The sequence below is a fragment of the Shewanella metallivivens genome (assembly GCF_028750675.1).
Classification (GTDB): Bacteria; Pseudomonadota; Gammaproteobacteria; order Enterobacterales; family Shewanellaceae; genus Shewanella; species Shewanella metallivivens.
The window spans coordinates 57,672-115,342 of the sequence record NZ_JAQQPZ010000015.1; the positions used below are offsets into that span (position 1 = coordinate 57,672).

Sequence of the window (57,671 nt, forward strand, 5' to 3'; positions counted from 1 at the left end):
TTTTACAACAAGAATAGCTTTTTTAAGGAACCGCATTTTGGATTACTTTTCTTATCAAGACGATGCTTTGTACGCAGAAGACTGCGATGTGGCACAGCTGGCAAAAGCGCATGGCACGCCTCTTTATATTTATTCGCGTGCGACTTTAGAGCGCCATTGGCATGCATTTAATAATGCAGTGGCTAATCATCCGCATCTTATTTGCTACGCAGTAAAGGCTAATTCAAATTTAGCGGTGCTAAATGTACTTGCGCGTTTAGGCAGTGGCTTTGATATTGTCTCTGGTGGTGAGTTGTCTCGCGTGCTTAAAGCGGGTGGCGATCCTCAAAAAGTGGTGTTTTCTGGTGTAGGGAAAACCGTCGATGAAATGGAGCAAGCGCTGCACGTAGGTATTTATTGCTTTAACGTTGAATCCAGTGCCGAACTCGAACAGCTTAATGAAGTTGCAGGTCGTTTAGGTAAAATTGCTCCTGTGTCACTGCGAATTAACCCAGATGTTGATGCGGGCACCCATCCTTATATATCTACTGGTCTGAAAGAAAATAAATTTGGCATCGCGATGGATGAAGCCGATACGGTTTTTGCTCGCGCAGCAGCATTACCGCATTTGCATGTTAAAGGGGTAGATTGTCATATTGGCTCGCAGTTAACTGAGCTTAAGCCATTTTTAGATGCTATGGACCGCATGTTAGCGTTAATTGACCGCTTAGCTAGTCAAGGTATTGTGATTGAACACTTTGACGTAGGCGGTGGCTTAGGGGTGACTTATAATGGTGAAACTCCACCACACCCTGACGCTTATGCTGCCGCGTTGCTCGAACGTTTAGGGGGGCGCCCACTTAAATTAATTTTTGAGCCAGGACGCGCTATTGCTGCTAATGCTGGTATTTTTGTTACTCAAGTACTGTCTTTAAAAGAAAACAGCGACAAACGTTTTGCAATTGTAGACGGCGCAATGAACGATCTGATCCGTCCATCGCTATACAGTGCATGGCAAAATATTATTCCCGTTCAACAAACTGATGCCACTACGTTTGCTTATGATATTGTAGGACCAGTATGCGAAACGGGTGATTTTTTAGGTAAAGACAGACAGTTAGCGATAAAAGCTGGCGATTTGTTAGCCGTACGTTCCAGTGGAGCTTATGGCTTTGTGATGTCATCAAACTATAATTCACGTCCGCGAGTGGCTGAAGTGATGGTTGATGGCGATAAAGATGTCGTGGTGCGTCAACGCGAAACCCTAGAACAGCTTTGGCAGGGCGAACACCTGCTACCGTAACTCAAATAATCGTCGGTATAACGTTTTATAAGGAAACTTTAGTGATCCATTTCACCAAGATGCATGGGCTAGGTAATGATTTTATGGTTGTTGATGGCGTGACACAAAATGTGTTTTTTTCGCCTGAGCAAATTCGACGCCTTGCCAATCGAAATTTTGGAATTGGGTTTGATCAATTATTGTTGGTTGAGCCGCCTTATGATCCAGATTTAGATTTTCATTATCGTATCTTTAATGCCGACGGTAGCGAAGTTGAGCAGTGTGGCAATGGTGCACGCTGTTTTGCGCGTTTTGTTAGAAACAAAGGCCTGACACAAAAGAATAAAATTAATGTGAGCACCAGCTCAGGCAAAATTACGCTGCGTATCGAGCGTGATGGCAATGTGACCGTCAACATGGGGGTGCCGGTTATCGAACCTAGCCAAATTCCGTTTAAAGCCAAAAAAAGCGAGAAAACCTATTTATTGCAAACGCCCATACAAACTTATTTGTGCGGAGCAATTTCGATGGGTAACCCACACTGTGTACTTCAAGTTGATGATGTACAAGAGGTTAATGTGGACGAAATTGGTAGCAGCTTGACGCGTCATGAACGTTTTCCTAAAGGGGTAAATGTTGGCTTTATGCAAATTGTGACTCCTGGCCATATTAAGCTACGGGTATACGAGCGTGGAGCAGCCGAAACCTTAGCCTGTGGTACAGGTGCATGTGCCGCTGCCGCCGTAGGGCAATTACAAGATAAACTTGAAAAACAAGTGAGAGTCGACTTACCTGGTGGCAGTTTAGTGATTAATTGGGAAGGCGAGGGGAAGCCACTGTGGATGACCGGCCCTGCTGAGCACGTATACGATGGACAAATTCAACTATGAGTGACATGACTTCTGACATTGCCTCTGATATTACCGACATGGCAGATGGTAACGAACATACTGTAAGTAGTTCTCAGGCAAAAGATATTAATAGTATAGGCCATGATTTAGGGGCAGAAATGCTCACGAATATGCAGAAACAGCCTTTTGATGAAATGCTTATTCGTGAGTATTTATTAGATAACCCTGATTTTTTTAATCGTTATCCTGAGCTGTTAGTGGCTATGCGTATACCACATGCGGAGCGTGGTGCTGTGTCGTTAGTTGAGCGCCGGCAAGAATTGCTACGTCAACGGGTCAGTGAGTTAGAAGAAGAAATTACTTCGCTGATGAAGATTGCCACTCATAACGAAAGAATATTCAATTTTAATAATGAGTTATCTTTTAAGTTACTTGCTAGCAACGATTTAGGTGAACTGCGGCAAGCCTTGTCAGAGGGCTTAAAAGGTGAGTTCGGTTTTAGCCATGTTAGGTTAATAACCGTGCATGACATTGACAGCGAATTAGCCAATATTTGGCGGCATCGTTTGCAAGGAGGCTATTATTTTGGCCGCTTAACTCAATCAGAGTCATCACGGTTATTTGGTTGTGAAGTGGGTTCTGTGGCATTAACTAAATTGTCAGACGACAATGGCCAAGTTATTTTTGCCATTGCGAGTCAAGACCCCGCTCACTTTCATCCCGATATGGACTCATTATTGTTTAGCCAATTACGCGATTTGTTAGACCATATACTGCCGCAATTATAGTTGAGGACTTGCCCAATGAAGCAAATAGACTGGCTAGAGATCTATCGCCAATATCTGACTTCTGAGCGGCAGTTATCAACCTATACCGTGCGTAATTACTTGTTCGAATTACGCAGAATCGAGACTCAATTAGGTGACAATGTGGCACTTGTTGCTGTGACTCGGGAGCAACTGCAGTCGGTTATCGCGGGGCTGCACCGTAAAGGGTTAAGCCCGCGATCTTTGTCTTTATGTTTGTCATCAATTAAGCAATTTTTTGATTTTTTACTGCATGAAGGTGTAGTGAAAGTGAATCCCGCTCAGACGCTAAGCGCTCCGAAACAAAACAAACCTTTACCCAAAAATATGGATGTTGATTCAGTCAGCCATTTATTGTCTATTGAGGGCGACGCTCCCCTTTGCCTGCGCGATAAAGCCATGATGGAATTGTTTTATTCCAGTGGTTTACGTTTGGCTGAATTAGCGAACTTAGATTGTACAGACATTCAGTTTGATCAAGCTGAAGTGAAAGTGATGGGTAAAGGCAGTAAACAACGCATTGTGCCGATTGGTAAAATGGCGCTATCGGCACTTCGGCTCTGGTTGGATTGTCGTGAGCAATTGCCGCGATCGGAGGCGGGTGACGCTCTGTTTATTAGCACTCAAGGCAAACGTTTGTCACATCGGAGTATTCAAGCGCGGATGAATAAATGGGGTCAAGAACAAGCCATGTCAGTAAAAGTTCATCCGCATAAGTTGCGCCATTCGTTTGCAACCCATATGCTTGAATCAAGCCAAGATTTACGCGCAGTGCAAGAATTACTCGGACACGCTAATTTATCGACGACACAAATTTATACCAGTTTAGACTTTCAGCACCTCGCAAAAGTGTACGATGGCGCGCATCCAAGAGCGAAAAAAGATAGGGGAAAATAATGACATATCAGCAACCAGCCGCTTCAATTACCCAGTATCAACGCCTGCAACCGTTTAAAGCCATTAGTTTCGATTTAGATGACACGCTGTACAACAATTTACCTTACGTGACCCACGCAAGTGAGCAGTTATTTGCGTTAATGAACATTCATTTTCCTGCCACTACAGCATGGAGCGCTGCCCAGTGGCAACAGCTGAAACATCATTTATTTACTCTGCGCCCTGAGCTGGTTCACGATACTACAGCTGCGCGATATGCCATGCTTCATCAAGGTTTATTACAGTTTGGTTATTCAGAAATACAAGCCAGCCAGGGGGCGCAAATGGGCATGGACTGTTTTCATCACCATCGCAGTGATTTTACTGTCGCACCAGAAGTGCTAGCGGTATTGAATAAGCTTGGCCAACGCTACCCTTTAGTTGGGATCACTAATGGTAATGTTGATGCCAAACGCATTGGCTTAAGTGATGTGATGAAATTTATATTACACCCAGGGCATGGCGTAAAAATGAAACCGCATAGTGATATGTTTACCTTAGCATGTCGGCAACTTGCTATTGAACCATTACAATTGCTGCATATTGGCGATCATCCCTCGTCAGACATTGCAGGAGCTAAAATGGCTGGGTGTCAGAGTATGTGGCTAAATCCATGTATGCAACAGCGTTATAAAAAAGCCCAAACAGTATTACCACATGTTGAGATAAACCAATTAGATTTGCTGCTTGAGTTTTTATAAAAACAGCCACATCACTCATGAGTAAGGCGAATGGGTCAGGATTTCAGATCCCAAGGTGGTTAGCTTTTATACCAATTCCATTAATAATCTGGTCATTCAGCGGGAGTTCTGTGTCTTCTAGGCAAGTAATAGAATTGTAGGCATAGTTGTCGAGCACACTAATGCACTCAAAAGGCTGCCGCGAATACCGCACTGATGATTTTCGCTAAAAGAGCACATTCTATTGCGGATTGGTATTATTATCTTTTGCGGTACGACGGTTGAGCTCAATGCCTGTTTTTAGGCTCATTTGCTCTACTTGTTCGCGACTGGCGTGCATATCCGCATCACCTACGCGAAAATATGTTCCGCTGTATGGGTCGGTACCGACATAGATTGGCCTGAGTTTTACATCAACACTGGGCACGTGAATTCGGATCAACTTTTTAGCCATGATTTCGATAATTTGCACATCTGTTGGAGCTAAAATATTGTGACTGATTTTTTTGGGGTCATTTAAAATAGTCCAGATTTCACTGAGCATTGGCATGGGGTTAACAATCCCCTCGATAGTAAATTCTCCTTGGTGTTCTTTCACTCCCAAAATGATTTCACCCCCTAACGTGTTGGCAAAAGCACTGTAGCTTTCCCACATGCCTTCAGGTAATTTGCCATTGCCATCACGGCCGCCAGCTAACTTAAATTCGACTTGAGCAGATTCTTGTAAGTTGGCTATGTCATCTAACGCAAATGTAGGGTAATGATGTGGCGACATAGTGACTCCATATAATTTGCAAACCGATAATGTCACTTTAAGAACTATAGCTAAAAAAAGGAAGAGATTCCTCGCTGATGAGGGTTAGCAATAAAACATTAGGCAGCGATAATTTTTTATCGCGTTAATGAATTACAATGATTGTAAGTTTAATGTTTTTGAAAACAGTAGCGTGTCTTCAACATCGATATGTGCTTGTAAATCGGTGTCAAATTCTGCCAGGGTGCGATAGCACGTTTTCCAGGTGCTGCAAGCACCTTCTGGAGGAGTGTAATTATTGGTTATTTGCCTAATGGTTTGCAGAATATGTTCAGCATTATCATGCTCATGCTGCATCATTTTTATTGGGTTCCCTACATGACCAAAACAGCATGTTGAAGGCTGTCCTAAGCATAATGATCTAATAGCAGGAAATAATATCCGCTCTTCTTTCATTAAGTGTGGCATCAATTCGGCAATTAATTGGTTTACGGCGTGTGCGAGGGGCTTTATTTCACTGTGGTCATCGCCATGGGCATGGACCATTTTTTCGGTGTATTCGACGAGCAATGGTGCAGTATCTCGAATGTATTGATGATGAGTGGCTTCAATGTGGTCAATTAAATCGAGTAAAGACAACTGTTGCAATGCGGGTAACGCGTATTCAGCTAACATGGCTTTTCCGAAGATACACTAATTGACATGCATTTTATTCGCACCTTTAATGTGACTCAAATGATTACCGCAAACTTGTTAGCAAACTCACACAATCATGCTTAATTGATACCTCACCCGCTACAGGTCTCATTGTGATTAAGTGCTAAGCCCAGTATCTGATTGCTCACTTGTTGCAGTGACAACATGCCGCCAATGCGCAATAACTGATGTTGCCAGCATAATAAACCGCGATGATCCATACTCGGCTGTGATAGGGGCTGTGGCGTTAGCCATTGCTTACTTGCTAAGTCGAAGCGGTATTGATATTTACCGGGTTCACTTGGCAGACCGTTATAGCCAATGCCTGAATAGTTATATGGATTATCACTGCCACCTAAAAAGACGATTTGGCCACCTTTTGGGGTCATTATCCCTGTTGCGGCCATACGATAATGTGCGGTTGGCGTATTTGACTGACTTGCAGATTGCTCCTCGGGTAGATTTGCAATTGAATAGTGCGGCAACAATTGCCAATCAATGCGTAAGTGATTGCTAGGGTTAATCTCTCCCAATAAACACACTGGTGAGGCTTTATAGCTTCTGCGTGCATTAATGTTTGGCTGCACTTTAACCCCATCACACAACACTAACCGATTACCGACTATGCCAACAGCCTGGCCAAAAACTGCTGGTGCAGGGATAGGGCTGGCTTGCGCCCAGGTGTCAGCTTGGGTGTCATACACTTGGACTAAATTAACATTACCGTCGTTGTGCCAACCGCCAAACAGATAAATATAACGCTGCTGGTAGGTGGCTGCAGTGGTGTCATCTACGGCTACTGGCATATCGGCAATGCGTTGGTAGCTGTTGCTGCTAATGGAATATTGATAGTTATCTACAGTGCTGATTTCATCATGGTTTCTAGCCACGGTATAACCACCAAATACATATGCATGCTCTTTTATGCCCACCGCAATAGCCGCCAAGCGGCCTGATAATGGCGCGACATGTGGTACCGCTTTTATGGATTGCCATTGAGCTGCAGGGTCATTGATGGGTAATGCCCACGCAAGGTTATGCACGTCTTGATAACCTTTGCCTTTACCTAGGCCCATAAAGCTTAATAAATAAGTTTGCTCGTTGCTGCGTACCATTGCTACTGCGTTATTGCTCACGGCTTGAGGTAAAGGCGGTATTTGAGCCGCGTATAGCGGTGCAGATACCATTACGGCTGACCATAGGAATGCCAAATACAAACGCTTAATAGCTGCTTTTGCAGGCATATAATGAGATAAAAATAAGCGTGGCATAGTGTCTGTCCTATGTTGATATGAGCGAACGCATTAGGCAATTAAAGGCGACTTTAAGGCCGAATACCTTTGCCCATGCGTATTTCAATTGTTTGTAGGTATGGCGGTGTTGTGTCATCGGGACCATTTTGTTCGACAATAATATACCAGTCAAAACCCAATTGCTCGGTGAGTATGGACGCTTGAGTTTGTGCATTAATCAATAAATCAGCCTTGTGTTTACTGGTAATGCTAAGCAAATAGTAATTATCGGTAATCTTGCGCTCAAGGTAACGGTATCCTTCTGCTTGTTCATATTGGGGCACAGCGGTTGTACTGCCACAACCACTGAGCGCTACTAGGATAAGCAGCGAGCCAAGTAAGCCCGTAAGTAATTTAACCCTTGTGTGCATTTTTATTGTCCGTTGGCTAATTGATTAAGTGCTTGTTGTTCTTGTGTCAGCGTTAAGGGCGCATCGGCAATGAGCTGGTCGAGCACGTCATCTAGGGCAGATGCACCGCTTGCCGTTTGATATTGGGTCTGATGTTCAGGGTTGACGTTATATTCCACACTGGCTATTTGTTGCCATTGCCCTTGTTGCTCACAGGCTATAATACTGCTTTGCTGGGCATGATCTTGCACTGCATATTGGCGGCACAATTGACCTTGTGGGTTGTAAAAACTGAGTTGAATGGTCATAACGCTGTCGTCATCGAGCATGGTTTCAATACCACTTGGCAGGTAGCTCAGGGGCTCGCTAATGTCGTCAGGTAGCAACGAATGATTTTGTGTAGTGAGGCCTGTTTGATTTGGCGAATCGACTTGATAGACACCATACCCAGCTATAAGCACTATTATGGCAATAGCCGCGGCATATTGCTGAACGTGTTGTTGTGCTTTACGCCACCATGGAAACGCAACCACGTTGTCGGGCACAGGGCTGTTTGTTACCGGATTATCTGCAACAGACTGAGTCTCAGTTAATAATGCTTGTGTGGCTGCCGGAATAGGGTGTAGGTCAATGGCTTGATAATGCTCTTGCACCATCGCATCAACCATAGCCAGCTCGGCAAGTCGCTCTGCGATGTCTTCGTTATCGATAAGCGCCATTCTAACCTGCTCCATTTCCTGCTCAGGTAATTCGGCATCTAAAAAGGCTGATAGGGTTTCATCACTTAAGTTCATGCCATGCTCCCGTTGGGTTGTTTAAAAAAGCTCACCATATTGGCCCTTGCTCTGGCGAGGCGACTCATTATGGTACCGGTTGGAATGGCTAATATATCAGCCGCTTCGCTGTAACTCATACCTTGTACAGCAATTAACGATAGCACTTCACGTTGATCATCCGATAAGCTATTCATCGCTTGATTAACTTCGCCTAAGGTGATGTCGTTAATGATATCAGCTTCACCGTCGCTGTAGTTTTCAGCTTGTAGTTCGGGTTTTTGAGTTGCCTCAGTGCGCACTTTTTGTGAACGATAATCATCAATCCATTGATTTCGGCATACTTTAAATGCCCATTTTAGCAGGGGCACATCTTCTGGTGGTGGCGACTTAAGGATACGCAATAACGTATTTTGCACTAAGTCATCGGCATCGGGCATTGATCCGGTTAATGAGTAGGCAAAGCGTCTTAATGCTGGCAGCAATGTGGTTAATTCTGTCTTCATGTTTTAAGTTAGCCTTAACGTGTTACTTATAGAGATAACGAGCCAATAGATTATTTATTCCAGTTAGGAGGGAATTTTTTATTGTTGTCAGACGTTTTAATGTTACACACTATACGCCAAGCTAGGTCAATCAATGAGAGTAATGAAAAAATATAAACTGACATTATTAGGCTTAGCCTTTGTGCCTTGGGTAGCTACAGCCCAGCTATTACCTATTACTCAGTTGCCTGACACCATTGTGGATCAGCTTGATCGTAGCGTAAATCGTAATGCTGAACGCTTACAAGAATTAAAACAACAACGCTTAATTGAACAACAACTGCAAAAAACACTCGCGATTAAAGCACAGCTATTAGACCCGCTAGTGCAATTGCCTAGCGTGTTACCCATATTAGATACCCGTAAACAGCTAGTGTGGAATGAGGTTGAAGTTGAACTTGGGCAACGCGCGGTTGAGCGTGAGTGGCTTCTGTTATTATCAGAAAATCAATGGCGACAAGTACTTGAGGTAATGCCTGCGTTAAGTCAGTACGTACAAACACGCAAAAAATTAACCAGTCTAGGTGTTGAGTTAATTAAACTGCAAGTACCAGAATCGTTAGACAATAAACACATGTTGCGTCAACAATTACCTGAGTTGCTCGCACCTTATTTAAGTCGTAATTTTATTTACCAGCCCCAAATTCAAGCCACAGAAGCACCGGTTATAGCCCCGAAAGCTGCAATCGTACCAGCTGATAACAACGTGCCTGCAGCCATGTGTGAATTACCTATTTCGTTGGGTATGGTCGATACAGCCATCAACCCCAAGCACAGCGCTTGGCCGAATATGGCTGAGCGTTTTGCATTAATCCAACAGCACTTTTTACCTGAGTCAATTCCCTTGTCTTATAGCCACGGAACCGCAGTTGCTGGCGTGTTAGCTGGTGACAGTGAAGAGTTAGTCCCATTATTGCCATCGCTCACCTTGTACAGTGCTGGGGCATTTTACGCGCAAAATAAATACCAACAAGGGGCAACATTAGACAGTATTCTTCAAGCATTAAATTGGTTAGTTGCACAGCAAAGTCGGGTGATCAATATGAGCTTAACAGGGCCTGATAACCCAGTGTTAAGCGAGGCGGTTACCCGATTAATTGCGAAGGAGGTTATTTTGGTGGCTGCGGCGGGTAATGGTGGTCCCGCGGCGGCGCCATTGTATCCCGCCGCATATGATGGGGTCATCGCCGTTACCGCAGTAGATGATTCAAACCGATTATATCGCTGGGCTAATCAAGGTGAATATATCGACTTTGCAGCAAATGGGGTAAAAGTATTAACCGCTCGCGCAGACGGCTCAATAGGTCGTGAGAGTGGCACGTCAATGGCGACGCCTGTTGTGAGTGCTAAAGTAGCGTGTTTACTTGCATCGTCCCCCACATTGACTCTGGCGCAAGTTGTGCAGCAACTACAACAACAAGCGCAAGACTTGGGCGAACCGGGTAAAGACAATCAATATGGCTATGGTTTATTAACTCGCCCTTTAAAAACTGGCTTGTAACAATAATCCCGCACGGGTTTCATCGTAATCTGCTGTGCTTAAGGTGGATTGAAAATCACCGTATTCAACCGACGTTAATACCGCCCAATGTTGGCCTAAATTGACCTCCCATCTGGCATCATATTGTTGATGCACATCATCACGACGACTACCATCATCTTGAACCTGATAATCACGTTGACTGAGCTTTAAGCCAAATTGCAGTTTTTGTGTTAATTGCCATAATGAAAATTGATTAGACACGCGGGCGTTTAAGCCTGTCGCGGTATAACTGAACTCAGTGGCATTGGCTTCTTCATCTTCATAGGTTGCACCTAGTGAAATAAAGCGCTGGCCTTGGTCAAAAAACCAAAATGAATCAACTGTAGCGCTATAACTTTTGGCATCACGTTGCTCAATTTGATCAAACTGTTTATCGGCATGCACTAGGCTTGGGCGTAAAAACCAGCTATCAGATAAGCTGTGCATGGTATAAACGCTAAATTGGGTTAAGGTTAAAAAGTCGCTGCCATCCAAATCGGCCTGAGCATGATAAACGTTGGTACCTATGGTGGTTGTGGTTAGTGCATAGCTCACATCGGCAAAGGCTAGCTGTAGGCGTGAATTATAATCACTGGCCGTTTGATAGCTTTTATCATTGATACTGTAACCAGTGTCTATACGTAAATTGTCACTTACTTGCCAACCCAGGTCGAGTTGAGCATCGAGTACAACAGCATTGTCGGACTGACCACTCGCTTGCTCCAGTTCACTAATGTTAACGTTAGACTGATATTCCATTCCGGCTTTGGCTTTACCACTCAATGACCAGGAATCGGCATTGTCATTTGCCCATACGTTTACCCATAATAATGGGCTTGCACTGGCCAGTACGATAGCTGTTGAAAACGCAGTGTTACGATTGAATAAGGCCATGATGTGAGATCCTAAAGTCAACAGGGAAGATAAGCCGGCAATATTGCCGGCATAAACGAGGTAGGATTAAGCGCTTATAAACCGCTGGTTAATCGAATCGTATTTTGGATTGTATTATTTACTTCAGCACTTACGGTTTGACTCACGGCTTGGGTCAATTGTTCACGTGCATTTTGTTGAACTAATTCGCTCGCACTTGCCTGTAATTGCTGCTGAACAGCAGTTAATGCACTGGCATTGACGGCGGCAGAGGTGGCTTGTGACACTGCAGCGGTAGTTGATACTGATACGGCGTTGCTGGTGGCGATAATCGCATCAGCATTGATGCTGCTTTGCAGTTGCTCCGCACTATTGATTGCGCTGGTGGTTGCTAACTCGGTTGCACTTTCTGCTGCACTGTTTAAAGCAAGTTCAGTTGAGTTAGCCGCTGTTAAAGCACTATTTACTGAGGTGTCAGTTAATTGGGTTGATGAATCAACCGTTGTGGCAACCGTACTAGACGCAGAGGCTAACGTTTGTGTTGCTGCCATTTCAGCTGTAACAGCAGTTTGACCGCTAAGCTCAGTAGCCAGTGTCACGCCGCCATTCGCTAGCCCGCTAAGTTGTGAGCTGGCAATTTGCGATACTGAACCAACATTAGCACTTGTAGTATCTACCGCTGTGCTAGTTAATGAGTTGACTGCCGTTAGCGTTTCGGTTGGCATTGATAGTATTAATTCGCCGTTAGCTGATGTTGATGATTCAGCCGTCATTGAGTCAGAGTCATTTGTTTCGCTCGATTCAGCGGTCTCAGTGTCATTCGCCGCGGTTTGATCTGTGCTGCTTTCAGTGGCGGTATCAGACGTTGCGGTATCATTAGATGCTTCAGCCTGCTGACTATTTTGAAGGTTAGCGCTAGCGCTTAATTGTGCTGATTGGCTTTGGCTAAATTGCACATCAGCTTGTGCAGATGTTGAGGTTGAAACAGACATTTCAGCACTCATGGCCACCGTTGAAAAACAGGCTAGTGCGATTAAAGTAGGTTTGAATAATGTGTTCATTGTAGTTCCCTCGTTGTTGTCGTGATTGACACAGTGATAACGAGACAGCGACAAGTTCTATTCCATTTATTTTTTAAAAAATTGAAAATAAATTAAATTAGTGGTTTATTCATTTTTTGATTGTGCAGATAATTAAAAACAAAACGGGCTTATCATTGCTGATAAGCCCGTTTCATTACAATCACTTAGACACTAGGTCTTAGTTCATGCCGTATTTCTTTAATTTCTTACGTAAAGTACCACGGTTGATACCTAACATATTAGCAGCGCGCGTTTGGTTGCCACGAGTGTGTTGCATAATGATGTCTAGTAAAGGCGCTTCAACTTCGCACAATACCATTTCATATACTTCAGAAGCTTCCTGACCGTCTAACTGAGAGAAGAAGTTAGTTACGGCACGTTTAACTGCGTCACGTAATAACTGCGGCTTGATAGTGCCGTTTGCTGTTTCGATTTTGCCTACGGTAAGCTGGTGAACTTCTGTGTTAGTTGTCTGATCAAACATTCTATTCTGCTCTTTATTAAATTCTAAACTAATTCATCAAAATAACATTCCACTAAGGAATGTTGCTGGGCAGCGGTTTCAAGCCGATTGAAGTCAGCACGAAATTGGCGCTGTTCCTCATGGTTTAGGTACCACCCGACGTGCTTTCTAGCAAATCGGACACCTTTATACTCGCCATATAAGTCGTAAAGTTTGTTAAGGTGTTCGAGCATCACAGTGCGTTGCTCGTCCGCCTTAATTGGCGCTAACTTTTTACCTGTTTCCAAGTAATGTAGGATTTCTTTAAAAATCCAGGGCCTTCCTTGTGCACCTCTTCCTATCATCAGGGCATCGGCACCGGTGTAGTCAAGCACAAACTTGGCTTTCTCCGGACTGTCGATATCCCCGTTGGCGACAACAGGAATTGAGACATTCTGTTTGATGGCTTTAATCGTGTCGTACTCGGCAAAGCCTTTGTACATGCATTGTCTTGTGCGGCCGTGAACGGCTAACGAAACGATGCCACAATCTTCAGCTATCTTGGCTATTTCAACACCATTACGATGTTCAGGTTCCCAACCTGTGCGAATCTTTAATGTTACAGGCACATCGACTGCACCCACCACGGCTTGTAAAATCTCTTTTACTAAATCGGGGCTTTGCATCAGCGCTGAGCCAGCAAACTTTTTATTCACTTTTTTTGCCGGGCAGCCCATGTTGATATCAATGATATGCGCGCCTTGTTCAACGTTGAACCTTGCGGCATTGGCCATTAACTCAGGATCTGCCCCTGCAATTTGTACGGAGCGTATACCTTCTTCACCAGAATGCGTCATGCGCTGGCGGCTTTTATCACTGTCCCAAACGTCAGGATTTGATGAAAGCATTTCTGATACAGCTAAGGCTGCGCCATAGTGTAAACAGAGATTTCGAAAGGCCTGATCGGTGACACCTGCCATTGGTGCCACAATCAGCTGGTTAGACAGTTGATACGGGCCAATTTGCATTGCGAACTTCACCTTGCTCTTCAAAGGGGCGCTATAGTAGCCCTTTTTGACGGCCATGAAAAGGTCAATAAATGACCTAAATGCAACTTTTTTGCTTGACTTTTATTGGCTGTCACATCTTTGACTAATAATTAACGTTTTTTCGTGATGTGTGAGGGCTGGTGCGAGTTGTAGCTCAGCTTTTTTATTGACGCAGGGATTATTTAGGTGAATTCAGCTGTAAAAAACATCAAATGAGCTGTAAAAAAAGCAAGGTGATTTGTTAAAAAACAAAAATCATAATGTAAAAAAAATGTAGCCGGTTGTTTTATCTGTAAAACAACCGGCTTCTCTTGTCATTACCAATAGCCTGTACAACTTTATTTGCGGATACCGCTTAGGCGACTCCAGTCTTCTTTATGGCATGCAGGGTCCATATCAAACCATTGACTGTAAAAGTCAGACACTTCTTGTGCTTGCTCTTGGAGTAAACCTGATAATGCTAGCTTACCACCTGTTTTGACTTTTTCCGCAATCAGCGGCGCTAACTCTTTTAGTGGGCCAGCCAGAATATTGGCAACTAATACATCGGCTTGTAGGTTTTCGGGTTGGTTTTCTGGTAAATGCAGCGCTAATTTGTCGGCCACATCGTTGCGCTCTGCATTGGCGGTTGAAGCATCAATAGCTTGGTAATCAATATCAACGCCCGTGACTTTTTTGGCACCAAGTTTAATGGCTGCAATGGCCAAAATGCCTGAACCACAACCAAAGTCGATCACTTCTTGGTTTGCTAAATCTAGGCTGTCTAACCATTCTAAACATAGTGCCGTGGTGGGGTGGGTACCGGTACCAAAAGCGAGGCCTGGGTCAAGAATAACGTTAACCGCGGTAGGATCGGGAATTTCACGCCAGCTAGGGCAAATCCATAGGCGTTGACCAAATTGGATTGGGTGGAAACTGTCCATCCACTCACGTACCCAGTCTTTGTCTTCAACTTGTTCTATTTTATGGGTAAAACCTTTGCCTAAAAATGGCATGGTTTCTAAAAACTCGATAGTGGGTGTTAAGTCTGTTTCGGCATCAAATAAGGCGATTAATATGGTGTCTTGCCATAGTGGGGTCTCGCCTAATTTAGGCTCAAAAATGGGCTCATCTTGGCCATCTTCATAGGTAATGGAAACTGAACCTTGATCCATTAATAAGTCACCAAGCATATCTGCATGGTCGCGATGGGTGTGAATGCGCAATTGGATCCAAGCCATGGAATGTTCCTAATCGATAATAAAACAATAATTGACGACTATTATACTCAAACCGCCTGCATTTGTGCGCTTTCGTAGATAGTTTATCTGGCTTATTTGTAAAAGCCTGTAGACGAGTGACGCTGGATTTGTGACCAGGGTCTAACTAACTGTAAATAATAGTGAGCATTGTCACGTATTGTTTTGCGAACAGTGCTGTCGTGATGAAAGACTTGCTATGTTCATTGTCTCTTATTGTGTCAGCACAGGATGTAATGTTTATGGCCGTAAACCCTCTACCTGCAAAAAATATATTGAGTCGTTATAACGCCAAAGGATTTTCTCATCCTATTTGGGCGGCTCGAGCAGATAGATTGCAAAGTGCCTCGGGTGTGTTACTTGGGTTGTTTCTTATTATGCATTTGCATTTTGAGTCGAGTATTTTACTGGGTAAAGAGGCTTTTTATCAGGTAGCACAATTTCTCGAAGGCGGTATTTTTAGTGAAACCGGACATGGCTTTCCTATTCTTACGCAAATCTTTTCTGTCGTAATGTTGTTGGTTGTGCTTATTCATGCCGTATTTGCATTAAGGCGTTTTCCTACTCAAATTGGCCAGTGGCGAGCCCTGCGTCAACAGATGAAATTTTTACCTCATGAAGATACCAAAATTTGGTTCTGGCAAATGGTCAGTGGATTTTTACTGTTCTTCTTAGTGCCTGTGCACCTGTTTACCATGATCACTAATCCTGAAATTGGCCCGCATTTATCAGCCGAGCGAGTGGTATATCAAAATGCTTGGGTGTTATATGTGCTGTTATTACCGGCAGTCACAATACACGCCATTTTTGGTTTGTATCGGGTGTCGGTTAAATGGGGTCTAATCACTCAGCGATTTGCGCTATTGAAGTTAGCTAAGGTCATGCTGGCTTATTTAATGGTGCTTGGTGTTGCCAGTCTAGTGGCTTATATCATTATTGGCCGTTCATTGAGTTTGCCTGTGGTGCCTTTTGTACCTGGTTTGTAATAAGGATATGTTGTGAAAATTATTTATACCGATTCCTTAGTTGTCGGGGCTGGTTTAGCTGGCCTTAGGGTTGCGATAGCCTCTAAAGAGCGTGGGCTCGACACCATAGTACTGTCACTTATTCCGGCTAAACGTTCTCATTCTGTTGCCGCCCAAGGCGGTATGCAGGCCAGTTTAGCTAACACTGTAAAAGGGATGGGCGACAATGAAGATGTGCATTTTCAAGATACTGTAAAAGGGTCTGACTGGGGCTGCGATCAGCAAGTTGCCAGAATGTTTACACATTGTGCACCTAAAGCCGTACGCGAACTCGCCCATTGGGGCGTGCCGTGGAGCCGAGTGAGCCAAGGTGACCGTGAGGTTATCGTTAATGCGCAAAAAGTGACTTTAACCGAGGCAAAAGAAGCCCATGGCTTAATTAATGCGCGTGATTTTGGCGGTACTCAAAAGTGGCGTACTTGTTATACCGCCGATGGTACAGGGCATTCATTATTATACGCTGTCGATAATCGTGCTATCTCAATGGGCATTCCGGTTCATGAGCGTATGGAAGCACTAAAAATTATCCATGATGGCAAACGGTGTCATGGTGTGATTGCACGCTGTTTAATTACCGGTGAAATAAGGGCTTATGTTGCTAAATCGACAACGATTGCGACTGGTGGTTATGGCCGCATTTATGAAGTGTCGACCAATGCGATTATTTGCGAAGGCATTGGTCAGGCGTTAGCGCTAGAAACCGGTGTCGCGACATTAGGTAATATGGAAGCGGTACAGTTTCACCCGACAGCCATTGTGCCGGTGGGGATTTTAACCACAGAAGGATGTCGTGGTGACGGTGGTGTATTACGTGACAAAGATGGCCACCGCTTTATGCCTGATTACGAACCCGATAAAAAAGAGCTCGCCTCGCGCGATGTTGTATCGCGACGAATGACCGAACATATTCGCAAAGGCAAGGGCGTAGATAGCCCTTATGGACCCCATTTATGGTTAGACATCACTTTGCTGGGCAAAAAACACATTGATACCAATTTACGTGAAGTCAAAGAGATCTGTCAGCACTTCTTAGGCATTGACCCTGTGACAGAATGGATCCCCGTGAGGCCAACACAGCATTATTCAATGGGCGGTATCCGCACTAAAGCTAATGGTGAAAGTCCGCAGTTATCAGGGCTCTTTAGCGTCGGAGAAGCTGCGTGCTGGGATATGCATGGTTTTAATCGCCTAGGGGGTAACTCTTTGGCTGAAGCCGTGGTGGGAGGGATGATCATTGGTCAATATGTGGCAGATTTTTGTCAGCAAGCAACCTTAACCATTGATACAAAGTTAATTGAACACTTTGGCCGACAAATCGACAGTGAAATTACCGAATTAATTGAAGGTGGCGGCACCGAAAAAACGATGACGATTAAGCAAGAAATGCTGAAAATCATGATGGATTACGTTGGCATTTTTCGTAATGGCACTCAACTCGAACAAGCTGTAAATGAGTTAAGTGAGTTGCTTAAGCGTTCACGTAATATTGGCTTAACGTGTAAAAAACGTCACGCTAACCCTGAATTAGTTGATGCTTTAAGAGTAAAACGCATGTTAAAGGTTGCCTTAACTGTGGCTAGCGGTGCTCATGCTCGTACCGAAAGCCGTGGAGCGCACTCGCGTGAAGATTACCCTGAACGAAATGACCGCGATTGGCTCAATCGTACGCTCAGTGCATGGCCAGACGAAAACGCATTAGTGCCTACATTAAGCTATGAACCCATCGATGTGCTGTCTATGGAGTTACCACCAGGGTATAGAGGTTATGGCACTAACAATGCTATTGCTCATCCTGATACCGTGATACGCCAGCAGCAAATTGAGCAAATATTGGCAGAATTAGATAATCCAAGCGATCGCGTGGCAAGACAAGCGGCCATTATGCCTTATGAGTTACCTGATGATTTTATGCCAGCCAACCAAAGATTGTTTGATAACGTCGATGTTAAAGGAGATCCTGCCAAATGAGCCAAGCCCGTCAATTGACGTTTTCAATATTTCGATATGATCCACAAGATCCTAACGATAAGCCGCAAATGGTGAATTATTATATTACCGAAACCCCAGGCATGACGGTGTTTATTGCATTAAACAAATTACGTGAGACGCAAGACCCATCGTTGCAGTTTGATTTTGTCTGTCGTGCGGGTATTTGTGGCAGTTGCGCCATGGTGATTAATGGTAAACCGACACTGGCTTGCCGTACCCTAACGGCTAATTTCCCAAGTGCTGAAATAAGTTTAATGCCTTTACCAGGGTTTGAGTTGATTGGTGATTTATCAGTTAATACCGGTAAATTTATGCGTGAATTAGCAGAACATTTGCAATTGTGGTTACAACCCAACGACACCGACATGGACATTCATCGCATTGAAGCGCCTATGGCACCAGAAGAGGCAGCCAAACTTTATGAACTTGAGCGTTGCGTAGAATGTGGCGTGTGTGTATCGGCGTGCGCAACTAAGCAAATGCGTGACACCTTTGTGGGTGCGGTAGGATTAATGAAAATTGCCCGCTTTGAACTCGACAGCCGTGATAGTCGTACCAGTGATGATTTTTATCATGTTATTGGTAACCAAGATGGGGTATTTGGTTGTATGACCTTGTTGGGCTGCCAAGATACATGCCCTAAAGATTTACCGCATATGCAACAAATTGCTTATCTACGTCGCAAAATGGCCATAAGTGTCACTAATATAACTTAATTTAACGGGGTTTATTTCCAAACAATAACAGCCGCCCACTGCGTAAATTATAGCAGTTGGCGGCTGTTTTGATTTTAATACCATTCCGCGTTAATAAGTGATGTCTCAGCAAGAGTTTAAAAGGGCTTAAACCTTAAACAAGGCGGATTCTAGGCAAGTAATAAGATTGTAGGCATAGTTGCCCTCCCTTTTTCATCCATACAGCCGGCCGTAATAGCAATCCTTATTAGAATGTGATCTATTTTAGGCTGTGTCACTAGACCCAGTACAATGAAAATGACTGCAGGTGAAGTCATTTACATCAACGTCATTTGAAGCCGTAATGGGGTTTGTGACGCAACCCCGAAGGGCGAATTTATCAGCGTGGTCTTCTTTGTTAGCCTTTCTTAACGTAGTGCACTATAACCTAGTGCACTATGCCCTCAAAAAGCTGCCTCGAATGCCTCACTGATAACTTTCGCTAAAAGAGCACATTTTAATGCGGATTGGTATAAGCAGCATAGAAAACCGACTTGCAAGAGACACTCAGACGGTCCATTTCTTTGTTGTAATACCCTAAGAAGGGAATCACCATTTTCAATAATGCGCCTTAAATTAAACAGCCTGAGCGACTCTGATTGGCCACATAATTAATGGAAATGGTAAGTTGCGAAACCGATAAATAAAAAATGCCGCTAACCTAGGTTAGCGGCATTTTTTTATCGATAATCGACGTATTAAGACTTAGCGCGTTTCATCGCAGTAAAGAACTCTTCATTGGTTTTGGTCATTGCCAATTTATCAATTAAGAATTCCATTGCTGCAACTTCGTCCATTGGATTAAGAATTTTACGTAAAATCCACATTTTCTGAAGTTCGTCTGGTGTCGTCAGTTTTTCTTCACGGCGGGTACCAGAGCGGTTGAAATCAATCGCAGGGAAAACACGTTTTTCAGCGGCTTTACGAGAAAGGTGTAACTCTTGGTTACCTGTACCTTTAAATTCTTCGTAAATCACTTCGTCCATTTTCGAACCGGTATCAACCAAGGCCGTTGCGATAATGGTTAAGCTGCCACCGTGTTCAATGTTACGCGCAGCACCAAAGAAACGTTTAGGACGGTGAAGGGCGTTAGCATCAACACCACCGGTTAATACTTTACCCGACGATGGGATAACAGTGTTGTAGGCACGTGCTAAACGAGTGATCGAATCTAATAGAATCACTACGTCTTTTTTGTGTTCAACTAAACGCTTGGCTTTTTCAATCACCATTTCAGCTACTTGCACGTGACGACTTGCAGGTTCATCGAAGGTAGAGGCAATCACTTCACCTTTTACAAGGCGTTGCATTTCGGTTACTTCTTCTGGGCGTTCGTCAATGAGTAATACCATTAACACCACATCAGGGTTGTTATAGGTAATGCTTTGCGCAATGTTTTGCAGTAATAAAGTTTTACCCGCTTTTGGTGGTGCGACGATCAAACCACGTTGACCTTTACCGATAGGCGAGCATAAATCAAGAATACGCGCGGTAATGTCTTCTGTTGAACCATTACCACGTTCCATACGCAAGCGTTCTTCAGCATGAAGTGGGGTTAAGTTTTCAAACAGGATTTTGTTGCGCGAGCTTTCTGGTTTATCGAAGTTAACTTCATTGACTTTTAACAGTGCGAAATATCTTTCGCCTTCTTTTGGCGGGCGGATTTTACCAAAAATGGTATCACCGGTGCGCATGTTAAAGCGGCGAATTTGGCTTGGCGATACGTAGATATCATCAGGACCCGCAAGGTATGAGCCGTCTGAACTTCTTAAAAACCCGAATCCGTCTTGGAGGATTTCTAATACACCGCCACCGAAGATGTCTTCTCCGCTTTTAGCGTGAGCTTTTAAAATAGAGAAGATAATATCTTGCTTACGAGTACGAGCCATGTTTTCTAATTTCATGCTTTCAGCAAGAGAAACTAGATCCGAAATGGGCGTGTCTTTTAATTCTGTTAAATTCATGTATGGGAGTCTTGTGTTACGCGACGAAGCTTACCGCAATCAATCAGTAAGGTTGAAAAGAAATATATGATTGATAAACGAGAAGAGGTTATTTGAAAAAATCTGATGAATAAATTAGCACTATATGGCTTGGGCGTCCAGAAATTTAGACCAATTTTGATCTAAAAACGGCACAAATTGTATAAAACTTGTGCCGATTAACACTTTTCAGAGAATTGAAGCTTAGATTTTAGCGTCAATGAACTCTTTTAATTGTGTTTTAGAGAGTGCGCCAACCTTAGTTGCCACTAGTTCGCCACCTTTGAACATAAGCAATGTTGGAATACCACGTACGCCATACTTAGCAGGAGACACGTTGTTTTGGTCAACGTTTAATTTAGCCACTGTCAACTTACCTGCATACTCTTCAGCAACGTCGTTTAAGATTGGGGCGATCATTTTACAAGGACCACACCACTCAGCCCAGAAGTCTACTAAAATCGGTAAATCAGACTTTAATACGTCGTTTTCAAAGCTGTCATCGCTAAGGTATACAATTTTATCGCTCATGTTGTTCTCCAGATTTGGTTCCATTGCTAGTTTATTAATGGCTTACCATGTATATTGGGTCAGTTAAATAGCTTTTCAAGAGACCGTTTTAATAATGTAGCTATTTCAAACGATCGAATCTTTTTTTGCAACCCCTACAGGTATGCTTGTGCTATGAGCCAAACACATTTATCGACCCAAAAATTCGCCAACTTCCCTTTAAAGCCTGAAGTACTTGCGGCATTAAATGAAAACGGGTTTGAGTTTTGCACGCCAATTCAGGCGTTATCTTTACCTATTTTACTAAAAGCAAAAGACATTGCCGGACAAGCCCAAACCGGTACCGGTAAAACAATGGCCTTTTTAGTGGCCACTTTTAACCATTTGCTTACCGTTGCAGCGCCAGAGGGCCGCAAAGCAACTGAACCTCGCGCAATTATCATGGCGCCAACTCGTGAGCTGGCAATTCAAATTGCCAAAGATGCTAACTTGCTCGCTAAACATACCGGCCTTAAAGTCGGTATTGTTTATGGTGGCGAAAGCTATGAAACCCAACGAGAAGTGCTCGACAAGGGCGTGGATATTTTAATTGGTACCACCGGACGTATCATTGATTACGTTCGTCAGGGTGTGATTAGTTTAAACCATATTCAAGCTGTGGTGCTTGATGAAGCCGACCGCATGTTTGATCTGGGCTTTATTAAAGACATTCGCTTTTTATTCCGCAGAATGCCTGATGCTCAGTCACGATTAAATATGTTGTTTTCTGCTACGCTTTCTATGAAAGTGCAGGAATTAGCTTATGATCACATGAACGATCCTGAAAAAGTTGAAATCGAACCGTTAGAAAAAACCTCTAAAAACATTAAAGAGGAAATATTCTACCCATCGATGGAAGACAAAATGCGCTTATTGCTCACGCTAATCGAAGAAGATTGGCCAGATAAAGCCATTGTGTTCTCGAACACAAAGCACAGCTGTGAAAAACTGTGGTCTTATTTAGAAGGTGATGGTCATCGTGTTGGGTTGTTAACTGGCGATGTACCGCAAAAGAAACGTATCCGTATTCTTGAGCAGTTTACGACAGGTGATTTAGATGTGTTAGTCGCAACCGACGTTGCTGCGCGTGGATTACATATCTCTGATGTGTCGCACGTGTATAACTACGATTTACCCGATGACTGTGAAGATTATGTCCATCGTATTGGCCGTACAGGTCGTGCGGGTAAAACCGGCGTGTCGGTAAGTTTTGCATGTGAAGAATATGCACTGAATTTACCCGCGATTGAAACCTACATTGCCCATTCAATTCCGGTGACTAATTACGACCGTGATGCGTTATTAGATGATATTCCACCACCAGTGCGTATACATCGTAAGCACCCCACTTCGCGTACCCGTGATGGTGGCGCAAATAAAGGCGCACATCGTAGTGGTGGCAATAGCCGTCCACCACGTCACAGGACTCGTAGACCACAATAAATGCCAGTGTCGAACGTATCTCAGCCTTATGCGGCGATAACGTTAGGATCTAACAGTTTTAATATGTTAGTTGCTCAAACCGTAGGCCATAAACCTACCGTTATCGCCAAATATAAACGTAAAGTGCGCCTAGCCGAAGGCATTGGTGATGATGGTTACTTGTCTGAAGATGTTATGCTGCGAGGCTTAGACTGTTTAGCCATGTTTGCATCAATGCTTGAGCAACATCATATAGCCAGTGATAACGTCGCTGTATTTGCCACGGCGACGTTACGGGTTATCAATAATGCCGATGAGTTTCATCGTCGCGCGTTGCCCATCTTGCTGCACCCCATCGAAGTGATTTCTGGCCTGCGTGAAGCAGAACTGATTTATCAAGGTATGGTCGCAACAACACAAGGTGATGGCCGTCGTTTAGTGATTGATATTGGTGGTGCGAGCACCGAGTTTATTATTGGTGATGGCAGCAAAGTGTTGTTTAAAACCAGTGTACCGATGGGCTGTGTGTTGTTTAATCAGCGTTTTTTTAATCAATATCCATTGCAAAATATTGATTTTGAACAAGCCATTGAATACGTCAATGTGATGATGAGTGAACATCTTGAGCAACTATTGTTGCTGGGATGGCAAGCTGTGCTTGGCGCTTCAGGTGCAGTGCAATCGGTTGTGTCAGTCTTACAACACAGGCAATGTTCAGCCATTATCACTCAACAGACTTTATTGGCTTTTAAGGCCGAAATTTTGGCACAACATGATGCGAGTTTAGCGGGCATAAACGGCCTTGATCCTGAACAAGCACCTACCTTTGCCGCAGGTGTTGCGATACTAATCGCGTTGTTTGAAAGCTTGTCTATCAACAGTTTGCATCTTGCTGGTGGAGCGTTGCGTGAAGGTGTATTGCAACTATTGGCCGATAGAATTGCTGCTAAGCAACTCGATAAAGAATGACTTGGGCATTTTTAACATAAAAATAGGTCGCCATGGCGACCTATTTTTTTGGGTTTATTAAAATATTAAAAAATAATTATTTTAATATTTCAACAAGGTCTGCTTCCAAAGTGACTTTTGGACGTTCAACAATCCGGCCTAACTCATTAGCTTGTTGTTTAACAATAAAGGTTGGAATACGGCTAAATGCATACTTAGCGGCCAGTCCTTCAGAGTCTTGTTTGTTACGATCAACACCGATGTATTCTACTTGAATATTAGGGTTGGCAGCGGCTTCAAGTACGCGCATAAAGTGCGGCGTTTCACGGTGGCAATCTGGGCACCAAGTACCAATAATAACAGTAATTTGCGTCGGTTTATCAATGGCTTTAAGTGCTGCTACGGCTTGTGCATCAACTTGATAACTGGCAAAACCGTCGGCGTAGCCGGGTAATGTGGTCGTTAGGGTTTGCGGTTCAATTACACCGGTTAAAATCACTTCTTCTTTCTCCTCGCTGCATGTCGCAATAAAGCCTTGTTGATCTTCTTCAAACGCGCAACCTGAATTTGCGGATACCGTCATCGGTAATAATTGCGTGCTAAAAAAGAGTACGCTAGTGGCTAAAAATGTTTTAACGTTATTGTGCATGATAATGCCTCGTTTAAGAAGAAAATACTTGGAGATAATGCTTGCGTGTATTCAAACATGCTAATGATTATCTGTTAAGGCTAAGATGGTGTTGATGCTAGCTAGATCACTAAAAAAATAAAGCCAATCATTGAGATGATTGGCTTTGTTTTTAATCACTGAAATTAAATTGAACAATTGATACTAATTGTGTTCTTTTAACCACTGCGCAGCACGTTTGGCAAAGTAAGTTAGGATGCCATCAGCACCAGCGCGCTTAAAGCAAAGTAATGATTCCATTACAATGGCTTTTTCAGCTAGCCAGCCATTTTGAATCGCGGCCATGTGCATAGCGTATTCACCGCTGACTTGATATGCAAAAGTCGGTACAGCGAGTTCTGTTTTGACTCGGCGAACGATATCTAAATAAGGCATACCTGGTTTCACCATCACCATGTCAGCACCTTCCTGAATATCCAGTGCGACTTCGTGTAATGCCTCATCACTGTTGGCTGGATCCATCTGGTAACTATGCTTGTTGCCACCTTTTAAGTTGCCTGCAGAGCCGACAGCATCACGGAAAGGCCCATAGTAACTTGAAGAATATTTAGCGGAGTACGCCATGATTTGGGTGTTCACAAAACCCTTTTCTTCTAATGCTTCGCGAATCGCGCCAATACGGCCGTCCATCATGTCTGATGGCGCAACGATATCGGCACCGGCTTCGGCGTGAGATAAGGCTTGTTTAACTAAGATTTCCGTAGTGATGTCATTAAGGATGTAACCGGTGTCATCAATAATGCCGTCTTGACCGTGTGTGGTAAACGGGTCTAATGCCACGTCCGTCATAACGCCTAACTGCGGAAAGGCTTGTTTTAGTTCACGTACGGCACGTTGTACTAAGCCGTCTGGATTGTAAGACTCTTCTGCCATTAAGCTTTTTTTATCCACAGGCGTCACAGGGAATAAAGCAATCAGTGGGATCCCTAACTCAACTAACTCGGCAGCTTCTTTTAATAACAAGTCAATGGAGTAACGTTCAACACCCGGCATAGAGGCCACTTTTTCAGTACGCTGAAAGCCTTCTAATACAAACATAGGGTAAATAAGGTCATTTACCGTTAGCGTGTTTTCAGACATTAAGCGACGGCTAAAATCATGTTTACGCATGCGGCGCATTCTGCGCTGAGGAAAGGCACTAGTAATAATATTCAATTTCGACTCCTGGATTAAATCTGGTCTGCTTTGAGGGTGTAATAACACACTTTGTTTCGGCCACTGCGTTTTGCTTGATACAGGGCTTTATCTGCTTGCTCGAGTAATAACATGGGGTGCTCATCGCTGTCGATAATATCTGCACTCACACCAATACTTACCGTTAACGGTATATGATTATCGTTATGTACTATATTTGATTCGCTAATTGCTTGGCGGATCTGTTCGGCAACTTGTTGGGCACCTTCCGCTTCGGTACTTGGCAGGATGATAGCAAACTCTTCACCACCAAAACGTGATACGAGATCGGTTGGGCGCTTTAAATATTCATTCAATATTTTAGCAATCATTTTAATGGTGTAGTCACCAGTAAGATGGCCAAATTTATCATTAATGTCTTTAAATTTGTCGATATCTACCATCAAAAGTGCCATTGGTGTTTGCTGACGACGGCTAATGCGCCCCTCAGCAAGGAGGCGACGGTCGAAGGCATTACGATTTTTTACCCCAGTGAGACTGTCAATGGTATTTTGCTCAGTCAGTTTTTGGTTTGCTTCGTTAAGTTCTCTTAGCGTGATTTCTAGCTCTAACGTGCGCTCTTGGACCATTTGTTCGAGTTTTTCACTGTTTTCTGACTCAGCGAGCAATGCTTGTTCGCGAGTTTCTCTGATGCGTTGTGCCTGCTCCAGTGCTTGTTGCTGAATTTTAAACTTGGCTTTACGCTCATCGTTGTAACGTAATGCGAGCACGCCCGCCATAATGATCACCTCACAAGTTAGCCCTATCATGGTGGGGACGTGAGGTGCGATATTAAGCTTTAACAAGCCGAGATACAGTAAGCCAGTCATGATGCAACCCACCAATAAGGCAATTCTGCCTATGGCGTATAAAGTGGCATTGCGTTGACCGACAAACGCCTGAATAAGTGAAAATGTCACTAAGATGGTACTAATGGTTAATACGACAAAGACTAAGATATAAATCGCTGAGCTATAAGGCATAAATGGCATTACAGCGGCAAGCGAAAATGCCATGAAAGCCATTACTCGGCAAATACGCAGCATTTTGAGATTATGGTATTTAAGCTGTAACACTTTTTCGGTAAACATTAAGGAAAACCCCAATGTTAATGGAATGACAAAGGTAAAGATGTATTGCTGCATTATGGGCCAATTAGGCCATAAATAACGAAATGAAACACCATGTATGCTGGCTGTAAGTAAGGTTAGCCCTAGCACATAGCCGCTATAATAACTGTAGCTGAACGACAATGAAGCAAAGGCGATAAATAAACTGAATAGGCTAATCGCAATTAATAATCCAATTTGCAAACCAATATATAAGTTTTTGGTTTCAGTTATTTGAGTTAAATCATTTGGTGACCATAACACCATCGGTGTATTAACACTGCCTAGGCTGTCTATTTTGATATAAAACTTGTGAGTATCACCGGGTTGTAAATCAATAGGATATAAAAAAATATTACTTTGCAGCGGGCGGTGAGTGAAGGGAAGTGAGTCACCCATTTTTTCAGCGCCAATTAATTCACCATTAATAAAGTGATAAATCACAATACTGTCGAGTAGTGGATTATCTAAAGCGATAATCCGTGTGAGGTAATCATCGGGGTTATAAATACTGAATGTCAGCCAGTAATTACTTACACCTATTTGATTTGGCTTATCATTGGGTAATTTCTTCCAGGTGTTTGCAGGTTGCTCTAACAGTTTGGTGAGCTGGCTGATATCTTTACTATTATTTATATAAACCCAGTCTTTTAAATCAATTTTAGTAATTGAATCAGAGGTTAACCTTAAAGGCACCGTTTGTATTGCGTTTGCCCAACAGAGTTGGCTCAACAGTAATAAACATAAGCCCAATATAAGGGTTAAGCTGCTTTTTAATGATAAACCTGCACCGTTAAGCCTCTTCATTAATCGTCAACCATCAGTGGGGGGACGTTCAACCCAAAAAACTCACTGCTATTTCGATAACAATGTTGCGCCAGTTCATTAGGTGTTTGTTGGCGTAGAGCCGCCATACACTCAACAATATAAGGTAAATATTGCGGCAGATTTTTACTCGACTTAGGCTTAGGGCGCATGCTGCGAGGTAATAAATAGGGGCTGTCAGTTTCAGCCATTATGCGGTTGTTAGGAATAAGTGGTACTAACGTCGCGAGTTCTTGCCCACGACGCTCATCGCAAATCCAGCCAGTAATACCAATATATAAATCGGCATGTAAACAGGCTTCAAGTTCCTCTTTTGTGCCGGTAAAACAATGTAATAAGCCCTTAGGTAATGCGCTGCGATATTCATTCACAATGGCAATAAAGTCTTGATGGGCATCGCGACAGTGCATTAACACTGGCATATTGAGTTCACAAGCTAACGCTAATTGTTCGGCAAAGGCTTGTCGTTGAGCAGGCCGTGGAGAAAAATCACGATTATAGTCTAGGCCGCATTCACCAATGGCAACAACACTTGGCTGTGCTGTAAGTTGTCTAAGCGTATGGCGACTTTGGGGCTGCCAAGTTGATGCATGATGAGGGTGAACACCTGCGGTACTGAATAATTGCTGGGGATATTGTTGGCAAACAGCGCTGGCTTCAGCGCTTTCATCTAAATCGCTGCCAATAACGATTAGCGGCGAAACATGTTGTTTTGCCGCATCATGAATGATCGAATCTATGTCGTGTTTTAACCTTTCGCTAAGCAGGTTAACCGCGATATCGATGTATTGAGTCATAAGAATAAAATGGCCTAGGCTACTTTAATCGTTTCACTCGGGTGGTTGCATTACGCTCATCACTGCCCATTAAAAATGAGTTAAGTGCACCCGTTTCAATATAGATATCGTGACCTTTTTTGACTTTGTAGCGCTCTGCGTTTGTTTGCTTCCACACTTGACCATTATCTAAGGTCACAATGAGGGCACCGCCAGGTGCTTTAGAGACATCGGCAACAGTAAAATACAAGCGGTTGACTTCATCTTCGATGACTTTTTTCTGTAAACCAAAATCTTCAACACTTAGCTCAGGTGATGCTACTGCGGGAGCTGAAGCGGCAACAGGTGTTACAGGTTGAGAAGGTGTGCTGGCTACTGCCGGTGCAACAGGAGCCTGAGCAACAGCGACTACAGCGGGTGTTGTCGCTTTTATAGGGAGGCTTATATTCGCGCTTGGTTTAGCGTTTGCGGCGAGTTGGTCATAGCAACTCAGGCGCTCTTTGTTATTGGTTTTTTGGGCACAAAAAGAAAGTTGTTCGCCAAGTTGAGTGTTGGCCTGTGCGTTAACTGATATCAATAATATACCAGTGACAATTAAACTTAAGCGCATTGTTATTCCTTATTATTATTTATGACCTGCCTGTAGAACATTTAAGTTTACTTTTTATTGCAACGTTCAAAAGGCCTAACAAAAAAATGGCCAATTAAGGCCATTTTTATTAGCTATCAGCGTGCTCGTTTTCTGGCACGTCATCTTCATCTTCTTTTTTACTGTAAAAACGTGCCGCTATCAAGCCACCCTCAAACAATAACAGCATTGGTACGGCTAGCATAGTCTGAGAAATAATATCTGGGGGTGTTAATAGCATACCAATCACAAAGGCACCCACTACGATGTAAGGGCGCTTTTGGCGCAGCTCATCAGGGGTTGTTGCGCCTGCCCAGCATAACAGTACGACGGCTACCGGTATTTCAAAAGCTAATCCAAAAGCAAAAAAGAGCTTTAAAATAAAACTTAAGTAACTACTAATGTCTGTTGCAACTTGGACTCCTTCGGGAGCAACACTGGTAAAAAAACCAAACACAACAGGAAATACAATGTAGTAGGCAAATGCGATACCTAAATAAAATAACAAGGTGCTACTGGTTAATAGGGGCACAACCAAGCGTTTTTCATGCTTGTATAACCCTGGGGCTACAAATGACCATATTTGATAGAGCACATAAGGGATAGCAATAAAAAATGCTAACACCAGTGTTAGTTTAAAAGGGGCAAAAAACGGTGCGGCTACATCGGTTGCAATCATGCTGCCAGTTTCTGGGAGCGAGCGCATCAAAGGTAGTGCGATGTAGTGATAAATATCGTTTGCCCAATACACAATAGCAATGAATACAAGTAATACACTGCCAATAGCTTTGAGCAATTTATTCCGTAATTCAAGTAAATGGCTGATAAGCGGTTGCTGTTGCGACATGAATTATCCGTTAGATTTAGGAGGTGAACTGTTCTCAGTCGTTTTTTCGGCTGGTAGCTCCACTGTCGGGCTCGATGTTGATGCTGTCTCGGTGGCTGGCGTTTTAGGCGAATCGTCTTCAACTTTGTAAGGTCGGTTAACTGATTCAGCAGCTTGCTTTAACTGATCAATCGACTCTTTCAACTCAGGCGATAAATTGGCTAAACCTTTGCTTTCCGCTTTTTTTAAGTCAGCATGTAACTGCTCGATTTTAAGTTCTTGCTCGAGTTCATCTTTGACAGAGTTAGCCATGCGCTTGAGGGCGCGTATCCAACCTGTTACCGAACGTACCGCCACTGGTAATCTTTCGGGGCCGAGAACAACTAGCCCCAAAATACCAATCAGCAGCAGCTCCATAAAGCCGATACCGTCAAACATAATAAATTACGCCTGTTTATCTTTAGATTCAGGTTGCTTTTCAGCTGCCTGTTGCGAAGTCGCTGCAGTCTGGTCTTGGTTTGGTTCTTTGTCTTCTAGTGATTTCTTCTCTTCTTCAGATGACATGGCACTTTTGAAGCCTTTTACTGCTCCACCCAAATCACCGCCTAAAGAACGAAGTTTTTTAGTTCCAAATAATAAAATGACAATTAACGCAACAATTAGAAGCTGCCAAATACTGATGCCGCCCATGAAGATTATCCTCTATATGTAAATAATGGTTTATGCATAACGTGATGTTACAAGGTTACAATACCATCCAATTCTTTAAGTATTATGAACCTCTAATAAATTAGTGCTAGCTAAAATTTACGATTCTTTGGCCTAGATCGCCATCCGATTGCCCAAATCAACACACCAGCGCCAATACAGGTATATGCAGGCCATAGTGTAACGGTTTGTGAAATTAAAATTGTGCCACAGATCAATAATACCGCAGAGGTAATCAGTAGATAATTACTTTTGTGTGATTTCTGTTGGTAGCGCAAGTACTTATCTAACATTTGCTGTTGGGTACCAAGCAGCTTGCGGCCTAATTTTAAGTTGTCGTAAATGAGCTCTGGAAACTCAGGCAGTTTGTCTGCCCAAAATGGCGCGTTAGATTTTACTTTATTGAACATGGCTTTAGGGCCAACTTGCTCAGACATCCATTGTTCAAGAAAGGGTTTGGCCGTTTGCCATAAGTCTAATTGCGGATAAAGTTGACGACCTAAGCCTTCGATGTAAAGTAGGGTTTTTTCAAGTAATACCAGTTGTGGCTGCACAACGATGTCAAAATGGCGCGCGGTGCGGAACAGCTCTAATAACACATGGCCAAATGAAATCTCGTCTAATGGTTTATTAAACATGGGCTCACATACCACTTTTACAGCCTGTTCAAAAGCGATAATGTCGGTGTGCTCCGATACCCAACCCGATTCGATATACAGTTGGGCAATACGGTGGTAGTCGCGATTAAAAAAGGCTAAAAAGTTTTCTGCAAGGTAGCGTTTGTCGACCTCGGTTAAAGTCCCCATGATGCCGCAGTCTAGACCGATATAAAATGGGTCGTCAGGGTGTTCTCGGCTAATAAAAATGTTTCCAGGGTGCATGTCGGCATGGAAAAAATTATCACGAAAAACTTGAGTAAAAAACAGTTCTACGCCACGTTCTGCAAGCAATTTAAAGTTGGTGCCTTGGGCGCGTAGCGCTTCGGTGTCAGAGACAGGAATACCGTATATTCGTTCCATAACCATTAAGCGTTCATAGCTGTGTTCTTCATAGACAAAAGGCACGTAAAGCGCATTCGAATCGATAAAGTTATTGCGTAATCTTATGGCATTCAGCGCTTCAAGTTTTAAGTTTAGCTCACCTAAAATCGTGGTTTGATAATCTTCAATCACTTCCGCAGGACGTAAACGGTTACCTTCACCGAGTATGGTTTCAAGTAAGTTTGCCGTTTGGGTCATTAATTGTAAGTCGGCCAGTATTTGCTGTTCTACGTTAGGACGAAGTATCTTAAGTACCACGTCTTTGCCGTTAGATTTTAATACTGCGGTATGCACTTGCGAAATAGACGCAGAGGCTAATGGGCTGTCGTCAAAATCATCAAAATAGGTGTCGATAGGGGCGCCAAGTTCGGCTTCAATCGCTTCGCGAGCAAGGGCTGAATCAAACGGCGGCACTCTATCTTGCAACATGGCAAGTTGGTAAGCCCATTCGTCGTCGAGTAAATCTCGACGAGTTGACAGCATTTGACCGAGTTTAATGTAAACCGGCCCTAGGTCTTGCATGGCGAGTTTTAAGCGTTCAGCAGGAGATTTACGTTTATGCTTATTGCGGATCCAAAATAGGCTGTTGCGCAAAATGACAAAATACCAAGGCTTTTTGTGTCGAGGAATGAGGTCATCTAAGCCAAAATGCAGAATGGTTTTAATGACATGGTAACCACGCCTGATACTTGCAAATGTCATTGAATTATTTGCTCTCTTAATTTGGCTATTTTGGCTTCAATTTGTTCGGTTTGGCTCACTAGCTCTTCTAGATTATCACGAAAGTGAATGATCTCAATTTTGTGCGGTGCCAGTCGGTATTCTTCGGTGGTAAGCTGACTAATATGTGCCCGTGATTTAAGCATCACCTCTTTAATGTCTTGGCCTAGTTGCTTAGCGCCTGTGACTAACTTGTGGGTTGGCGCGTCGCCGAGATAACGTGATAAGGGTTCGGCAAAATCGAAATGAATATGCTGTAGGTAATGGCTCAGCGTTTGTAGAATCTGAATATCGCCTTCTAAACTGAGTTTATCTTGTTTAATCAACTCCGTTAAATTGGCGCCTTCGGTTAACTGGTACAACGTCGAGGCATCAGCATTCACAGTAACTGCCACCTCACCTTCGTAATGACTCATCACTTGTATTTGCTTGGCAAACACTAAGTATATAGGCCAGCTAAGTTGACTTAGCTGAATGCAAATCACTTTGCCATGCAATGATTTCTGCTTGGCATAATCATCTTTAGCTTGTGGCGGTAATCGATTAAAACCGGTTTCGATTGCCGCACAAACTAATAAAGCAAACTGATTGACGGCCATTAAAACTTATAACCTTTGTGTAATGCGACAACACCATCGGTCATGTTGGTGTAATCAACCTGTTCAAAACCGGCATCTACCATCATTTGTTTTAAGGTTTCTTGATCAGGATGCATGCGAATTGACTCGGCGAGGTATTCGTAGCTGTCGGCATCTTTAGTGATAAGCTCACCCATTTTTGGCAACACTTTAAAGCTATACATGTCGTACACTTTGCGCATAAGTTCATGCTTTGGCGTTGAGAACTCAAGTACCAACAACTTGCCACCCGGTTTTAATACACGTTGCATTGAGCGTAACGCGGCATCTTTATCGGTAACATTACGTAAGCCAAATGCAATGGTAATAATGTCGAAGTGATTATCAGGAAACGGCAATGCTTCAGCGTTTGCTTGTACATAACTGACGTTATTAACAATGCCTTTGTCACGCAGTTTAGTGCGGCCAACTTTAAGCATAGAATCATTGATATCAGCCAGTACTACCTGGCCGCGATCACCGACTAAATGTGAAAACTTAGCCGTTAAGTCGCCTGTGCCGCCAGCTAAATCTAGCACTTTCATTCCTGGGCGCGCTGCCGCAGTTTCGATCGTATGACGCTTCCAAAAGCGGTGAATACCGAAAGACATCACGTCATTCATAATGTCGTACTTCGCGGCCACTGAGTGAAACACATCGGCAACTAAGTCCGCTTTTTTATCTGCTTCAACGGTTTTATATCCAAAATGCGTGTTCTTTGGTTCGCCCTCAGACATCGGTATATTCCTATAATGTGCGATAATTAAGTGCGAGTGTAAGTCATTGCGAATGATTGCTGAAACACTGTGGTGCTAGAGTGTGACAACAATCAATTAGTTGTCTAGTCAGCTACGTTGGGTAATTCACATCATCTTGAACGCCACAATGAACTCGCGTCGATTAACCTTGATAAAAATGCCCATCAGAGGCTAAAAAATTGTTCTGCATTAGAGCATAAAATTAGCCTTTAATGAATAGCTTTAGTGGATTCTAATTCAGCCTAGCTAATCGTCCCTGAATATAAGCATAAATTAACTCGCTCAGTCCTTGGCCAACGTCACGCATCCCCGCAGTCACCCCCGCGTGATGACATGACGGGGCAGCTTCTGCAAAGTGAACGTAAGTGCATGGGCAATGCTTGGCAATATAATGCACATATTGGCAGGCATCGAGAAGCGGAATACCGGCAAATGTGGCCGCGCTACTGGGCATATTGGCAATGGCGTCAACGTCGAGCTCTAAGGCAACCGGTAATTGGGTTTGATTTAGTGCTGTGGCAATGTGTTTTAATGCAGCGTCGAGCTGCAATTCTCTGCGCACCCAAATTTGTTGAAAACTGTGCCATGTTGCACCAAACAAACTCAATTGTTCTAATGTTGATTCGCTATTTTTAAGTTCGTGTAGACCCAAAATATGGTAATGGTCTAACGCGCCATTGGCTGCTGCGTAGCTAAATCCATTGCCACTATGGCGACCTTCTCTGGGTCTAAAATCGGAATGAGGATCTAGGTTAACCGCGGCGACGGGTAGACCTGTGAAGGCTTTAATGGCCATTAATAATCCGTAAGCATTATTGTGACCACCGCCGATGACAATGGGTTCTAACCCGGCTTTTAATAGATGGCATGTGGCATCAATAACAAGTTGGTCAAGTTCGGCCGTGGCTTGGCGAAGTTCATCTACGCTGCTGACAGAGTCTGGCTGTGTGGCCAAGCTTATTTGGCCGAGAATGGCACATTGATTACCGTTTAAAAAACGATTCGATTGTAAATTTAAAAATTGAGCCATGCAGGCGTGAAAGGATTCGCTTGCGCCACCACGACCTAAATTTGCTCGTGGGCCTACATCTTCAGCAATGGCTATGATGGCAAATCGTGCACCGGCATTGGCTGCAAGTTGGGCGTTTTCAGCTAAGGTCTGTTGCGGGTTAGCCAATAAGACTTGTTGGCCCAATTTAGTTTCATTGGCTCTGATGCTCAGTAAAGCATCACAATGCTGTTGGGTAAACGCAGTAAACATTATTGTGTACCTCACATTGGCTGAATATTGACATAAAAAAACCAGCATAGCTGGTTTTTAGAAATCGTGTTGCCCTAGATTATGCAAGGGCGTTGTCGTTGAACATGAGTTATTATTCAATATCTAATGGTTCTGGCGACAAAATGACTCCGGTATTGTCAGCGTAAATATGATCACCTGGTAAGAAGGTTACGCCGCCAAAGTTAACTGGAATTTCGACTTCACCAACGCCATTGCCTTCAGCACCAACAGGAATAGATGCAATGGCTTGAATCCCAATGTCGAGCTCTTCAAGGGTATCGACATCGCGAACAGAACCATAAACAATAATACCTTCCCAGTTGTTTGCAACGGCAAGTTCAGCAATTTTAGCGTCAACTAAGGCGCGTCTTAATGAACCGCCGCCATCGACTAACAGCACCTTACCTTCACCATCATCTTCTAAAGCATCAGCAATCAGGCCGTAGTCTTCAAAGCATTTAATGGTACTGATTGAGCCACCGAAGGAGCTGCAACCACCATAGTTACTGAACATAGGTTCGACGACATCAACTACATCTATATACATGTCGCAGAGTTCTGAGGTGTTGTATTCCATATTTAACTCCTGTTGGGCAGCAATGGTAAATTGCTGGGTAAAGCAAAGATAAATGAATTATATGAGCTTTTTGTGAAAATAAAAGCCTTATCAATCACCAGATTGCTGTAAATCAACTTATTGCAAAAACACGCTAATTTAATCGATTGGCCTAAATACAGAACAAGGATCAAATTTGGAAGTAATTTTCTTTCAAATTTAGCAGTTTAGCCGATATATGTTGATTTAGGTCATTCTAATACGTTTTTTAATTACAACTTTGAACGTCATTTTGTTAACATAACACTCAGATTTTTAATGTTAGTTTACAATTAATACTAGCTTTAGGGGCATGGATCCCCCGTTACGCTTACGGAAGGTAGAGAGCCTGAAATAGAGGTTCTTATGGAAAATATCAATTTTATTGAAGTCTTAGGTTATGCAGCATCGGTTATGGTTGCTATTTCGTTGATGATGAAAGACATCATTTTACTAAGATGTTTAAATTTTCTTGGTTGTTCTTTCTTTGTTGCTTACGGGTATTCAATCGATGCATGGCCTGTGGCTGGAATGAACGCATTTGTTGCTTGTATCAATGTGTATCACTTAGTGAAAATTTATCGCAACAGATCGTTACAAGCACAAACAGCTTAAGTCGGATTTAGCATTTTTAGCACGCTCGCTAAGTCGATAACAAAAACCTCTCAAGCTTATGTTTGAGAGGTTTTTTTGTTAAAGAGTCCATTATCAATATCATTTTTCATTGTCATAAAACTGTAGACTCACTGTCACCTCGTGTTCATTCCTACTCTCTATTATTTAGCTTGTTAACAAATAGATAACTTTGCTCGGGTTGAAGATGTCCCAGCGTTTGGCATGGAGTCAAGCATGAAGATGAATATCAGTGAGTTGGATAAATATTGCTTTTATTGGATAGTGCAATTTAGTCGTGACAACCACTTAAGTCCTGCGGCTAAACGAATGTCGGCAACAGGCGACGGTCATTACTATGCCTATTTGTCAGTAGCGTTACTTTTTCTTCACCCCCATGGGCAATCATTTTTTAATTTAATGCTGGGCAGCTTTACTGTCGAATTTCCGTTGTATTTACTGCTTAAAAATGGCATTCGTCGCCACCGTCCTTGCTATGCATTAGCAGGGTTTGACTCTGGTTTTGAACCCTCTGATAAGTTTAGTTTACCCTCAGGACATACCGCTGGAGCTTTTGTGTTTGCTAGTGTGGTAAATGTGGTATTTCCATCGTTGGCGCCCATTGCCTTTGCTTGGGCCTGTTTTGTGGGCGCATCTCGTATTGCCCTTGGCGTGCATTATCCATTAGATATTCTGGCTGGGGCGGGTTTAGGTGTGGGGTCCGTCATACTGGTTGAGCAACTAATGCTGTAATTTTCATTACATCATCATTGTTTAAGTGATTAAGCCGTTGAGGAAATAAAGCTATTATGAAAATTCTGTACGGGGTCCAAGGTACTGGCAATGGGCATATTAGCCGTGCGCGGGTGATGGCTAAAGCGTTAGGAAAGGGCAACATTGACGTAGATTTTATTTTTTCGGGACGAGCGCCTGAGCAATATTTTGATATGCAATGTTTTGGTGATTACCAAACGCGTAATGGCATGACCTTTATTAGCGAGAATGGCCGCGTAAATGTCGCTAAAACAGCAAAACAAAATTTAATGGCGAATATATTTTCAGAAATTAAGCAGTTAGATTTAAGTCGCTATGACCTTGTGCTCAATGACTTTGAGCCAGTTAGTGCATGGGCTGCGCGACAGCAAAACGTGCCATCGATTGCGATTAGCCATCAAGCTGCATTGCAATACCCTGTACCTAAACAGGGCACAAATTGGTTTAATGAGTTACTACTCAATCGTTTTGCGCCCGTTGATATTGCCCTAGGGTGTCATTGGCATCATTTTGGTTTTCCTATTTTGCCGCCTTTTGTCGAAGTGTCTGCCAGTTGTGGGGATCATAGTCATCAAATTTTAGTCTACCTTCCTTTTGAAGATGCCGACCGAATCGCTGAGTTTTTAGCGCCGTTCGATCAATATCAATTTTTTGTTTATCACAGCATAAAGCCCATAAAAGGCATGGCGGAGCACATACAATGGCATGGTTTTAATCGTGAAGGCTTTAAACAACATATGTCGCAATGTGGTGGAGTGATTGGTAATGCAGGATTTGAACTCGCCAGTGAAGCAATGACCCTAGGTAAAAAGCTACTTGTTAAACCACTATTAGGCCAATTTGAGCAACAGGCAAATGTGGCGGCATTGCAATTACTGGCAGCGGCGGAGAGCATGATACAGCTAGATTCGGCCATATTGAAACGTTGGTTAAAGTCTCCTTCTCCAAAGCCTATTGCTTATCCGCAAGTGGGTGATGCGTTAGTTGATTGGTTAAAAATGGGTGATTGGCATCACTCAGAGCGCTTATGCCAAGACTTATGGTCGCAAGTGGAGTTGCCTGATAATTGGTATAAAAAGCAATAGACGCTTTATGGGTAAAGCGCAATAAAGTGTGATTTATTGCGTGTTTACGGTGGTGTGTTTTTAAACCCAGATTAAGAATGACGATTATGCAACACTTCTAATAACTGATCTTCTAATTCAAAACGAGCTTCCATAGATTGTGCTAATTTCGATAAATCACTATCAAGTTGATACAGAATATCTTCGTCGACAGCCTCTGTGTACTTGTCGTTAAAATCGAGAGCTGCATCGGTACTTTCGCTTATTTGAGGTAATAATGCTTTCGCGGTATCGATACTTGATTCACCAAATTTTTCGCAGGCTTTCACAACGTTGTTGTATACCTCAAAATGGCCTTCCGAGACATAGTCGACTAATTGATCGCAAAAGTCTTTCACTTGTTCAAGTGTTGGCAACGACTTTTCTGCTCGAGAATAAGGCGCAAGACCAGCGACAATAAAATATTGTATCAATAATTTTCGGCGGTGATTAAGCCACTGATCGACTAACTTATTGGCGCCGCCCCAGCGTTTCTCTGCTTTTTCTAATTTTGTTAGCATGTGTATTCTCTAATCAGCAACCTTTCTATAACAACTAATGTATTGGACAAAGTGTATTGTGATCAACTGTTTTATTTATATTTTCAGGACCAACCAGCTAAGAACGCTGAAAAAGAGAATGGCAAATGATAGACAATAAAAAACCCCGTGAAGGCAGGCCATCACGGGGTAACGAAGTTTTCAAAGGCTCGATTTTTCGGGCTTCTTGATTGTTCTTGCTAGCGCACACTTTTTATACCAAACGACTTATCACGACGCAACTCTTAATCAGTTAATTTGCGATTTACACATCAATATTGTGTGTTTTGTGAGCAATAAAGCGAGTGTGTTAAAAAATTAACCATTAGATTTAGGAATAGCTCACATAAATCTCGCTTGAGTGGTTACATTAATCGCGTAAGTGCTAAACTAGCGCCCAGCAGAAATCATAACAGTCTAGGAAGAAAGCCCACATGGCAGAATTAAAAAATGATCGTTATTTACGTGCGTTGTTAAAGCAGCCAGTTGATGTCACTCCCGTATGGATGATGCGTCAAGCAGGCCGTTATTTACCTGAATACAAAGCAACTCGAGCTCAGGCTGGCGACTTTATGTCGTTATGTCGTAACGCTGAATTAGCTTGCGAAGTGACGTTACAGCCTTTGCGTCGTTATGATTTAGATGCTGCGATTTTATTCTCAGATATTTTGACTGTACCCGATGCGATGGGGCTAGGCCTGTACTTTGAAGCAGGTGAAGGTCCACGTTTTGAACGTCCAACAGATACCATTGATGCCATCAAAAAACTGAGCATCCCAGATCCAGAAGACGAGTTAGGTTACGTAATGCGTGCAGTGAGCACCATTCGTCGTGAACTTAACGGTGCAGTACCATTAATTGGCTTTTCAGGTTCACCTTGGACGCTAGCCACTTACATGGTTGAAGGCGGTTCAAGCAAAACGTTCGAAAAAATCAAACGTATGGCGTATGCAGAACCTGCTGCATTGCACATGTTATTAGATAAGTTAGCAGACTCTGTGGTGTTATATCTTAACGCTCAGGTGGCTAACGGCGCACAATCGTTAATGATATTCGACTCATGGGGTGGCGCATTATCGCACCACGCTTACCGCGAATTCTCATTACGTTATATGCAAAAAATTGTTGATGGCTTAACCCGTTTTGCTGATGGCCGTAAAGTGCCTGTTACCTTGTTCACTAAAGGCGGCGGATTATGGTTAGAGTCTATGGCTGAAACAGGCTGTGATGCTTTAGGTTTAGATTGGACTGTTGATATCGGTGATGCACGTCGTCGCGTAGGTCATAAAGTGGCTCTACAGGGCAACATGGACCCATCAATGTTGTATGCTACGCCAGAGCGTATTCATCAAGAAGTTGACCAAATTCTAGCGAGTTATGGTGAAGGTACCGGCCATGTATTTAACTTAGGCCATGGTATTCATCAACATGTTGATCCTGAGCATGCTGGTTCATTTATCAACTCTGTGCATGAGTTATCTAAGCAATACCACAAGTAATCACAGGTATTGGTTAATGAAAGCGAGCCTTCGGGTTCGCTTTTTTGTTTTATTATTGCCTAACTGCTAACGAGTTACCTCCCGCATTATTCCTCTCTGCCTATTCGTTTTATCTTTGAACTTTTTCTGTTATCCAATGGCTAATATAGACGCTATAACCTGCAATCAGAATGTCACTCTTGAAAGTTAATTTTTTGCTGTTTTTTTAAGTCATAAAGGCATATTGTTAATATATAGGTGTACAAAAAACATGCAGGCATTAATAGTGCTAACCCAATATTAAGAATGAAAAAAACACAAAATGACTTTAGTGATTCATTCGTGGTAGTTGATTCAATTTTTGAGGTTAGCAACTAAAGATTCTGTTATTGGTTTTCATTTTGCCAACCCTGAAGTAAGTGGAGGTTTATATGAAATGTAACATAGGTAAAATCGATCGGATGATAAGGATATTTCTTGGAGCATGCATCATTGCTGTTGGCTTTTACAATCAGTCTTGGTGGGGTGTAGTTGGGATTATTCCCCTATTTACCGCTGCGTTTGGCTGGTGCCCGGCATATGTGCCGTTTGGCATATCAACGTGCAAAACCACGGACTAAACTTAATGCTTTAAAACATTATAGTGAGGCATCCCTTAATACCATATATGGTATTAAGGGATGGTTTGTGCCTTCATAGCTAACCATTGATGTGTCGGGTGCACACAGGGTGACTTTGAGCGTAATATTTAGTGGCTGTTGAAGCGAGGTCTTAAATGGCTCAAGTAGAGGAGTGTTGGAGTGCAAATGTGGGATCAAAGGTATAACGAACAAGGTTTTGTATATGGTGTTGAGCCTAATGATTTTTTAAAATCTGAATGTTCTCGTATACCAAAAGGTGGTCGAGTGCTGTGTTTAGCTGAAGGTGAAGGTCGAAATGCGGTGTTTTTGGCTAAACAAGGCTATAAGGTGACTGCCGTTGATCAATCTTCCGTCGGCCTTAAAAAAGCACAAGCCTTTGCTGTAGAGTGCGGTGTAGAAATTACAACTGTGGTTGCGGATTTAAGCCACTATGATTTAGGGAAAAACGTTTGGGATGGCATCGTCTCAATCTCTGCACATGTTCCCCCTTCATTACGTAAAGATCTCCACCAGCAAGCGGTAAATGCACTCAAAACTAACGGTATATTTATTTTAGAAGCCTATACAGAACGCCATATTTATATGACGGGCATAGGCGGACCGCCTCCATCGAGCAAAGAATTATTTATGTCTTTGGAAGCACTAGAAACCGAGCTTAAAGGGCTCGAATTTTTGGTTGGCATTGAAGTAGAAAGGCACATCTCTGAGGGTAAATATCATCAAGGAGACAGTGCAGTGGTGCAAATCGTGAGCTGCAAAACGGCTTAAATCAACCCAGCGGTGGAGGCCAAAATTCATACTTATAACTGTCGGATGTATTACCTTCGTTATACCCATTTACTGAGAACAATCAATTGTACATTTAAGAAACAATCACTTATAGTTTTATGCAGTTTAAATAAAGCACAGTAATTACAGTATCTGCTGTGATGAAAGCATAATACTAGGGAGAGTAAAATGCGATTATTAGTCTTGGCCGTACTATTAAGTGTGGTGGTTTCGCATCCTAGCGAAGCGAAAAGAATGAATATTTACGGTGAAACCCTCGTCACAGACATTACCCCTGAAAGCGGTGCAATGTGGACGCGCGTTAACCATCAAGCGCCATTGTATCCAATTGAACTTGCTAAGGCACGAATGGCTGGCTGTACAGTATTGTCATTTGATGTTGTTGAATCTGGTAAAGCAGAAAATATTCAAACCGTCATTTCAATACCCCATACTAAGATTAGTCGACACGCAAAAAGTATTGTGAGTCAGTGGCAATGGCAAACAGATCAAACACCAACCGCGAAAGAAAGCCACACTGTTCGTCTCGACTTTTGTTTAGGGCTAGAATCGACTGAGAAGACTCAGCAAGCTTGTGCAAAACAAGTACAACTCCCATGTGAGTAATTCTATGACTTGCAGTCGTATTTGATTTTTAGAACAAATAGAAATTAATCATCATGGATGTATTTGCGCGTGTTGGTGAGAAGATACCATTCTCACCAACCAAGCAGACCCTCTCTAAGGCATTTCTATCTTGCTTCTCTCTGTAATCGCAACAAACTCAATCTCAACATTTAGCCTTGACTCACCAACTCTATCTTAAACTCACTTCCCACACCTGGTTGGCTGTCGATTTCAATTTTGCACTTTAATAAGCCCAATAGTTGCCTGACGATGGCGAGTCCGACGCCAAGTTGCGGCAGGCTTTGATTCGGTTCAAATGACAGTGAAGTCATCGACAATTGTTTCAGAGCGTCAACTTCATGTTTGTGCATGCCGGCGCCGGTGTCGCGCACGGTTAACCATTGTTGGCCATTGTGTTGTGTGTTGATAATTTGAATTTTTCCACCAGCAGGTGTGTAGCGTAGTGCGTTATCGACTAAGTTGTTGAGGATGCGGCGCATTAATGTGGGGTCGGTATAGATTTGTTCTGCATGATTAATGTCAAAATCAAGTTGAACGCCGAGCTTTTTAGCACGCGGGGTAAAGGTTTGTTCAATGTCGCTGAGCAGCTCAGTTAAATTAACCTGTTGCAGTTGCGCATCGATTTGGCCGTTTTCTAATGCGGCTAATTCCAATAACTGGGCGAGCAATTGCTGTAATGTTTGGCCTGAGTTGGCTGCATATTGGATCAGCGCCTCGTCGCGTTCATGGTCAGGTAAAATAAGCCAGGTATCGATATAACCTAAAAGCGCGGTAAGCGGGGTTTTTAAGTCATGCGACAAATGCAATAAAAAGTCGTGTTTAGCTTGTTGTTGGCGCTTAACTTGCTGTTGTTGCAACTGGATTTCTTGCAGCAGGTGATTAATATGATGGCTCAGTTGGCTTATCTCTAAACTGCCTCGATAACGCTGCGGCAGCATTAGGTTGTCCGACATTGGGTTATTTTTAAGCTCAGTTAAGTCTTGGGCTAGCTTTTGGATCGGCCGGGTAAAATAGCGCAATAAAATCACAAACAGCACTAGGGCAAAAATGATCCAAAAACCTATTGTTGCTCCCCAAATTTTAGGTTGGTTTTCGGCATTGATAAGCGCTTGCCAGCTGTCGTAATCTTCACCACCAATGATGACGTACAAATAGCCACTGTGAAGCCCTTCTGGTGTTACCAGTTTACTGACAGAAAATATCTTGTGGGTGTCTTCGCTGCGCGGATCGGTGCCAAGCACTGGCAGGTTTTCGCCGGCTAAAAACTGTTGAATAATATGAGTATCCACGCGGTGGTTTTTAATTTTTTCGTCTTTGGCATCATAGGCAATCACTTTGCCATTTGGGTCTAGGGTATAAATTTCAAAGCTTGGGCCTAGCAACATAAAGTCATGAAAGGCTTCTTTAAGTGCCGCGTCAGAGGTAATCCCTTGAGACAATAACGGGTTAATGTGAGCCATGTGTTCGGCCAGCTCACGGTGCAGTGATTGTTGTATTTGGTTGCGGCTAAACTCATGGTTAAGTTGTAGCCATTGCCATAAGGCAACAAATAACAGTAATACAACTAGGGTTGCGGCTAAAAATAATCGGTTAAATAAGCGATTCATTAGTGGGTTTGCACCTCTGGTGGTGAAAATTTATAGCCTACGCCCCACACTGTTTTGACTAAGTCGTGTTCGGGTGAGCATTGCGATAGCTTATTGCGTAATCGATTGATATGGCTGTTTACTGTGTGCTCGTAACCGTCGTAGTTGTAACCCCATACCGCCTCCAATAACTGCATCCGGCTGAAGACTTGCTGCGGATGTTTGGCTAAAAACAGCAGTAAATCAAACTCGCGGGCGGTGAGGGTCAGTGCTTTGTTGAACGCTTTGACTTCGCGGGTGCTAGAGTTAATGGTGACACTATTAAATTCAATTTGTTGGGTTTGTTCTTGTTGGGCTTTACCACGCCTTAATAACGCTTTTACTCGTGCGCGCAGTTCTAACACACTAAAGGGTTTTACGAGGTAATCGTCAGCTCCAGCTTCAAGGCCTAATACTACGTCAGCCTCTGAATCTTTAGCAGTTAATAGCATGAGCGGAACTTCCTTACCGGCTTGGCGTAATTGCTCACACAGCATAATGCCGTCACCATCGGGGAGCATGCGGTCTAATAAAATTAAATCGAGCTTTTTATGTTCAATAATCTGCATGGCTTGCTTTAATGTGGTGGCGTGATCAACTTGGTAGTTGAGCGCTTTGAGGTTAAGCATGACCAATTTAGCCAGGTCTTGTTCATCTTCTACCAGTAAAATATGTTGTGGGCAGGCATGGCCGTTATGTTTAGTGGTTCCATTCATGTTGAGTTCCTCAAAGCAAATCCAGTCGTTGCATTAACAACTAGACCTGCTTTGAGGAGAATAAATTTCAGCTTGGTTGAAATTTATTCCGTTCTGGTGATGGTGACGCCGAATACTGGGTTATCAAAACGGTGTGATGCATCCAGTACTGAGTCATCTAAACCGTCATACATTGAAATTACCCCAGGATGAATATGGACAAAGTCGACATCATCACGCGCGGCGTTATATCCTTCGCCGCCATCGGCTGGCCCTGGAATGGTGCCTTTGGCTTCGGTGTTTGCCTCGGTGCCCGCATCATACGCCATAAACTTCATTGAGCTGGAGGCGTCGACTTGCATACCGGCAATGTTATAACTGTTTACACCGGTAAATGCATCGTTAGTGTTCACTAGCATGGTCGCTAGGCTAATGCTGGCAACGTCTGTTTCATCTAACGTGATGGTGAGGGTTTCACTTGCGCCGGGCATTAATAAACCTGCACCGTTAACGCTGCTAGTCAGCACATCTAATGCCGCGATATCAGCGGTGTCACCACCTTCGGCCATTTTTTCTATGGCTTCACTTGCCATTTCACCCGCGTTCCACAGCATGGCATCGCTAGCATGAGCCGCTAAAATCACCGGAGACATGGGTTGGTTCGCGGTGAGGTTAATGACGGTAACCGTGAAGGTTTGCATCACTGGTGCTGGTGGCGTCTCGTCAACAGTGTCATTATCATCATCGCCACACGCGGTTAGTAAGGTGGCTGCTGCCAACATGGCCAGTAAACTGGGCTTTAATGTAAAATCAGTGGGTTTCATGGGCTACCTCCTTATTTTACTGTTACCACAACTTTGGCAACAGGGTTCAACCAGCGGTGTACGCGGCTGTCTAGGTCACTCATGCCACCAGCAGGATCTGTGTCACCCAATACACCAGGGTGAGTATGAACGTTAGCGTTTTCGCTGCTGTCCATTACGCCTGTGCCATTGGTTCCGCCATCTCCACTAGGTGCTGCAGGTATACCCGGTGCACCTGACATACCGCCACCATTAATAATTTCATCATTGGCTTCGGTGCCGGCATCATAGGCATTAAGGTACACAGTATAAGTGCCCGCTTCAGTTGGAATTTCCCAGCCGTCTAGCCCAATAAAGGCGTCGTTGGTTGGTAGTACCATGGCCACAATCGATAGATGAGTGTTATCACCAGTATCAAGCATTACCTCGCTCACACTTGTACCCGCTGCCAGTAAGCCCATTGCTGGATTTGTGACGGTTACACCCGCATTACCGGTTACAGCAGCATCTAAATCGGCAATGTCTCCACCTTCAGCCATTTTTTGTAACGCGGCAGAGGCTTCGGTACCGACTTGAAATAAGTGGCTATCTGCATCGTGAGCGGCAATTAACAGTGGGGTAAAGTGATTTCCGTGAGTTAAATTGGTTACACTGACTTCAATGTCAGAAGCCAAAGTTGGAAGGCTAAATAATCCAGCAGCCATAAGACTTGCAGTCACTAATGTACGTTTCATAACCGAGCTCCTTTTGTTTAATTGCAATCAGTATGCAGCAGGAGTTTCACTAGGTTATTGCCAAATTATCACAAAAGTTTAACATCGTAGCTGGCTATATTGGCGTGTGCTAAAGTGTGCCTAAATAAACAAAAAAATAAGATTATGATCAGAGAACTAACCCACGCAGACTTTGATGCAGTGATTGCCCTAGGTGAAATAGTCCACGGCAGCGGCTATATGGATATTGCTGAACTAACTGCGATTTATCATAAAGGCATAAAGCACGGTATTAATGCCAATTTTGTCGCAATTGAAAACAATCAGCTAATTGGTTTTAGGTTGACCTATGCTGCAGGGCAATGGCCGCAAGATCAATGGTGCACAGTAGGCAAGTGGGGGGTTGCATTTGAGGACGTGTGTTATTTCAAATCAAATACCATTGCCGAATCTGCCCGTGGTAAAGGCCTTGGCGGACAATTATTAGCTGCATCCAAAGCGGCGGTTATTGCCCAAGGCGCTAAAGCGGGAGTGAGCCATTTGTGGCAACAAAGCCCTAATAATGCGGCGGTGCGCTATTTTACCAAAGCCGGAGGTGTGTTAATTGCCGAGCACCCACAACGCTGGCACCAGCGTTACATGGGCGAAGATTATATTTGCGTTATTTGTGATAACGACTGCCACTGCGTCGCTTGCGAAATGTTGTTAGTTTTTTAGCCTGATTCCCCTGATTAATAAGAAGAATAATATGTACGATCCGCTGGTAAATTCTCATCCTAACAATCAACCTTTTTCGCCAAGCTATTGGGCGACGACACAGGCATTGGGTGCTGCAACAGCGCCATTGTCGGGTCGGCAACATACCGATGTGGCGATTATTGGCGGCGGCTATACCGGGCTGTTAACTGCGTATTATTTGGCCAGTGAGTTTAATATTGACTGCCATGTGTTGGAGGCCAATCAAGTCGGGTTTGGTGCCAGCGCCCGTAATGCTGGTTTTGTATTAAAAGGCTCTGGTCGTTTAGGGTACGCAGCCATGACTAAACGCTGGGACTTAGCCACCACCAAAGGTATTTATAATGAATTTACCCAAGCGGTCGCGCGCGTTGATGGCTTAATTAAACAACACAATATTGCCTGTGAGCCACAAGAAGCGGGTTACTTAAAGGTGGCCCATAATGCTAAGGCATTAGTTACATTGCAAAATGCGGCCAAGTATATTCAACAGCACCTTGCAGATGACCAAGACAGTGGCGCTGAGTTTATTAATAGCGGCGATTTTAGAGCGCAATATTTAGATCATCATCAAGCTTATGGTGCCTTGCGTTTAAAAGATGGTTTTGGCCTTAACCCGCTTAAATTATTACTCGGTTATAAAGACATGCTTCATGCTCAAGGCGTGACGATATCTGAGCAATCGTGTGTGTTAGAGTGGATTGAAGAGGGCGCTAAGCATCGGCTGATGACTTCTAACGGTGAATTGATTGCCAATAAAGTGGTTATGGCGGGCAATGCGTATACCCCCAAACGATTTAATCAACGTATAGATGACAAATTTTTACCCATATTAAGCAATGTGATCGTAACCGAGCCGCTTACCGCGCAAGAGCTGGCACAAGCTGGTTTGCATACGCACCAGGTCACCATGGACACCCGTATTTTAAAATACTATTACCGCTTATTGCCCGACAACCGCTTACTGTTTGGTGGGCGCGGTGCGGTATGGGGTAAAGACGCGGCCAACCCTGTGTATGGCGAGCGTTTAAAAATGGCACTGAATAAGTGTTTTCCGAGTTTGTCGAGCAAAGCGATTGCCTATAACTGGACCGGCTGGATTGCCGCAGCAATGGACGATATGCCCCATGTGTATAGCAAAGGTGGCGTAGGGTACAGCTTAGGATATTGTGGTGCAGGAGTGTCGTTTAGTAGCCAAGCAGCGTACCGATTAGCACAAAGCATTGCGGGTGAAACCTTGCCTAATCTGCCTTTATACCAGCAACCGTTACCGACATTCCCCTTTACCCAAGCAAGGCGCCTTGGGCAATGGGGTTATTATCATTATGGTTGGTTAAAAGACCGCTTTGGTTAACTGTCTATGTTGCCTTGTATGTTGCTTCGTTGATTAACCGACAACTTCGCCAGTGCTTATTTTGGTTTCGTCCAACGGCTCGATTTTGACATTGAAATAGGCATAAGTGGCACTCACAAATGGACACACCAAGTTAAAGAAGGCGTATGGCAAGTAGGCAATGGTTGCCACGCCTAAGGTGCTGGCCATAAAGGCACCGCAGGTGTTCCATGGCACTAACGGGCTGGTGACGGTTGCCGAGTCTTCAAGTGAACGGCTTAAATTCACCGCAGCCAACTTACGGCGGGTGTATTCAATTTTTAGCATTCGCCCAGGCAGTACAATAGCAATGTATTGGTCGGCAGTAATGATATTTGCGCCAATACACACACCTATGGTGGTAATAATTAGGCTGCTGGTGCCGGTCACGACAGTGAGGATGCTTTCTAAGATGCGCCCAAGTAAACCGGTGACTTCCATTACACCACCAAATGCCATGGCGCATAAAATTAACCATACTGTGGTCACCATGCTGCTCATGCCGCCGCGGCTTAATAAACTGTCTAATACTTCATCGCCCGTGTTAGCCACATACCCGTCAAACATGGCAATCCATAAACCTTTAACTAACGCCACGATGGGCAGTAAGGTATCGTCGTGGACAAAAGCGATAACGTTATCAAATTGAAATAGTGCCGCGCATGCCGCCCCGGCTAACGTGCCTAATATAACCGTAGGAAATGCAGGCATTCTGCGATTAGCCAAATACAGCACCACTAATAATGGGATGAGTAAATGCAGCCCAGGGTGATAGGTTTTGTCTAATAGCGCTAGGGTGTCAGTCAGTTGGTTTTCAATTGGGGTGGCGTCTGCGGTTAAGCCTAAAAAGGTAAAGCCGATAAGGGCAATAATAATGCTGGGTACTGTGGTCCAGGTCATGTGGCGAATATGGCTAAAAATATCGGTACCAGCCACAGCAGGTGCAAGGTTGGTCGTGTCAGACATGGGCGACATTTTGTCGCCAAAATAGGCGCCACTGATTATGGCACCCGCAGTAATGTTCACATCTAATCCCATGGCTGAGGATATCCCCACTAATGCGATACCGAGCGTACCGGCAACGGTCCAGGAGCTGCCAATACTTAACGCTACTACCGCGCACAATAAACAACATGCGGTATAGAAATAATCGGGGTTCAGGATTTGCATGCCGTAGTAAATCATCGTGGGTACTGTGCCGGCTAAAATCCAGGTGCCAATGAGTGAGCCTACACTGAACAAAATTAACAGCGCGCCAGTGGCAACCCCGATACTTTTAACAATTCCGCGCTCCATTTGGTTCCAGCTGTAGCCATTTTTAAAGCCAATGACCATGGCGATGCACGCCGCTAACACCAATGCTATTTGGTTAGCACCTGATGAACTGTCAGATGAAAACAAATATACCGCAGCACCAAGCATAATAATGAGCGCGAAAACGGGAATAAGTGCATCGAGTAGGGTGGGTTGCTTGTGGTTGGAGGGCGACGGTTTTGAAGACGCGGCTTGAGACATACGATTTCCTTTATCATTATTATTATGACCAATATCTCATTCTTGTGAGTTGGCTGTTGCTATTTTAATCACTTGGTAACGAACCTGTAACAGTCACATCCTGACATAAAAATGCCTGTTAAGTCGAATATTGTTACTGTGAAAGGATGATTTGAATGAGCGGCATTAAAGTAAGATGGTGTGGCATTGTGCTTGATTAACCTCAACTCTGGTTAAGAGATGAATAAATAACCTTGATTCTACCAATAGCCCCATACGATACATTCAAACTTGAAATTTGCTTAGTTATCGGTGTAAAGCGCTGTTTGAAATGCATGTATTATCCAGAGTTGAGGTTGATTAGTTACATGGCTAGGTTAAGCGACAGGTTAAAAGCATAAATATTCACTAAGGGTATGTGGTGGGACCAGTGATACCCTTGCTAGAATGTCTAATTTGACTCAGTTAGATGAGCCATTTGAGTGCTCTATATAAATTAATTACTTGGGATTATTTAGGTGTTTCACGATGGCGGTTTCAGCATCCGCTTTATTGGGTTTACCTTTCGCAGGGGTAATGCCGGTCATCGCACTGTGGCCAGTCATATCTTCGGCAATATGTAACCAATCTGGATGCCAATAAAAAGTGGCTCCTGCTAATGTATTCCAGCCATGTACTCCTGATTTTTCACCTTTGTAGATAAGGTCTTCGATAGAATATGACATTATGTTCTCCAAGCATTATTAATGAGGTTGTTAGGGTCTGGTCATCGGATAGATAACCGTTTATTCAACTCGCTTTAGATTAGAATGCACCTCATACAACACGGCCTTTGTGATCTAGATCACACAAGGTGTAAGGTGAATGATTATTAACCTTTGGCGTTAATTGAAACATTAACCTTGCCGATCAGTCTTAAGATCATAATACCAGAGGGAGGGTTATTATTTGGTTCACATGGCATGTAAGAGCATTTGCGGTCGTAAAAATAAATACTCCCTGCGATGTTGCCATCGAAGGGAGTATTTTACGCTAACAATATAAGCGAATGGTTTACGCTTTGCCTTGCTCACGAGCAATGGCGCGGTAAGCAATATCGGTACGGAAGTAAACGTCATCCCAATGGATAGCATCTACTAATGCATAAGCTGCTTGTTGCGCTTCGGTGACGCTGTGACCTAGCGCGGTAGCACACAATACGCGGCCACCATTTGTGACCACATGGCCGTCTTTCATCTCGGTGCCAGCATGGAATACTTTGCCGTTGATATCACCAAGGGTTAAGCCGTCAATCACATCGCCTTTGTTGTAGGTATCAGGGTAACCACCTGCAGCCATCACTACACCGACTGCTGCGCGCGAGTCAAATTCTGCGGTGACCTTGTCTAATTCACCACGAGTGGCTGCCAGGCAAAGCTCAACAATGTCAGACTGTAAACGCATCATAATCGGCTGGGTTTCTGGGTCGCCAAAGCGGCAGTTGTATTCAAGCACTTTAGCGCTGCCATCAGGTGCAATCATTAAACCCGCGTATAAAAAGCCAGTGTAAACATTGCCTTCAGCCGCCATGCCATCAACGGTTGGGCGAATAACATTGGCAATCGTCCAGTCGTGTACGGCTTGAGTGACCACAGGCGCAGGTGAGTAAGCACCCATGCCGCCGGTATTAGGGCCTTGGTCGGCATTGTCGCGGGCTTTATGGTCCTGGCTGGTGGCCATAGCAAGAATGTTTTTGCCGTCAACCATTACGATAAAGCTGGCTTCTTCGCCTTTTAAAAATTCTTCAATAACAACACGAGAACCTGCATCGCCAAATTTATTACCGGCAAGCATGTCATCAATAGCGGCATCGGCCTGGGCTTGATCGGCAGCGATAATCACGCCTTTACCTGCAGCTAAACCGTCGGCTTTAATTACGACAGGGAAACCCGTTTTAGCGGTTAATGTAGCCGCGTAAGCTTTAGCGGGTGCAATCTCAGTGAAGTTTGAGTAGTCAGCCGTTGGAATGTTGTGACGGGCTAAAAAGTCTTTGGTGAAGGCTTTTGACGATTCGAGCTGTGCTGCGCCTTTTGTTGGGCCAAAAATAGGTAAACCGGCAGCATTAAAAGCATCGACAACGCCTAATGATAATGGCACTTCAGGGCCGACAATGGTTATCTCAATCTTGTTGTCTTGAGCAAACTTAACTAAATCAGCAATAGCTTCAACTTGAATGGCCACATTTTCTAATTTTGGCTCTAAAGAAGTTCCAGCATTACCGGGTGCAACAAACACTTTTGTGACTTGAGCAGACTGAGCCGCTTTCCAGGCTAAAGCATGTTCACGACCGCCACCGCCAATAATAAGTACCTGCATCTTTATTCACCTTTTTAATAAACTAAATAATATGATTCTTTAAACGAAAAAAGCAGCCAAAGAAGGCTGCTTGTTTCAAGTGGAATTTAGTGGCGGAAGTGACGCATGCCAGTAAATACCATGGCCATACCGTGCTCGTCTGCCGCGGCGATGATTTCTTCATCTCGAATTGAACCGCCAGGCTGGATGATACAACTAATCCCCGCAGCCGCTGCAGCATCGATGCCGTCACGGAATGGGAAGAAAGCATCAGATGCCATTACTGAGTTTTCAACCACTAAACCTTCATCGCTTGCTTTAATACCAGCAATTTTAGCGGAGTAAACGCGGCTCATTTGGCCTGCTCCGACACCAATTGTCATGCCATCTTTGGCGTACACAATGGCGTTAGATTTAACAAACTTAGCCACTTTCCAGCAGAACATTAAGTCTTTTAATTCATCTGCTGTGGGCTGGCGCTTAGATACCACTTTAATGTCTTCTAGGTTAACCATACCTTGATCGCGGTCTTGCACTAACAGGCCGCCATTAACACGCTTGTAATCTAGGGTGGTGGTTTGAGTGTTCCACACGCCACACTCAAGTAAACGCACGTTGGCTTTGGTTGCAACAATGTCGCGTGCTGCTTGGCTGACCGTTGGCGCGATAATCACTTCAACAAACTGACGGTCTACAATGGCTTGGGCTGTTTGTGCATCTAACTCTTGGTTAAAGGCAATAATACCGCCAAAGGCTGATGTTGGGTCGGTTTTAAAGGCGCGGTCGTAGGCTTCTAGTAGGTTAGCACCTAATGCCACACCACAAGGGTTAGCGTGTTTAACGATAACGCAGGCTGGGCCTTCAAACTCTTTTACGCATTCAAGTGCGGCATCAGTGTCGGCAATGTTGTTGTAAGACAAGGCTTTGCCTTGTAACTGAATCGCGCTGGCAACTGAGGCTTCATCAATTTGCGTATCAACATAAAAGGCGGCTTTTTGATGGCTGTTTTCACCGTAGCGCAAATCTTGCTTTTTGATGAACTGTGAATTGAACGTACGTGGGAATGTAGAATCGTCGTGGCACTCATCCTTGCTGTGTGCTGGCACCATAGTACCAAAGTAATTGGCGATCATTCCGTCGTAAGCAGCGGTATGTTCAAAGGCTGCAATGGCAAGGTCAAAGCGAGTTTCTAAGGTAGTGCTGCCATTGTTGGCTTGCATCTCAGCAATCACGCGACCGTAGTCTTTTGCGTTAACCACAATTGTGGTGTCTTTGTGGTTTTTGGCGGTTGAGCGCACCATGGTTGGACCGCCAATGTCGATGTTCTCTACAGCGTCGGCTAAGGTACAACCTGGTTTTGCCACAGTTTCAGCAAATGGATATAAGTTAACGGCCACTAAATCGATAGGGTTAATGGCGTTTTGTTCCATTACCACTTCGTCAATGCCACGACGAGCTAAAATGCCGCCGTGAATTTTTGGGTGCAGGGTTTTAACACGACCATCCATAATTTCTGGGTGACCTGTGTAGTCAGAAACTTCAATTACCGGGATATTATTGTCTGCAAGTAGCTTTGCAGTACCGCCCGTTGATAAGAGTTCAACACCTTGTGCATGCAGCGCTTGTGCAAACTCAAGGATTCCAGTTTTATCTGATACGCTTAACAGCGCGCGACGAATTGGTCTGACATTATTCATGTAGGTACAGGGTCCACTAGTTTGATTTTAAGGATCTTTCGTAAAACAGAATTGACTCAAGTCTGCTTTACCAAAGGCCCTTATGAAGTTGCTATAACACTTCTAGATAACAGTCTTATGATCAGGCGGGCATATTTTATCGTAAACCGCTTGTATTGGGTGTTTTTTCTATGTGATTTCACAATATTGAAATAAGAACAAAGATAATCAAAAATAATCCACAATAAACCCTTGACCTTGGATTAAACTCTAAGGTTTATACTTAAGATAATTTCAGAGACTTTTTAGCTGAATACACTTTCTGAGTAGAGGTTAAATTATGTATCGAATTGGCGAGCTTTCAGCCTTGTACGACATTAAGGCTGACACGTTACGGTTTTACGAAAAGCATGGGCTGCTGTCTCCTTCGAGCCGTTCAGACTCAGGCTATCGATTATATAATCAAGACGACTCTGAAAGGTTGAAGTTTATCCTGCGTGCCAAGGCGGTGGGGTTTTCGCTTAATGACATTGCCGATTTATTGTCTATAGAAGTAGATAAATCAAACCGTGCCTGTGCTGAAGTGAAAGGCTTGGTCGACACTAAGCTTGAACAAGTTGAAGCAAAACTGGCTGAGTTACAGCATTTTGCGACGTCGTTAAAGAGTTTATCTAACACCTGTTGTGGTGGCCCTGATAGCGCTGAGCATTGCTCGATATTGGAAGCGTTAGAGTCGTCAGATCAACATATTATTGCCAAAAAAGAACAGCATCATTTCTCTCATTCAGGTCATAAGGACTAAATATGTTATTGACCAATTTTGTTCATTTATTTTTAGAGTCCGCCCCTTGGCTTTTGCTGGGTTTAGTATTAGCAGGGTTGTTAAAGGTGTTTGTGCCAATGGCATGGATGCAAAAGCAACTGGGTGGTCATGGGGTAAAAACGGTATTTAAAGCGGCATTATTAGGTGCGCCGTTACCTTTATGTTCGTGCGGGGTGATCCCTGCGGCGGTTGGCTTGCGCCGTGCGGGTGCGTCAAAAGCAGCCACGACCTCATTTTTAGTGTCGACTCCAGAAACCGGTGTCGATTCGATTACCGTTTCTTACGTGCTACTCGGGCCGTTTATGGCCATAGTGCGCCCTATTGCAGCTATTACTAGCGCGATTGTGGCGGGGCTATTGGTCGGGCGCGATGACGATGATGGTGTGCCAGCAATGACTGAGACTCAAGCTGACAACACGACAACTGCAAAAGTTGAGTCGTCTTGCTGTGCAAGCAAAAAGACCGGTCAATCAAGCTCGTCTCAAGCGACGTCAACTCTCCATAACGGCAAGGCTGATACTGTGCAGCATGCTGGGGTGAAAATGACCGCAGTTAACACCGAGTCTGTGTTAAGCCCTATGGCCTCAGCCAAGGTGTTGAGTGCTGGACCAGCGCCAGCGCAAAGCCGTTGTTGTGCAACTAACGCTGATGCACCATCTCAGCCTGAATCATCTGGGTCATGTTGTAGCACTAATGCAGCAGCTCCTAAAAAACCAGACACGGTTAAATCCAGTTGTTGCAGTAGTCTGGCTGAGCCAAAAGGTGAGGCGGTAAGCAGTTGTTGTGCATCCAAGTCAGCGCCAGCAAACAAAGATGAAGCGGTAAACGCTGAACAAGAGAGCTGCTGCGCTTCAACTCAAGATATGGCAACTGAGTTAAAGCAAAACAGTGTAATGAGCCGAGTATTCTCTGGTTTGCATTATGCGGCCACAGATTTAATTAAAGACACTACGCTATGGTTATTAGTCGGGTTGTTTTTTGCCGCTTTAGTGCAGACTTACGTGCCAAGCGATTTTTTAGTGAAGTGGGGCGACGGTATTTTAGCCATGTTAGTGATGGTGCTAGTGTCTATCCCTATGTATATCTGTGCTACTGCTTCAACGCCGATTGCGGCAGGTTTACTGTTAGCGGGAGTGTCTCCTGGTGCGGTATTGGTGTTTATGATGGCAGGCCCAGCCACGAATATCGCAACACTGGGTGTTGTGACTAAAGAGTTAGGCAAACGTGCGCTTTATGGCTATTTAGGCGGTGTTATCGGTGTGTCATTAGCCTTTGGTGTATTGGTTAATTATTTAGTCGACATATTTGGCTTTAAAGTGATGCCACAAATTAGTGAAGAGCATGCATTATTGCCCCAAGGAGTAGTGGCCGTATCTGGTATTGTGTTAGCGATATTAATGGCTAAAGTGTTATGGGATATGATCCCAAAAGCCAATAAAGACAAAAGCTGCTGTTCATAATCAGCCATTAAACACTGGGCACAAATTGTTAATTTAATAAAGCCAGTGAGCAATATCACTGGCTTTTTTACGGCCATTAATAAGTGATTTGCTTTGTTATGGTGACAAAACTATCTGCATAGATAATGCATAAATAAGTGCCTTTTTTGCATAATGCATAATGGGTTAAACCCTTAAAAATACCTTAAGTTTTAAATAATTTTTACATATTATGAAGCACATCATGAATTAACAACAATTAAACATTTCTGCACTTTAATTGCACAAATATTGTGATTTACCTCTCCTTGCCTTTTAGCTGCTTGCACTACTATCACGCTCGTAAGATACCTATAAAGTGATAAGTCGTTTAAGCGACGCTGGAGTAATGATGAAAACAATAAAAATGTGCAAAATAGCGCTGTTAATAGCGCTTTCTATGGGGGTAATAGCCTGTGGAAGTGATGGTAAAGACGGCGCTGATGGCGTAGATGGGCAAGATGGCGCGCCAGGTTTACCTGGTGCAGACGCAACAGCTCCCACGGTGAGTGCTTCAACGGCAACCAATATTGAGTTTATTAATCATATTGTTGCTGATGGTATCGTCACGGTCGAATTTGGTGTGACCAACGAATCAGGTTATGCCATCACCGGTTTAACAGATGCATCAATTTACCTTGCTGCTAAAACCGAAAATGGTATGCAACGCAGTCGAGATGGTAGCGTGGGCGGTAATGCTACGGTGGGTGGTTCATCGCCAACAGAAGGTGCGTCGCTAACCCTACTTGATAATGGTAACTATCAATTAGTTGCGCCAATGGCGGGGGTGCAAGCTGACACTGAAGCATTAATTCGTTTGCAAGTTGGCGGAGGCGATATTGCCAAGTCACCGTATGTGCTAGTGGCAAAACCTGAGATGATGCATACCTCAACAACAGAAACCTGTTATGCATGTCATGTTGATTATGCCGAGTCTGATCTCAAACATGCTGGCTATGTGGCGTTAAATACCGATGGAGAAGTCGACTTTGTTGGTGGTTGTATGGTGTGTCATAACAACGTACCGCGTGATGTCGCTGCAGACGGCACCTCATTAACCACCGGTGGTTATGCTAAAAACACCATGCAAATGCTTGGACACATTAATCATCAAAATTTTGAAAAAGATTTTGAACCCGCTAACTGTTATACCTGTCATGCTGAGCCTGTAATGAACACCAGCCTTGCTGGTAACGGTTGTGCTGATTGTCATAACACGTCTAGCAGCTCTAGTTATGCCCAAGTTATTAGCAACAGTAATAGCAGTGAGTTTGATGCGAGAGAGTTCCACTTAAATAAGAGTGGTTTAGAAACCTTGCAAGCGATGCGTGTGAGTTACACCGCTGAAACCACAGCTCCGCAGAAAAATGATGCAGGCATTTGGTGTACCACTATGTCGTTATTTGACATTAGCAGTGGCACCAAGACCCAAGTGAATATTGGTTCGTTATACAACAAAGATGGCGACACAACAGGTGCAACCAATGTGGTTGGTAAGCCTATTGTTTATGCTGGTGCTTATTTACATGGCTATTACAACGAGTCAATTGTCGGTCGATTTGCTGGCCATGGTAGCAATGAAATCAAAACGGATAATGCTGATGGCTCAAGAACGCACTGTTTCCCATCACCATCAAGTGGTTTTGATCAAGCAAGTATTATGGCAACGGCTCGCATTTCATTAAGCTACCCAGGTTGGGTGCAAAATGATGGTGAAACGTCTATGTCATTTACAGCCTATTCTGACGCTGTTGATCAAACAACAGGTGACATTGTTGAGTATGAGCGTCGCTTAGCTGTGACCAACGATAGCTGT

General features: G+C 43.7%; 59 protein-coding genes (2 of these 59 cut by a window edge). 24 read left to right on the top strand and 35 right to left on the bottom strand.

The features are described from left to right. From lptM to PQR79_RS18415, 6 genes are all read left to right on the top strand, one after another. Positions 1–17, top strand: the 3' end of a protein-coding gene (gene lptM, locus PQR79_RS18390) for an LPS translocon maturation chaperone LptM (RefSeq protein WP_372941559.1). 166 nt of this gene lie to the left of the window's left edge; only the last 17 of its 183 coding nucleotides appear in the window; the start codon falls outside the window, past its left edge; it ends in the stop codon at positions 15–17. Between the two features lie 20 nt (positions 18–37). Further along, positions 38–1,282 carry a diaminopimelate decarboxylase gene (gene lysA, locus PQR79_RS18395; RefSeq protein WP_238103079.1) on the top strand — a complete coding sequence of 415 codons (1,245 nt, stop codon included), beginning with the start codon at positions 38–40 and terminating at the stop codon, positions 1,280–1,282. Positions 1,283–1,323: 41 nt separating this feature from the next. Beyond that, complete coding sequence (gene dapF, locus PQR79_RS18400; protein ID WP_238103100.1) at positions 1,324–2,151, top strand: diaminopimelate epimerase; 828 nt, start codon at positions 1,324–1,326, stop codon at positions 2,149–2,151. A gap of 119 nt (positions 2,152–2,270) precedes the next feature. Beyond that, positions 2,271–2,900 carry a DUF484 family protein gene (locus PQR79_RS18405; RefSeq protein WP_238103098.1) on the top strand — a complete coding sequence of 210 codons (630 nt, stop codon included), beginning with the start codon at positions 2,271–2,273 and terminating at the stop codon, positions 2,898–2,900. A 15-nt stretch (positions 2,901–2,915) separates the two neighbouring features. After that, positions 2,916–3,815 carry a tyrosine recombinase XerC gene (gene xerC, locus PQR79_RS18410; protein ID WP_238103078.1) on the top strand — a complete coding sequence of 300 codons (900 nt, stop codon included), beginning with the start codon at positions 2,916–2,918 and terminating at the stop codon, positions 3,813–3,815. Next, positions 3,815–4,555 (top strand): HAD-IA family hydrolase, encoded by a 741-nt coding sequence (locus PQR79_RS18415; protein WP_238103077.1) that lies wholly within the window; start codon positions 3,815–3,817, stop codon positions 4,553–4,555. Before xerC ends, PQR79_RS18415 begins: the two co-directional genes overlap by 1 nt. A 220-nt stretch (positions 4,556–4,775) precedes the next feature. On the opposite strand, the gene PQR79_RS18420 is transcribed toward PQR79_RS18415, so the two are convergent. The 6 genes from PQR79_RS18420 to PQR79_RS18445 all read right to left on the bottom strand — a co-directional run bounded on the left by PQR79_RS18420 (position 4,776) and on the right by PQR79_RS18445 (position 8,905). Next, the gene (locus PQR79_RS18420; protein WP_238103076.1) at positions 4,776–5,309 is read right to left on the bottom strand and encodes an AlbA family DNA-binding domain-containing protein; all 534 of its coding nucleotides are present in this window, start codon (positions 5,307–5,309) and stop codon (positions 4,776–4,778) included. Between the two features lie 132 nt (positions 5,310–5,441). Continuing rightward, on the bottom strand, positions 5,442–5,963 hold the full coding sequence (locus PQR79_RS18425; protein ID WP_238103075.1) for a hemerythrin domain-containing protein: 522 nt from the start codon (positions 5,961–5,963) through the stop codon (positions 5,442–5,444). 113 nt (positions 5,964–6,076) lie between these two features. Next, entirely contained in the window at positions 6,077–7,255 is a 1,179-nt protein-coding gene (locus PQR79_RS18430) for a Kelch repeat-containing protein (RefSeq protein WP_372941569.1), read from the bottom strand. Between the two features lie 53 nt (positions 7,256–7,308). Then, positions 7,309–7,647: a hypothetical protein gene (locus PQR79_RS18435; protein WP_238103074.1), complete on the bottom strand. Its 339-nt coding sequence runs from the start codon at positions 7,645–7,647 to the stop codon at positions 7,309–7,311. Between the two features lie 2 nt (positions 7,648–7,649). Then, positions 7,650–8,420: an anti-sigma factor family protein gene (locus tag PQR79_RS18440; protein WP_238103073.1), complete on the bottom strand. Its 771-nt coding sequence runs from the start codon at positions 8,418–8,420 to the stop codon at positions 7,650–7,652. Beyond that, positions 8,417–8,905, bottom strand: a complete 489-nt coding sequence (locus tag PQR79_RS18445; protein WP_238103072.1) for an RNA polymerase sigma factor — start codon at positions 8,903–8,905, stop codon at positions 8,417–8,419. The genes PQR79_RS18440 and PQR79_RS18445 overlap by 4 nt, the downstream gene beginning before the upstream one ends. Before the next feature lie 142 nt (positions 8,906–9,047). Between PQR79_RS18445 and PQR79_RS18450 the strand changes: the two genes are divergently transcribed. Further along, on the top strand, positions 9,048–10,445 hold the full coding sequence (locus tag PQR79_RS18450) for a S8 family serine peptidase (protein ID WP_238103071.1): 1,398 nt from the start codon (positions 9,048–9,050) through the stop codon (positions 10,443–10,445). On the opposite strand, the gene PQR79_RS18455 is transcribed toward PQR79_RS18450, so the two are convergent. The 5 genes from PQR79_RS18455 to prmA form a co-directional block, all read right to left on the bottom strand. Next, a complete protein-coding gene (locus PQR79_RS18455; RefSeq protein ID WP_238103070.1) occupies positions 10,428–11,360 on the bottom strand; it encodes a surface lipoprotein assembly modifier in 933 nt (310 codons plus the stop codon). The two genes, PQR79_RS18450 and PQR79_RS18455, sit on opposite strands and share 18 nt — an antisense overlap. A 74-nt stretch (positions 11,361–11,434) precedes the next feature. Beyond that, a complete protein-coding gene (locus tag PQR79_RS18460) occupies positions 11,435–12,400 on the bottom strand; it encodes a hypothetical protein (protein ID WP_238103069.1) in 966 nt (321 codons plus the stop codon). A gap of 199 nt (positions 12,401–12,599) precedes the next feature. Next, positions 12,600–12,905, bottom strand: coding sequence for a DNA-binding transcriptional regulator Fis (gene fis / locus PQR79_RS18465; RefSeq protein WP_011635942.1), 306 nt, complete (start codon positions 12,903–12,905; stop codon positions 12,600–12,602). 23 nt (positions 12,906–12,928) lie between these two features. Further along, positions 12,929–13,891, bottom strand: a complete 963-nt coding sequence (gene dusB, locus PQR79_RS18470) for a tRNA dihydrouridine synthase DusB (RefSeq protein ID WP_238103094.1) — start codon at positions 13,889–13,891, stop codon at positions 12,929–12,931. Positions 13,892–14,250: 359 nt separating this feature from the next. Further along, a complete protein-coding gene (prmA, locus tag PQR79_RS18475) occupies positions 14,251–15,132 on the bottom strand; it encodes a 50S ribosomal protein L11 methyltransferase (protein WP_238103067.1) in 882 nt (293 codons plus the stop codon). Between the two features lie 260 nt (positions 15,133–15,392). Between prmA and PQR79_RS18480 the strand changes: the two genes are divergently transcribed. Genes PQR79_RS18480 through PQR79_RS18490 form a run of 3 tightly spaced genes read left to right on the top strand, consistent with a single transcriptional unit; the run spans position 15,393 to position 18,880 of the window. Continuing rightward, on the top strand, positions 15,393–16,136 hold the full coding sequence (locus PQR79_RS18480; protein WP_238103066.1) for a fumarate reductase cytochrome b subunit: 744 nt from the start codon (positions 15,393–15,395) through the stop codon (positions 16,134–16,136). A 12-nt stretch (positions 16,137–16,148) separates the two neighbouring features. Continuing rightward, positions 16,149–18,143, top strand: a complete 1,995-nt coding sequence (locus PQR79_RS18485; RefSeq protein WP_238103064.1) for a fumarate reductase flavoprotein subunit — start codon at positions 16,149–16,151, stop codon at positions 18,141–18,143. Then, positions 18,140–18,880, top strand: coding sequence for a fumarate reductase iron-sulfur subunit (locus PQR79_RS18490; protein ID WP_238103063.1), 741 nt, complete (start codon positions 18,140–18,142; stop codon positions 18,878–18,880). The genes PQR79_RS18485 and PQR79_RS18490 overlap by 4 nt, the downstream gene beginning before the upstream one ends. 716 nt (positions 18,881–19,596) lie before the next feature. Here the strand turns inward: PQR79_RS18490 and rho are convergent. Together rho and trxA are read right to left on the bottom strand one after the other, a co-directional pair. Then, on the bottom strand, positions 19,597–20,862 hold the full coding sequence (rho, locus tag PQR79_RS18495; protein ID WP_238103062.1) for a transcription termination factor Rho: 1,266 nt from the start codon (positions 20,860–20,862) through the stop codon (positions 19,597–19,599). 222 nt (positions 20,863–21,084) lie between these two features. Next, positions 21,085–21,411: a thioredoxin TrxA gene (gene trxA / locus PQR79_RS18500; RefSeq protein WP_238103061.1), complete on the bottom strand. Its 327-nt coding sequence runs from the start codon at positions 21,409–21,411 to the stop codon at positions 21,085–21,087. Positions 21,412–21,564: 153 nt separating this feature from the next. On the opposite strand from trxA, the gene rhlB reads away from it, so the two are divergent. After that, complete coding sequence (gene rhlB / locus PQR79_RS18505; RefSeq protein WP_238103060.1) at positions 21,565–22,872, top strand: ATP-dependent RNA helicase RhlB; 1,308 nt, start codon at positions 21,565–21,567, stop codon at positions 22,870–22,872. Then, positions 22,873–23,820, top strand: coding sequence for a Ppx/GppA phosphatase family protein (locus PQR79_RS18510; protein WP_238103059.1), 948 nt, complete (start codon positions 22,873–22,875; stop codon positions 23,818–23,820). Positions 23,821–23,896: 76 nt separating this feature from the next. Here PQR79_RS18510 and PQR79_RS18515 read toward each other — a convergent pair whose 3' ends face one another. From PQR79_RS18515 to rraA, 13 genes are all read right to left on the bottom strand, one after another. Next, positions 23,897–24,448 (bottom strand): thioredoxin family protein, encoded by a 552-nt coding sequence (locus tag PQR79_RS18515; protein ID WP_238103058.1) that lies wholly within the window; start codon positions 24,446–24,448, stop codon positions 23,897–23,899. Positions 24,449–24,631: 183 nt separating this feature from the next. Beyond that, entirely contained in the window at positions 24,632–25,642 is a 1,011-nt protein-coding gene (gene hemB, locus PQR79_RS18520) for a porphobilinogen synthase (RefSeq protein ID WP_238103057.1), read from the bottom strand. A gap of 14 nt (positions 25,643–25,656) precedes the next feature. Next, positions 25,657–27,576: a sensor domain-containing diguanylate cyclase gene (locus PQR79_RS18525; protein WP_274408610.1), complete on the bottom strand. Its 1,920-nt coding sequence runs from the start codon at positions 27,574–27,576 to the stop codon at positions 25,657–25,659. Next, positions 27,576–28,391, bottom strand: a complete 816-nt coding sequence (locus tag PQR79_RS18530) for a TatD family hydrolase (RefSeq protein ID WP_238103053.1) — start codon at positions 28,389–28,391, stop codon at positions 27,576–27,578. The genes PQR79_RS18525 and PQR79_RS18530 overlap by 1 nt, the downstream gene beginning before the upstream one ends. A gap of 19 nt (positions 28,392–28,410) precedes the next feature. Continuing rightward, positions 28,411–28,980, bottom strand: coding sequence for a hypothetical protein (locus PQR79_RS18535; protein ID WP_238103052.1), 570 nt, complete (start codon positions 28,978–28,980; stop codon positions 28,411–28,413). Between the two features lie 109 nt (positions 28,981–29,089). Beyond that, positions 29,090–29,845 (bottom strand): twin-arginine translocase subunit TatC, encoded by a 756-nt coding sequence (gene tatC, locus PQR79_RS18540; protein WP_238103051.1) that lies wholly within the window; start codon positions 29,843–29,845, stop codon positions 29,090–29,092. Between the two features lie 3 nt (positions 29,846–29,848). Next, a complete protein-coding gene (gene tatB, locus PQR79_RS18545) occupies positions 29,849–30,262 on the bottom strand; it encodes a Sec-independent protein translocase protein TatB (protein WP_238103050.1) in 414 nt (137 codons plus the stop codon). A 6-nt stretch (positions 30,263–30,268) separates the two neighbouring features. Continuing rightward, a complete protein-coding gene (gene tatA / locus PQR79_RS18550) occupies positions 30,269–30,514 on the bottom strand; it encodes a Sec-independent protein translocase subunit TatA (protein ID WP_238103049.1) in 246 nt (81 codons plus the stop codon). Between the two features lie 110 nt (positions 30,515–30,624). After that, positions 30,625–32,274, bottom strand: coding sequence for a ubiquinone biosynthesis regulatory protein kinase UbiB (ubiB, locus tag PQR79_RS18555; RefSeq protein WP_238103048.1), 1,650 nt, complete (start codon positions 32,272–32,274; stop codon positions 30,625–30,627). Next, a complete protein-coding gene (locus PQR79_RS18560) occupies positions 32,271–32,891 on the bottom strand; it encodes a ubiquinone biosynthesis accessory factor UbiJ (RefSeq protein WP_238103047.1) in 621 nt (206 codons plus the stop codon). The genes ubiB and PQR79_RS18560 overlap by 4 nt, the downstream gene beginning before the upstream one ends. After that, positions 32,891–33,646, bottom strand: coding sequence for a bifunctional demethylmenaquinone methyltransferase/2-methoxy-6-polyprenyl-1,4-benzoquinol methylase UbiE (ubiE, locus tag PQR79_RS18565; RefSeq protein WP_188957331.1), 756 nt, complete (start codon positions 33,644–33,646; stop codon positions 32,891–32,893). Before ubiE ends, PQR79_RS18560 begins: the two co-directional genes overlap by 1 nt. Positions 33,647–33,899: 253 nt before the next feature. Continuing rightward, positions 33,900–34,928, bottom strand: coding sequence for a formimidoylglutamase (locus tag PQR79_RS18570; protein ID WP_238103046.1), 1,029 nt, complete (start codon positions 34,926–34,928; stop codon positions 33,900–33,902). A gap of 112 nt (positions 34,929–35,040) precedes the next feature. Beyond that, positions 35,041–35,526, bottom strand: a complete 486-nt coding sequence (gene rraA / locus PQR79_RS18575) for a ribonuclease E activity regulator RraA (protein ID WP_238103045.1) — start codon at positions 35,524–35,526, stop codon at positions 35,041–35,043. Between the two features lie 384 nt (positions 35,527–35,910). Between rraA and PQR79_RS18580 the strand changes: the two genes are divergently transcribed. The 3 genes from PQR79_RS18580 to PQR79_RS18590 all read left to right on the top strand — a co-directional run bounded on the left by PQR79_RS18580 (position 35,911) and on the right by PQR79_RS18590 (position 38,015). After that, positions 35,911–36,159: a YgjV family protein gene (locus PQR79_RS18580; RefSeq protein WP_238103043.1), complete on the top strand. Its 249-nt coding sequence runs from the start codon at positions 35,911–35,913 to the stop codon at positions 36,157–36,159. A gap of 234 nt (positions 36,160–36,393) precedes the next feature. Next, positions 36,394–36,909 carry a phosphatase PAP2 family protein gene (locus tag PQR79_RS18585; RefSeq protein WP_238103041.1) on the top strand — a complete coding sequence of 172 codons (516 nt, stop codon included), beginning with the start codon at positions 36,394–36,396 and terminating at the stop codon, positions 36,907–36,909. 56 nt (positions 36,910–36,965) lie between these two features. Further along, a complete protein-coding gene (locus PQR79_RS18590) occupies positions 36,966–38,015 on the top strand; it encodes an MJ1255/VC2487 family glycosyltransferase (protein ID WP_238103039.1) in 1,050 nt (349 codons plus the stop codon). A gap of 71 nt (positions 38,016–38,086) precedes the next feature. Here the strand turns inward: PQR79_RS18590 and rsd are convergent, their stop codons facing one another. Continuing rightward, positions 38,087–38,554: a sigma D regulator gene (gene rsd, locus PQR79_RS18595; protein WP_238103037.1), complete on the bottom strand. Its 468-nt coding sequence runs from the start codon at positions 38,552–38,554 to the stop codon at positions 38,087–38,089. Positions 38,555–39,006: 452 nt separating this feature from the next. Here rsd and hemE point away from each other — a divergent pair, with 452 nt between their 5' ends. The 4 genes from hemE (at position 39,007) to PQR79_RS18615 (ending at position 42,086) form a co-directional block, all read left to right on the top strand. After that, on the top strand, positions 39,007–40,071 hold the full coding sequence (hemE, locus tag PQR79_RS18600) for a uroporphyrinogen decarboxylase (protein WP_238103036.1): 1,065 nt from the start codon (positions 39,007–39,009) through the stop codon (positions 40,069–40,071). A 410-nt stretch (positions 40,072–40,481) separates the two neighbouring features. After that, positions 40,482–40,670 carry a YgaP family membrane protein gene (locus PQR79_RS18605; protein ID WP_274408612.1) on the top strand — a complete coding sequence of 63 codons (189 nt, stop codon included), beginning with the start codon at positions 40,482–40,484 and terminating at the stop codon, positions 40,668–40,670. A 186-nt stretch (positions 40,671–40,856) separates the two neighbouring features. Next, entirely contained in the window at positions 40,857–41,459 is a 603-nt protein-coding gene (locus PQR79_RS18610) for a class I SAM-dependent methyltransferase (RefSeq protein WP_238103092.1), read from the top strand. 189 nt (positions 41,460–41,648) lie between these two features. Beyond that, the gene (locus PQR79_RS18615; protein WP_238103035.1) at positions 41,649–42,086 is read left to right on the top strand and encodes an energy transducer TonB; all 438 of its coding nucleotides are present in this window, start codon (positions 41,649–41,651) and stop codon (positions 42,084–42,086) included. 170 nt (positions 42,087–42,256) lie between these two features. Here PQR79_RS18615 and PQR79_RS18620 read toward each other — a convergent pair whose 3' ends face one another. From PQR79_RS18620 to PQR79_RS18635, 4 genes are all read right to left on the bottom strand, one after another. Continuing rightward, complete coding sequence (locus PQR79_RS18620; RefSeq protein ID WP_238103034.1) at positions 42,257–43,714, bottom strand: sensor histidine kinase; 1,458 nt, start codon at positions 43,712–43,714, stop codon at positions 42,257–42,259. Next, positions 43,714–44,448 carry a response regulator transcription factor gene (locus tag PQR79_RS18625; RefSeq protein WP_238103033.1) on the bottom strand — a complete coding sequence of 245 codons (735 nt, stop codon included), beginning with the start codon at positions 44,446–44,448 and terminating at the stop codon, positions 43,714–43,716. The genes PQR79_RS18620 and PQR79_RS18625 overlap by 1 nt, the downstream gene beginning before the upstream one ends. Before the next feature lie 83 nt (positions 44,449–44,531). Next, entirely contained in the window at positions 44,532–45,251 is a 720-nt protein-coding gene (locus PQR79_RS18630) for a spondin domain-containing protein (protein WP_238103032.1), read from the bottom strand. An 11-nt stretch (positions 45,252–45,262) separates the two neighbouring features. Continuing rightward, positions 45,263–45,964 (bottom strand): spondin domain-containing protein, encoded by a 702-nt coding sequence (locus PQR79_RS18635; protein WP_238103031.1) that lies wholly within the window; start codon positions 45,962–45,964, stop codon positions 45,263–45,265. A 144-nt stretch (positions 45,965–46,108) separates the two neighbouring features. Between PQR79_RS18635 and PQR79_RS18640 the strand changes: the two genes are divergently transcribed. Both PQR79_RS18640 and PQR79_RS18645 read left to right on the top strand, forming a co-directional pair. Further along, positions 46,109–46,660, top strand: coding sequence for a GNAT family N-acetyltransferase (locus tag PQR79_RS18640; RefSeq protein WP_238103091.1), 552 nt, complete (start codon positions 46,109–46,111; stop codon positions 46,658–46,660). 31 nt (positions 46,661–46,691) lie between these two features. Further along, positions 46,692–48,032, top strand: a complete 1,341-nt coding sequence (locus PQR79_RS18645) for an NAD(P)/FAD-dependent oxidoreductase (protein ID WP_238103030.1) — start codon at positions 46,692–46,694, stop codon at positions 48,030–48,032. A 33-nt stretch (positions 48,033–48,065) separates the two neighbouring features. Here PQR79_RS18645 and nhaC read toward each other — a convergent pair whose 3' ends face one another. The 4 genes from nhaC to purH form a co-directional block, all read right to left on the bottom strand. Continuing rightward, positions 48,066–49,565: a Na+/H+ antiporter NhaC gene (gene nhaC, locus PQR79_RS18650; protein WP_238103029.1), complete on the bottom strand. Its 1,500-nt coding sequence runs from the start codon at positions 49,563–49,565 to the stop codon at positions 48,066–48,068. A gap of 479 nt (positions 49,566–50,044) precedes the next feature. After that, positions 50,045–50,269: a hypothetical protein gene (locus tag PQR79_RS18655; protein WP_238103028.1), complete on the bottom strand. Its 225-nt coding sequence runs from the start codon at positions 50,267–50,269 to the stop codon at positions 50,045–50,047. 328 nt (positions 50,270–50,597) lie between these two features. After that, positions 50,598–51,899: a phosphoribosylamine--glycine ligase gene (gene purD, locus PQR79_RS18660; RefSeq protein WP_238103027.1), complete on the bottom strand. Its 1,302-nt coding sequence runs from the start codon at positions 51,897–51,899 to the stop codon at positions 50,598–50,600. An 86-nt stretch (positions 51,900–51,985) separates the two neighbouring features. Beyond that, complete coding sequence (gene purH, locus PQR79_RS18665; protein ID WP_238103026.1) at positions 51,986–53,575, bottom strand: bifunctional phosphoribosylaminoimidazolecarboxamide formyltransferase/IMP cyclohydrolase; 1,590 nt, start codon at positions 53,573–53,575, stop codon at positions 51,986–51,988. A 319-nt stretch (positions 53,576–53,894) separates the two neighbouring features. On the opposite strand from purH, the gene zntR reads away from it, so the two are divergent. From zntR to PQR79_RS18680, 3 genes are all read left to right on the top strand, one after another. After that, positions 53,895–54,356, top strand: a complete 462-nt coding sequence (zntR, locus tag PQR79_RS18670; protein WP_238103025.1) for a Zn(2+)-responsive transcriptional regulator — start codon at positions 53,895–53,897, stop codon at positions 54,354–54,356. 2 nt (positions 54,357–54,358) lie between these two features. Then, positions 54,359–55,837, top strand: a complete 1,479-nt coding sequence (locus tag PQR79_RS18675; protein ID WP_238103024.1) for an SO_0444 family Cu/Zn efflux transporter — start codon at positions 54,359–54,361, stop codon at positions 55,835–55,837. Between the two features lie 367 nt (positions 55,838–56,204). Further along, positions 56,205–57,671: the 5' portion of a multiheme c-type cytochrome gene (locus PQR79_RS18680; RefSeq protein WP_274408613.1), read on the top strand. Its footprint extends 546 nt past the window's final position; only the first 1,467 of its 2,013 coding nucleotides appear in the window; it begins with the start codon at positions 56,205–56,207; its stop codon lies off the right edge, out of view.

Bases quoted from the DNA above. Each gene is read 5' to 3' on its own strand.
- trxA (WP_238103061.1), bottom strand. From the start codon at position 21,411: ATGAGCGATAAAATTGTATACCTTAGCGATGACAGCTTTGAAAACGAC.
- PQR79_RS18580 (WP_238103043.1), top strand. From the start codon at position 35,911: ATGGAAAATATCAATTTTATTGAAGTCTTAGGTTATGCAGCATCGGTT.
- PQR79_RS18430 (WP_372941569.1), bottom strand. From the start codon at position 7,255: ATGCCACGCTTATTTTTATCTCATTATATGCCTGCAAAAGCAGCTATT.
- rhlB (WP_238103060.1), top strand. From the start codon at position 21,565: ATGAGCCAAACACATTTATCGACCCAAAAATTCGCCAACTTCCCTTTA.
- PQR79_RS18625 (WP_238103033.1), bottom strand. From the start codon at position 44,448: ATGAATGGAACCACTAAACATAACGGCCATGCCTGCCCACAACATATT.
- rraA (WP_238103045.1), bottom strand. From the start codon at position 35,526: ATGGAATACAACACCTCAGAACTCTGCGACATGTATATAGATGTAGTT.
- ubiE (WP_188957331.1), bottom strand. From the start codon at position 33,646: ATGTCTGAGGGCGAACCAAAGAACACGCATTTTGGATATAAAACCGTT.
- PQR79_RS18450 (WP_238103071.1), top strand. From the start codon at position 9,048: ATGAAAAAATATAAACTGACATTATTAGGCTTAGCCTTTGTGCCTTGG.
- PQR79_RS18605 (WP_274408612.1), top strand. From the start codon at position 40,482: ATGAAATGTAACATAGGTAAAATCGATCGGATGATAAGGATATTTCTT.
- PQR79_RS18630 (WP_238103032.1), bottom strand. From the start codon at position 45,251: ATGAAACCCACTGATTTTACATTAAAGCCCAGTTTACTGGCCATGTTG.
- PQR79_RS18615 (WP_238103035.1), top strand. From the start codon at position 41,649: ATGCGATTATTAGTCTTGGCCGTACTATTAAGTGTGGTGGTTTCGCAT.
- PQR79_RS18435 (WP_238103074.1), bottom strand. From the start codon at position 7,647: ATGCACACAAGGGTTAAATTACTTACGGGCTTACTTGGCTCGCTGCTT.
- purD (WP_238103027.1), bottom strand. From the start codon at position 51,899: ATGCAGGTACTTATTATTGGCGGTGGCGGTCGTGAACATGCTTTAGCC.
- rho (WP_238103062.1), bottom strand. From the start codon at position 20,862: ATGAATTTAACAGAATTAAAAGACACGCCCATTTCGGATCTAGTTTCT.
- tatA (WP_238103049.1), bottom strand. From the start codon at position 30,514: ATGGGCGGCATCAGTATTTGGCAGCTTCTAATTGTTGCGTTAATTGTC.
- xerC (WP_238103078.1), top strand. From the start codon at position 2,916: ATGAAGCAAATAGACTGGCTAGAGATCTATCGCCAATATCTGACTTCT.
- PQR79_RS18655 (WP_238103028.1), bottom strand. From the start codon at position 50,269: ATGTCATATTCTATCGAAGACCTTATCTACAAAGGTGAAAAATCAGGA.
- rsd (WP_238103037.1), bottom strand. From the start codon at position 38,554: ATGCTAACAAAATTAGAAAAAGCAGAGAAACGCTGGGGCGGCGCCAAT.
- PQR79_RS18510 (WP_238103059.1), top strand. From the start codon at position 22,873: ATGCCAGTGTCGAACGTATCTCAGCCTTATGCGGCGATAACGTTAGGA.
- PQR79_RS18420 (WP_238103076.1), bottom strand. From the start codon at position 5,309: ATGTCGCCACATCATTACCCTACATTTGCGTTAGATGACATAGCCAAC.
- ubiB (WP_238103048.1), bottom strand. From the start codon at position 32,274: ATGACATTTGCAAGTATCAGGCGTGGTTACCATGTCATTAAAACCATT.
- PQR79_RS18405 (WP_238103098.1), top strand. From the start codon at position 2,271: ATGCTCACGAATATGCAGAAACAGCCTTTTGATGAAATGCTTATTCGT.
- nhaC (WP_238103029.1), bottom strand. From the start codon at position 49,565: ATGTCTCAAGCCGCGTCTTCAAAACCGTCGCCCTCCAACCACAAGCAA.
- dusB (WP_238103094.1), bottom strand. From the start codon at position 13,891: ATGCAAATTGGCCCGTATCAACTGTCTAACCAGCTGATTGTGGCACCA.
- PQR79_RS18640 (WP_238103091.1), top strand. From the start codon at position 46,109: ATGATCAGAGAACTAACCCACGCAGACTTTGATGCAGTGATTGCCCTA.
- PQR79_RS18455 (WP_238103070.1), bottom strand. From the start codon at position 11,360: ATGGCCTTATTCAATCGTAACACTGCGTTTTCAACAGCTATCGTACTG.
- PQR79_RS18590 (WP_238103039.1), top strand. From the start codon at position 36,966: ATGAAAATTCTGTACGGGGTCCAAGGTACTGGCAATGGGCATATTAGC.
- PQR79_RS18530 (WP_238103053.1), bottom strand. From the start codon at position 28,391: ATGACTCAATACATCGATATCGCGGTTAACCTGCTTAGCGAAAGGTTA.
- PQR79_RS18415 (WP_238103077.1), top strand. From the start codon at position 3,815: ATGACATATCAGCAACCAGCCGCTTCAATTACCCAGTATCAACGCCTG.
- PQR79_RS18610 (WP_238103092.1), top strand. From the start codon at position 40,857: ATGTGGGATCAAAGGTATAACGAACAAGGTTTTGTATATGGTGTTGAG.
- fis (WP_011635942.1), bottom strand. From the start codon at position 12,905: ATGTTTGATCAGACAACTAACACAGAAGTTCACCAGCTTACCGTAGGC.
- prmA (WP_238103067.1), bottom strand. From the start codon at position 15,132: ATGGCTTGGATCCAATTGCGCATTCACACCCATCGCGACCATGCAGAT.
- PQR79_RS18570 (WP_238103046.1), bottom strand. From the start codon at position 34,928: ATGTTTACTGCGTTTACCCAACAGCATTGTGATGCTTTACTGAGCATC.
- PQR79_RS18675 (WP_238103024.1), top strand. From the start codon at position 54,359: ATGTTATTGACCAATTTTGTTCATTTATTTTTAGAGTCCGCCCCTTGG.
- PQR79_RS18440 (WP_238103073.1), bottom strand. From the start codon at position 8,420: ATGAACTTAAGTGATGAAACCCTATCAGCCTTTTTAGATGCCGAATTA.
- PQR79_RS18460 (WP_238103069.1), bottom strand. From the start codon at position 12,400: ATGAACACATTATTCAAACCTACTTTAATCGCACTAGCCTGTTTTTCA.
- zntR (WP_238103025.1), top strand. From the start codon at position 53,895: ATGTATCGAATTGGCGAGCTTTCAGCCTTGTACGACATTAAGGCTGAC.
- tatC (WP_238103051.1), bottom strand. From the start codon at position 29,845: ATGTCGCAACAGCAACCGCTTATCAGCCATTTACTTGAATTACGGAAT.
- PQR79_RS18490 (WP_238103063.1), top strand. From the start codon at position 18,140: ATGAGCCAAGCCCGTCAATTGACGTTTTCAATATTTCGATATGATCCA.
- hemE (WP_238103036.1), top strand. From the start codon at position 39,007: ATGGCAGAATTAAAAAATGATCGTTATTTACGTGCGTTGTTAAAGCAG.
- PQR79_RS18620 (WP_238103034.1), bottom strand. From the start codon at position 43,714: ATGAATCGCTTATTTAACCGATTATTTTTAGCCGCAACCCTAGTTGTA.
- purH (WP_238103026.1), bottom strand. From the start codon at position 53,575: ATGAATAATGTCAGACCAATTCGTCGCGCGCTGTTAAGCGTATCAGAT.
- PQR79_RS18535 (WP_238103052.1), bottom strand. From the start codon at position 28,980: ATGCGCTTAAGTTTAATTGTCACTGGTATATTATTGATATCAGTTAAC.
- PQR79_RS18525 (WP_274408610.1), bottom strand. From the start codon at position 27,576: ATGAAGAGGCTTAACGGTGCAGGTTTATCATTAAAAAGCAGCTTAACC.
- PQR79_RS18635 (WP_238103031.1), bottom strand. From the start codon at position 45,964: ATGAAACGTACATTAGTGACTGCAAGTCTTATGGCTGCTGGATTATTT.
- tatB (WP_238103050.1), bottom strand. From the start codon at position 30,262: ATGTTTGACGGTATCGGCTTTATGGAGCTGCTGCTGATTGGTATTTTG.
- PQR79_RS18585 (WP_238103041.1), top strand. From the start codon at position 36,394: ATGAAGATGAATATCAGTGAGTTGGATAAATATTGCTTTTATTGGATA.
- PQR79_RS18515 (WP_238103058.1), bottom strand. From the start codon at position 24,448: ATGCACAATAACGTTAAAACATTTTTAGCCACTAGCGTACTCTTTTTT.
- PQR79_RS18645 (WP_238103030.1), top strand. From the start codon at position 46,692: ATGTACGATCCGCTGGTAAATTCTCATCCTAACAATCAACCTTTTTCG.
- PQR79_RS18480 (WP_238103066.1), top strand. From the start codon at position 15,393: ATGGCCGTAAACCCTCTACCTGCAAAAAATATATTGAGTCGTTATAAC.
- PQR79_RS18425 (WP_238103075.1), bottom strand. From the start codon at position 5,963: ATGTTAGCTGAATACGCGTTACCCGCATTGCAACAGTTGTCTTTACTC.
- PQR79_RS18560 (WP_238103047.1), bottom strand. From the start codon at position 32,891: ATGGCCGTCAATCAGTTTGCTTTATTAGTTTGTGCGGCAATCGAAACC.
- PQR79_RS18445 (WP_238103072.1), bottom strand. From the start codon at position 8,905: ATGAAGACAGAATTAACCACATTGCTGCCAGCATTAAGACGCTTTGCC.